The organism is Paenibacillus montanisoli, from assembly GCF_003268025.1.
GTDB lineage: Bacteria > Bacillota > Bacilli > Paenibacillales > Paenibacillaceae > Paenibacillus_Z > Paenibacillus_Z montanisoli.
Genome location: NZ_QLUW01000003.1, coordinates 749,728 through 807,398, shown reverse-complemented (window position 1 = coordinate 807,398; position 57,671 = coordinate 749,728). Strand labels below are relative to the sequence as shown.

General features: G+C 54.5%; 56 protein-coding genes and 1 other RNA gene (2 of these 57 only partly in view). 15 read left to right on the top strand and 42 right to left on the bottom strand.

Annotation, left to right across the window (positions count from 1 at the left end; translation table 11 throughout):
• Window positions 1-592 carry the 3' portion of an AI-2E family transporter gene (locus DL346_RS19645; protein WP_112883946.1) on the top strand. It extends 533 nt beyond the left edge of the window, so only the last 592 of its 1,125 coding nucleotides appear in the window; its start codon lies off the left edge, out of view; it ends in the stop codon at window positions 590-592.
• On the opposite strand, the gene DL346_RS19640 is transcribed toward DL346_RS19645, so the two are convergent.
• The 3 genes from DL346_RS19640 to DL346_RS19630 all read right to left on the bottom strand — a co-directional run bounded on the left by DL346_RS19640 (window position 589) and on the right by DL346_RS19630 (window position 4,142).
• Complete coding sequence (locus DL346_RS19640; protein WP_112883944.1) at window positions 589-2,418, bottom strand: peptidoglycan D,D-transpeptidase FtsI family protein; 1,830 nt, start codon at window positions 2,416-2,418, stop codon at window positions 589-591. The genes DL346_RS19645 and DL346_RS19640 overlap by 4 nt on opposite strands.
• Before the next feature lie 160 nt (window positions 2,419-2,578).
• A complete protein-coding gene (gltC, locus tag DL346_RS19635) occupies window positions 2,579-3,484 on the bottom strand; it encodes a glutamate biosynthesis transcriptional regulator GltC (RefSeq protein WP_112883942.1) in 906 nt (301 codons plus the stop codon).
• A gap of 37 nt (window positions 3,485-3,521) precedes the next feature.
• On the bottom strand, window positions 3,522-4,142 hold the full coding sequence (locus DL346_RS19630) for a rhomboid family intramembrane serine protease (RefSeq protein WP_112883940.1): 621 nt from the start codon (window positions 4,140-4,142) through the stop codon (window positions 3,522-3,524).
• 96 nt (window positions 4,143-4,238) lie between these two features.
• On the opposite strand from DL346_RS19630, the gene tpx reads away from it, so the two are divergent.
• Window positions 4,239-4,757 (top strand): thiol peroxidase, encoded by a 519-nt coding sequence (gene tpx, locus DL346_RS19625; RefSeq protein WP_112883938.1) that lies wholly within the window; start codon window positions 4,239-4,241, stop codon window positions 4,755-4,757.
• Between the two features lie 84 nt (window positions 4,758-4,841).
• Here the strand turns inward: tpx and DL346_RS19620 are convergent, their stop codons facing one another.
• The 3 genes from DL346_RS19620 to DL346_RS19610 all read right to left on the bottom strand — a co-directional run bounded on the left by DL346_RS19620 (window position 4,842) and on the right by DL346_RS19610 (window position 6,358).
• On the bottom strand, window positions 4,842-5,237 hold the full coding sequence (locus DL346_RS19620) for a DUF1499 domain-containing protein (RefSeq protein WP_112883936.1): 396 nt from the start codon (window positions 5,235-5,237) through the stop codon (window positions 4,842-4,844).
• A gap of 94 nt (window positions 5,238-5,331) precedes the next feature.
• Window positions 5,332-5,514, bottom strand: a non-coding RNA gene (gene ssrS / locus DL346_RS19615) — 6S RNA.
• Between the two features lie 49 nt (window positions 5,515-5,563).
• Window positions 5,564-6,358, bottom strand: a complete 795-nt coding sequence (locus tag DL346_RS19610) for a YesL family protein (protein ID WP_112883934.1) — start codon at window positions 6,356-6,358, stop codon at window positions 5,564-5,566.
• A 179-nt stretch (window positions 6,359-6,537) separates the two neighbouring features.
• Here DL346_RS19610 and DL346_RS19605 point away from each other — a divergent pair, with 179 nt between their 5' ends.
• Window positions 6,538-6,627, top strand: a complete 90-nt coding sequence (locus DL346_RS19605; RefSeq protein ID WP_206098552.1) for a YjcZ family sporulation protein — start codon at window positions 6,538-6,540, stop codon at window positions 6,625-6,627.
• A gap of 70 nt (window positions 6,628-6,697) precedes the next feature.
• On the opposite strand, the gene cshA is transcribed toward DL346_RS19605, so the two are convergent.
• Window positions 6,698-8,281, bottom strand: coding sequence for a degradosome RNA helicase CshA (gene cshA, locus DL346_RS19600; RefSeq protein WP_112883930.1), 1,584 nt, complete (start codon window positions 8,279-8,281; stop codon window positions 6,698-6,700).
• Window positions 8,282-8,465: 184 nt separating this feature from the next.
• Between cshA and DL346_RS19595 the strand changes: the two genes are divergently transcribed.
• The 3 genes from DL346_RS19595 (at window position 8,466) to DL346_RS19585 (ending at window position 11,081) form a co-directional block, all read left to right on the top strand.
• A complete protein-coding gene (locus tag DL346_RS19595; RefSeq protein WP_112883928.1) occupies window positions 8,466-9,290 on the top strand; it encodes a YitT family protein in 825 nt (274 codons plus the stop codon).
• Between the two features lie 157 nt (window positions 9,291-9,447).
• Window positions 9,448-9,642, top strand: a complete 195-nt coding sequence (locus DL346_RS19590; RefSeq protein WP_112883926.1) for a hypothetical protein — start codon at window positions 9,448-9,450, stop codon at window positions 9,640-9,642.
• Window positions 9,643-9,848: 206 nt separating this feature from the next.
• On the top strand, window positions 9,849-11,081 hold the full coding sequence (locus DL346_RS19585) for a putative glycoside hydrolase (RefSeq protein ID WP_112883924.1): 1,233 nt from the start codon (window positions 9,849-9,851) through the stop codon (window positions 11,079-11,081).
• Between the two features lie 50 nt (window positions 11,082-11,131).
• Here DL346_RS19585 and DL346_RS19580 read toward each other — a convergent pair whose 3' ends face one another.
• The 5 genes from DL346_RS19580 to DL346_RS19560 form a co-directional block, all read right to left on the bottom strand.
• Window positions 11,132-11,662, bottom strand: coding sequence for an NADPH-dependent FMN reductase (locus DL346_RS19580; protein ID WP_112883922.1), 531 nt, complete (start codon window positions 11,660-11,662; stop codon window positions 11,132-11,134).
• Window positions 11,663-11,736: 74 nt separating this feature from the next.
• Complete coding sequence (locus DL346_RS19575) at window positions 11,737-11,940, bottom strand: DUF3906 family protein (RefSeq protein ID WP_112883920.1); 204 nt, start codon at window positions 11,938-11,940, stop codon at window positions 11,737-11,739.
• A 105-nt stretch (window positions 11,941-12,045) separates the two neighbouring features.
• On the bottom strand, window positions 12,046-13,014 hold the full coding sequence (pfkA, locus tag DL346_RS19570; protein WP_112883918.1) for a 6-phosphofructokinase: 969 nt from the start codon (window positions 13,012-13,014) through the stop codon (window positions 12,046-12,048).
• A 47-nt stretch (window positions 13,015-13,061) separates the two neighbouring features.
• Entirely contained in the window at window positions 13,062-14,141 is a 1,080-nt protein-coding gene (locus tag DL346_RS19565; RefSeq protein WP_112883916.1) for a tetraprenyl-beta-curcumene synthase family protein, read from the bottom strand.
• Window positions 14,142-14,176: 35 nt separating this feature from the next.
• Window positions 14,177-14,491 (bottom strand): hypothetical protein, encoded by a 315-nt coding sequence (locus DL346_RS19560; RefSeq protein WP_112883914.1) that lies wholly within the window; start codon window positions 14,489-14,491, stop codon window positions 14,177-14,179.
• A gap of 117 nt (window positions 14,492-14,608) precedes the next feature.
• Between DL346_RS19560 and DL346_RS19555 the strand changes: the two genes are divergently transcribed.
• A complete protein-coding gene (locus DL346_RS19555) occupies window positions 14,609-15,940 on the top strand; it encodes a multi antimicrobial extrusion protein MatE (protein WP_112883912.1) in 1,332 nt (443 codons plus the stop codon).
• A gap of 8 nt (window positions 15,941-15,948) precedes the next feature.
• Window positions 15,949-17,172, top strand: coding sequence for an MFS transporter (locus DL346_RS19550; RefSeq protein ID WP_112883910.1), 1,224 nt, complete (start codon window positions 15,949-15,951; stop codon window positions 17,170-17,172).
• Window positions 17,173-17,241: 69 nt separating this feature from the next.
• On the opposite strand, the gene DL346_RS19545 is transcribed toward DL346_RS19550, so the two are convergent.
• The 3 genes from DL346_RS19545 to DL346_RS19535 all read right to left on the bottom strand — a co-directional run bounded on the left by DL346_RS19545 (window position 17,242) and on the right by DL346_RS19535 (window position 19,567).
• Complete coding sequence (locus DL346_RS19545; protein ID WP_112883908.1) at window positions 17,242-18,489, bottom strand: hypothetical protein; 1,248 nt, start codon at window positions 18,487-18,489, stop codon at window positions 17,242-17,244.
• Between the two features lie 93 nt (window positions 18,490-18,582).
• Entirely contained in the window at window positions 18,583-18,780 is a 198-nt protein-coding gene (locus DL346_RS19540) for a cold shock domain-containing protein (RefSeq protein ID WP_112883906.1), read from the bottom strand.
• A gap of 82 nt (window positions 18,781-18,862) precedes the next feature.
• Window positions 18,863-19,567, bottom strand: a complete 705-nt coding sequence (locus tag DL346_RS19535; RefSeq protein WP_240633297.1) for a class I SAM-dependent methyltransferase — start codon at window positions 19,565-19,567, stop codon at window positions 18,863-18,865.
• Window positions 19,568-19,745: 178 nt separating this feature from the next.
• Here DL346_RS19535 and DL346_RS19530 point away from each other — a divergent pair, with 178 nt between their 5' ends.
• The 3 genes from DL346_RS19530 (at window position 19,746) to pepF (ending at window position 22,230) form a co-directional block, all read left to right on the top strand.
• Window positions 19,746-19,979 (top strand): hypothetical protein, encoded by a 234-nt coding sequence (locus tag DL346_RS19530; RefSeq protein ID WP_112883903.1) that lies wholly within the window; start codon window positions 19,746-19,748, stop codon window positions 19,977-19,979.
• A gap of 96 nt (window positions 19,980-20,075) precedes the next feature.
• Window positions 20,076-20,255 carry a hypothetical protein gene (locus DL346_RS19525; RefSeq protein ID WP_112883901.1) on the top strand — a complete coding sequence of 60 codons (180 nt, stop codon included), beginning with the start codon at window positions 20,076-20,078 and terminating at the stop codon, window positions 20,253-20,255.
• A 184-nt stretch (window positions 20,256-20,439) separates the two neighbouring features.
• Complete coding sequence (pepF, locus tag DL346_RS19520; RefSeq protein WP_112884104.1) at window positions 20,440-22,230, top strand: oligoendopeptidase F; 1,791 nt, start codon at window positions 20,440-20,442, stop codon at window positions 22,228-22,230.
• 49 nt (window positions 22,231-22,279) lie between these two features.
• Here pepF and ssuE read toward each other — a convergent pair whose 3' ends face one another.
• From ssuE to fni, 11 genes are all read right to left on the bottom strand, one after another.
• Window positions 22,280-22,840 (bottom strand): NADPH-dependent FMN reductase, encoded by a 561-nt coding sequence (gene ssuE, locus DL346_RS19515; protein WP_112883899.1) that lies wholly within the window; start codon window positions 22,838-22,840, stop codon window positions 22,280-22,282.
• A gap of 15 nt (window positions 22,841-22,855) precedes the next feature.
• A complete protein-coding gene (locus DL346_RS19510) occupies window positions 22,856-23,740 on the bottom strand; it encodes an ABC transporter ATP-binding protein (protein ID WP_112883897.1) in 885 nt (294 codons plus the stop codon).
• 3 nt (window positions 23,741-23,743) lie between these two features.
• On the bottom strand, window positions 23,744-26,620 hold the full coding sequence (locus DL346_RS19505) for an ABC transporter permease (RefSeq protein WP_112883895.1): 2,877 nt from the start codon (window positions 26,618-26,620) through the stop codon (window positions 23,744-23,746).
• A gap of 32 nt (window positions 26,621-26,652) precedes the next feature.
• Entirely contained in the window at window positions 26,653-27,699 is a 1,047-nt protein-coding gene (locus DL346_RS19500; protein ID WP_165822580.1) for an efflux RND transporter periplasmic adaptor subunit, read from the bottom strand.
• The gene (locus DL346_RS19495) at window positions 27,677-28,399 is read right to left on the bottom strand and encodes an ABC transporter ATP-binding protein (protein WP_240633320.1); all 723 of its coding nucleotides are present in this window, start codon (window positions 28,397-28,399) and stop codon (window positions 27,677-27,679) included. Before DL346_RS19495 ends, DL346_RS19500 begins: the two co-directional genes overlap by 23 nt.
• Window positions 28,400-28,765: 366 nt before the next feature.
• Complete coding sequence (locus DL346_RS19490) at window positions 28,766-29,608, bottom strand: DUF92 domain-containing protein (RefSeq protein ID WP_112883891.1); 843 nt, start codon at window positions 29,606-29,608, stop codon at window positions 28,766-28,768.
• A gap of 388 nt (window positions 29,609-29,996) precedes the next feature.
• Window positions 29,997-30,734, bottom strand: a complete 738-nt coding sequence (locus DL346_RS19485; RefSeq protein ID WP_112883889.1) for a glycerophosphodiester phosphodiesterase — start codon at window positions 30,732-30,734, stop codon at window positions 29,997-29,999.
• 5 nt (window positions 30,735-30,739) lie between these two features.
• A complete protein-coding gene (locus tag DL346_RS19480; protein WP_112883887.1) occupies window positions 30,740-32,128 on the bottom strand; it encodes a CapA family protein in 1,389 nt (462 codons plus the stop codon).
• 80 nt (window positions 32,129-32,208) lie between these two features.
• Window positions 32,209-33,219, bottom strand: a complete 1,011-nt coding sequence (locus DL346_RS19475; protein WP_240633296.1) for an MBL fold metallo-hydrolase — start codon at window positions 33,217-33,219, stop codon at window positions 32,209-32,211.
• Entirely contained in the window at window positions 33,216-33,968 is a 753-nt protein-coding gene (locus DL346_RS19470) for a class I SAM-dependent methyltransferase (RefSeq protein WP_206098550.1), read from the bottom strand. Before DL346_RS19470 ends, DL346_RS19475 begins: the two co-directional genes overlap by 4 nt.
• A gap of 366 nt (window positions 33,969-34,334) precedes the next feature.
• Window positions 34,335-35,396: a type 2 isopentenyl-diphosphate Delta-isomerase gene (gene fni, locus DL346_RS19465; protein WP_112883885.1), complete on the bottom strand. Its 1,062-nt coding sequence runs from the start codon at window positions 35,394-35,396 to the stop codon at window positions 34,335-34,337.
• A gap of 194 nt (window positions 35,397-35,590) precedes the next feature.
• Between fni and nagB the strand changes: the two genes are divergently transcribed.
• Both nagB and nagA read left to right on the top strand, forming a co-directional pair.
• A complete protein-coding gene (nagB, locus tag DL346_RS19460; RefSeq protein WP_112883883.1) occupies window positions 35,591-36,313 on the top strand; it encodes a glucosamine-6-phosphate deaminase in 723 nt (240 codons plus the stop codon).
• Window positions 36,314-36,316: 3 nt separating this feature from the next.
• On the top strand, window positions 36,317-37,498 hold the full coding sequence (nagA, locus tag DL346_RS19455; protein ID WP_112883881.1) for an N-acetylglucosamine-6-phosphate deacetylase: 1,182 nt from the start codon (window positions 36,317-36,319) through the stop codon (window positions 37,496-37,498).
• A gap of 82 nt (window positions 37,499-37,580) precedes the next feature.
• Here nagA and DL346_RS19450 read toward each other — a convergent pair whose 3' ends face one another.
• The 8 genes from DL346_RS19450 to citZ form a co-directional block, all read right to left on the bottom strand.
• On the bottom strand, window positions 37,581-38,513 hold the full coding sequence (locus DL346_RS19450; RefSeq protein WP_165822579.1) for an NHL repeat-containing protein: 933 nt from the start codon (window positions 38,511-38,513) through the stop codon (window positions 37,581-37,583).
• A gap of 132 nt (window positions 38,514-38,645) precedes the next feature.
• A complete protein-coding gene (locus DL346_RS19445) occupies window positions 38,646-39,449 on the bottom strand; it encodes a DeoR/GlpR family DNA-binding transcription regulator (RefSeq protein WP_112883877.1) in 804 nt (267 codons plus the stop codon).
• Window positions 39,450-40,406, bottom strand: a complete 957-nt coding sequence (locus DL346_RS19440; protein WP_112883875.1) for a sugar kinase — start codon at window positions 40,404-40,406, stop codon at window positions 39,450-39,452.
• A 339-nt stretch (window positions 40,407-40,745) separates the two neighbouring features.
• Window positions 40,746-41,177 carry a hypothetical protein gene (locus tag DL346_RS19435; protein WP_112883873.1) on the bottom strand — a complete coding sequence of 144 codons (432 nt, stop codon included), beginning with the start codon at window positions 41,175-41,177 and terminating at the stop codon, window positions 40,746-40,748.
• A gap of 75 nt (window positions 41,178-41,252) precedes the next feature.
• Window positions 41,253-43,484, bottom strand: a complete 2,232-nt coding sequence (recQ, locus tag DL346_RS19430) for a DNA helicase RecQ (RefSeq protein ID WP_112883871.1) — start codon at window positions 43,482-43,484, stop codon at window positions 41,253-41,255.
• Between the two features lie 93 nt (window positions 43,485-43,577).
• On the bottom strand, window positions 43,578-44,519 hold the full coding sequence (mdh, locus tag DL346_RS19425) for a malate dehydrogenase (RefSeq protein ID WP_112883870.1): 942 nt from the start codon (window positions 44,517-44,519) through the stop codon (window positions 43,578-43,580).
• A gap of 137 nt (window positions 44,520-44,656) precedes the next feature.
• On the bottom strand, window positions 44,657-45,952 hold the full coding sequence (icd, locus tag DL346_RS19420) for an NADP-dependent isocitrate dehydrogenase (protein WP_112883868.1): 1,296 nt from the start codon (window positions 45,950-45,952) through the stop codon (window positions 44,657-44,659).
• 152 nt (window positions 45,953-46,104) lie between these two features.
• Complete coding sequence (citZ, locus tag DL346_RS19415) at window positions 46,105-47,217, bottom strand: citrate synthase (protein ID WP_112883866.1); 1,113 nt, start codon at window positions 47,215-47,217, stop codon at window positions 46,105-46,107.
• Window positions 47,218-47,521: 304 nt separating this feature from the next.
• On the opposite strand from citZ, the gene DL346_RS19410 reads away from it, so the two are divergent.
• The gene (locus DL346_RS19410; RefSeq protein WP_112883864.1) at window positions 47,522-49,051 is read left to right on the top strand and encodes a Ppx/GppA phosphatase family protein; all 1,530 of its coding nucleotides are present in this window, start codon (window positions 47,522-47,524) and stop codon (window positions 49,049-49,051) included.
• Here DL346_RS19410 and ppk1 read toward each other — a convergent pair.
• Window positions 49,048-51,105, bottom strand: a complete 2,058-nt coding sequence (gene ppk1 / locus DL346_RS19405; protein ID WP_112883862.1) for a polyphosphate kinase 1 — start codon at window positions 51,103-51,105, stop codon at window positions 49,048-49,050. The genes DL346_RS19410 and ppk1 overlap by 4 nt on opposite strands.
• 203 nt (window positions 51,106-51,308) lie before the next feature.
• Between ppk1 and ytvI the strand changes: the two genes are divergently transcribed.
• Complete coding sequence (gene ytvI / locus DL346_RS19400; RefSeq protein WP_112883860.1) at window positions 51,309-52,433, top strand: sporulation integral membrane protein YtvI; 1,125 nt, start codon at window positions 51,309-51,311, stop codon at window positions 52,431-52,433.
• 35 nt (window positions 52,434-52,468) lie between these two features.
• Here the strand turns inward: ytvI and DL346_RS19395 are convergent, their stop codons facing one another.
• The 7 genes from DL346_RS19395 to DL346_RS19365 all read right to left on the bottom strand — a co-directional run.
• The gene (locus tag DL346_RS19395) at window positions 52,469-52,861 is read right to left on the bottom strand and encodes an FxsA family protein (RefSeq protein ID WP_112883858.1); all 393 of its coding nucleotides are present in this window, start codon (window positions 52,859-52,861) and stop codon (window positions 52,469-52,471) included.
• Between the two features lies 1 nt (window position 52,862).
• On the bottom strand, window positions 52,863-53,399 hold the full coding sequence (locus DL346_RS19390) for an acyl-CoA thioesterase (protein ID WP_240633295.1): 537 nt from the start codon (window positions 53,397-53,399) through the stop codon (window positions 52,863-52,865).
• A gap of 68 nt (window positions 53,400-53,467) precedes the next feature.
• Window positions 53,468-55,222 (bottom strand): pyruvate kinase, encoded by a 1,755-nt coding sequence (gene pyk, locus DL346_RS19385; protein WP_112883856.1) that lies wholly within the window; start codon window positions 55,220-55,222, stop codon window positions 53,468-53,470.
• A 45-nt stretch (window positions 55,223-55,267) separates the two neighbouring features.
• A complete protein-coding gene (locus DL346_RS19380; protein WP_112883854.1) occupies window positions 55,268-56,272 on the bottom strand; it encodes an acetyl-CoA carboxylase carboxyltransferase subunit alpha in 1,005 nt (334 codons plus the stop codon).
• The gene (accD, locus tag DL346_RS19375) at window positions 56,262-57,134 is read right to left on the bottom strand and encodes an acetyl-CoA carboxylase, carboxyltransferase subunit beta (protein ID WP_112883852.1); all 873 of its coding nucleotides are present in this window, start codon (window positions 57,132-57,134) and stop codon (window positions 56,262-56,264) included. Before accD ends, DL346_RS19380 begins: the two co-directional genes overlap by 11 nt.
• Before the next feature lie 47 nt (window positions 57,135-57,181).
• On the bottom strand, window positions 57,182-57,376 hold the full coding sequence (locus DL346_RS19370; protein ID WP_090981787.1) for a glutamate decarboxylase: 195 nt from the start codon (window positions 57,374-57,376) through the stop codon (window positions 57,182-57,184).
• A gap of 176 nt (window positions 57,377-57,552) precedes the next feature.
• Window positions 57,553-57,671, bottom strand: partial view of a phosphatidylglycerophosphatase A family protein gene (locus DL346_RS19365; RefSeq protein ID WP_420849582.1) — the end only. 364 nt of this gene lie beyond the right edge of the window; 119 of the gene's 483 nt are visible here — the last part of the coding sequence; its start codon lies beyond the right edge, outside the window — the gene reads right to left on this strand; the stop codon is at window positions 57,553-57,555.

The window sequence follows — 57,671 nt, the reverse complement described above, 5'->3', positions numbered from 1 at the left end:
CTTAAGCTTGGAGATAAAGGAATGGAAACAGCTCGCGCGGGAAAAGACGCCGAATACGTTCAAGAAGGCGTTCTTCTTTCTGCGGGAGAACGTATTTTCGGGCATCGCCGGCTACTTGAAGGCGCAAGGCAAGCTCATCAGCATTACCTTCGTCGTCATCTTCGTGGCGCTGCTGCTGCTCGGCGTGTCCAATGCTTTCTCCATCGCCCTGCTGTCGGCCTTCTTCGATGTGCTGCCGCTGCTCGGCGTCGGAACCGTGTTCATTCCTTGGATCATCTATTTGTTCATCGTAGGCAATACAACGCTGGCGATCTGGCTCAGCTGCCTGTTCCTGGTCGTCGTCCTGACGCGCCAAATTCTCGAGCCAAAAATCACGGGCGATACCCTTGGCGTATCCGCCTTCACGATGCTTGCCTTCATGATTATTTCGCTTTCGCTATTCGGAATCGCCGGTGTCATCCTGTCGCCGATTCTCATGATTTTGATCAAAGCGCTCTATGATCAACGTTATTTCCACAGGTGGATCCGTATGCCGAAGGGCGAGTTCGATCAACAGTCTGCTTCGGCCGAGCAGGACAAGGCTGCGGATTAGCGCTTTTGGCTTGACAGTTCAGCCAGAATGTCCATAATTCCCCGAAAAAGGATCGCAGCTTGATTGGAGGTGCCGGGCGTGCGGTTTTCCGACAATACCGCCACCGCGTAACGCGGCTCCTCGATCGGCCCATACCCGACGAACCATTGATTTACCCGCTGAGCGCCTTCTCTTCGGATCTGGGCGGTACCGGACTTGCCGGCTACCGCCCAGCTTCCTTCGCTAATTGCGCGTCCTGTCCCATACTCGACCACCGCTTCCATGCCGCGCAGCAGCGTGCGAGCCGTTCCTGCATGAATACGCCCGTATTGCGAGTCAGCCGCATGCCTCGGCAGCTTCGCCAGCAGTTGGCCGTTAGCATATCGAATCTCGCTCGCCAGCCTTGGCTCTTGCACACGGCCATTATGCAGCAGAGTGACAATGAGATTCGCCGCTTGCAACGGCGAGATCATGACGTCCCGCTGGCCGATCCCGGTCTGCGCAAGCTGGCCCCCGTCACGGACCGCGGACAGCCCTGTGAACACCATTCCCGCTTCTTCCTCCGCAAACTGCCGCAGCGGCTTGCCTAATGGCGCAAACACGCCTTTGCTGCTCCACCCGACCTGCCGCCCGATCCCGAGCTGATCGGCGGTGACGAGAATCTGCCTTGCGCTCAGCCGTTCGGCGAGCGTTGCAAAAACAACATTGCAGGAACCGGCCAGCGCTTCCTGCAACGTCACATGTCCGTGCCCGCCTTCTCGCCAGCAATGAAGGCCATATCGGCCGTAATCGCCGCTGCAATAAAACTGCTCCCGGTCGTCCGTCACCCGAGCTTCGAGCGCCGCTGCCTCCGTAATCAGCTTAAAGATCGAGCCCGGCGTCACTGCCCGTACCGCATGATTCGCCGCATCCGTCCCTCCAGCGTCAATGGATGCTGCCTGCGGAAGCTGCGGCCTCGAAATCATCGAGACGATATCGCCGCTCTGCGCATCCAGCACAACGACTGCGCCTTCCTTCAATCGTTTGCCGTCCATGTACTTTTCCAGCCGATTTTGTATCCCGAGATCCATCGTCGTCTTCACTTTAACCGGATAATACGGATTGCTCGGGCTTGTCAGCCTCAAGTCCAGGCCGTGCAGCGGCTTGTCCGTTCCGTCGGTAAAATAGGAAACCGTCGTCGGCCCCGTACCCTGCAGCAGCCGGTCGAAGGACCGCTCCAGCCCCGAACCGCCCGTCTGATCGGTCAATCGCATCGTATGCTTCTCCAGCCGCTTGCCGTAATCGGCTCGAAGCAGCTCCGGATGCTGGCTGACATAGCCTATGGCATGCTTGATACCGGATGCGGACAAGTAACGGTTCCGGTACGGCAGCAAGCGCACGCCGTTTATGTGCAGCGCGCGAATGGAACGAAGCTCCTCCGCAGTCAGCCGGTGAGGCTTGTCCTCCCCGTCCTTCCGCCAGAAGGCCGGCTCCTTCAGCTCCTGCATCCATTGCTCCAGTACATCCTGCCGAACGCCGAGCGCAGCGGCCAGTTTCGCCATCTCGTGCGGACTGCTAGCCCGGGCCTTCATCTGCAGCGGAAAAACGGCCAACGCTTCATACGTCTCTCCCGTAAGCGGCAATCCGTTCCGGTCGTAGAAATCGCCGCGCCCCGTATCCAGCACGAGCCCACGCTCCCGCTGCGCAACGGACTCCTGCTTCCAATGGGCACTGGTCGCGCTCGCAGGCTTCGACGGCATTAGCTGCAGCCAGCCGATCCGCAGGACAAACAGAAGCGCCACCGCGCTGAGTCCGATTAGTACGATGAAAATTCTCTGCTGCCTGTTTCGCCGCCGCTCCGCGCTCATATCTACTAGTTCCCTTCTGCCGCATCATTGGATAACTTAGTACAAGTATCCCCTTGCAGCCAAGGTTCAACCGTGCCGAGTACAGCTCTCGCTGCAAGAGCCTCATCTTCGACTAAATAAAAAAGACCAACCAGATCGTTCTGGTTGGCCTCCTAGATAGCTATTGTTTCTGAAACTTGTTGCACGAGAAGAAATCGAGCAGAAACCGCTGAAACGACTTCGCCACAAGCGGCAGCTTCTCATTCGACCGGTAAATAAGTCCGATCGTCCGCGTCAATTGCGGCGATTTCACGCGCACTTTCGCCGGTTTAAGCGGGCCGGAGGCATACAGCGCCATTTCCGGCAGCAGACTGACACCCATACCCGCAGCGACAAGTCCGCGGATCGTGTCGGTCTCTTCGCCTTCGAACCCGATCTGCGGCGTAAACCCTGCAGACAAACAAGCATCCCATACGATCGGACGGAGCGAGTAGCCCTCGCTGAATAGCACGAACATCTCGTCCTTCAGCTGGATCAATTCAATCGCATCCTCCTGCGCAAGGGGATGGTTCGGCGGCAGGATGGCAAACAGCTCCTCCGTCAGCACGATCTGACCGGTGACATGCGGATGACTCTCCGGGCATGGCGAGACGAAGGCTAGATCCACCTCGCCTTTCATGACATCTTGGATCAACGAAGGGAACATGCCTTGCTTGAAGCGGAATTTCACGTTCGGGTTTACTTTCCGGAAGGCCGCCACAACCTCCGGGATAAGCGAGATGCCCAAGCTGTGCGGAAATCCTAGCCGAATCTCCCCCTTCTCCGGATCGAGAAACTCCTGTACTTCCACGATTGAACGCTCCAAGTCGGCCAGAATCACTTCTGCACGCTTTAGAAACAGCGCCCCGACCGGAGTTAGCTGCAGATTTCTCCCTTTCTGCAGAAATAGCTTCGCGCCGAGCTCCTCCTCCAGCTGATGGATTTGTCGGCTGACCGCGGATTGTGCCACGTGCAGCTCTTCCGCCGCTTTCGTGACATGCTCCTTCTTGGCCACTTTCACAAAATAATATAATTGACGAAGCTCCACTAGCGTCCCCTCTTCTGCTTTATATAACTGCTGCTGTTTATGGATGATATCGGCGTTTCCGCTTTGTAATGAGAAACCAATCGTGCACATACGCAAGGACGAATCCAGCAAACAAGCCGCCAATATGTGCCCACAGGCCAATTCCCGGCGCAAAGACCGAATACAAGATACCGAATATCAAAATCGTATAAACCGTCTTGCGCGAATCCGGATCCATGGAGCGCTTCATCAGCGCCAAGTAGAGATAAGCGCCGTAGACGCCGTATATAGCGCCGGATGCCCCCGCCCCCGCCGTCGAAGAATCCGCGATCGCACTGAATAGGTTGCCGACGACCCCGCACAGCAGATAGAACGCCAAGTACTTCACATGGCCGAGCATCCGCTCAAGCGGCGGAGCAAATACCAATACCGCGAACATATTAAAGAAAATATGCGACAAATTTAAATGAAGAAACTGCGCCGTAATATACCGCCAAGGCTCATCGAGCGAGAAATAATTGTCGTCGCGGTAGCTGTAGAATAAGCCGCGCTCGAGCAAAATGCCACCCAGCATGTAACGGTCCGCAATATAGATAGCAAGGTTTATGGCGATAATGGCTGCGGTGACCGGATATAGCCGCAGATAGCTGCGGAAGCTTTCATAGCGAAGAAAGATCATAGCCGTCTCCTTTACGCTCCTATTGGACAATGGCAATTCATTATAGGTATAATAATTTGGTAGGAACCATTCTATCCTGAGGAGGCTGTTTATTAAATGGCACAAGAACGTAATGGCGTTGCCACGCTGAAGGGCAACCCGCTTACTCTGATTGGCCCGGAATTGAAAGTCGGTGACAAAGCGCCGGATTTTCAATTAAACAAATCGCTGGTTGAAGTCGTATCCTTGAAGGATTTTGCCGGCAAAGTGAAGCTTGTCAGCGTAGTGCCTTCCATCGATACAGGCGTATGCGACGCGCAAACTCGCCGCTTCAACGAAGAAGCCGCTACTTTCGGCGACAACGTTGTCGTGCTGACGGTAAGCGTAGACCTTCCGTTCGCGCAAGCTCGCTGGTGCGGCGCTGCAGGCGTAGATAAAGTTGTTATGCTTTCCGACTACAAGAACAACAACTTCGGCGAAGCATACGGCGTGCTGATCAAGGACCTTAACCTCGATATGCGCTCGATCTTCGTAATCGACAGCAACGATACGATTCAATACGTGGAAGTGCTGGGCGAAATGACGGAGCACCCTAACTACGAGAATGCGCTTAACGCTCTGAAAGCACTCGTATAAGCTACATACCGATACGGAGGCTTTTACAGCCTTACGTATAACAAAAGCGAGGCAGGGACTCCCTTCCTCGCTTTTTTCTCGTTATTATACGCCGGTCGTTTTATATTGAGCCAGCTTCTTATCGAGAGTCCGATAAATATCTAGAATGGTACGGTAATTAGAGCCCAAATCTCCAAAGGAGCCGCGCGACGCGGAATAAATATCAACCGCAGCCGTAACCGGATTCACGTTAATGACGGATACGGTAATATCCATGGTACGGCCGGTAACCGTACGCCTCTCAAGTACGATTTCGCCGACATTTTGCACTTCATGAAGCACCTTATAGCCTTGCATCTTCTTTAGTGTGGAGACAACCTCTTCCCACGCCTTCTCCCGGGACAACTTGTAATAATGGGATTTCAGTAACGGATCTTTCGCTTTATCGCCAGTCAACTCGTGACTGCGCAGCAACCCGATTAAGGACCGCTTCAAAGACAAAGGTAATCTCCTCCTCCAACTTCTATGTACGCTAAGAAATATAATAACATAGTTTGAGATATAAAAAAAAGGGGTTGCCCCCTTTTCGCTTCGTAAGTAACCCGCCATGCCGTCCAGCTTGCTTGTTTCTGAACCCGCTCTCGCAGGTGGGTGGCCGCAGAAACGTTTTTGAGATCCCTTTTCGAGGGCATGTCAGCCGCGTTTCAATATTAGTCTCCCTTAAAACAGCCATTGGTTCAAAACAAGTGATAAGCCGTAACGAACATCGCAGGATGTATTGCTTATTATAGACGGAACAGGGGCAAAAGTAAACGTGACATCCGCCGCTATTTAATGGAGCTTTGACCGTCTTCTGTATGCGGCAGCAATGCTTCATCTTCCAGACGCTTGCGCTCTTCTTCCGCTCTAGCCTCCGCGGCCTTCTCCGCTTGCTGCTGAAGCTTCATGTAGATCGCGTAGAAATTCCAGAAGGCGATCATCGCGACGACGCTACCCGTAAAGAACGGCACGAGGAACATCAGCTTTGGCGAGCTGAAGCTGATATAGATGACGAAACCGCACATGATAACAGTTGAGAGCGAACGTAGCGGACGGCCGATCGTCAGCAGCAGCGCGTTCTTGATCAGCTGCATCGTCTTCATGTGATAGTGAACAACCATCGAGAAGAAGTTGAACAGCGATACCGCCAACAGCGCAAACAGGGCGATAAACAGATAAGAAACGATCTGGAACGATTGCAATTTCACTAAATATACCCGGAAATCGACGATCAGAATCGTGAACAGCACCACATATAAAATGCCGCCGATCATGCTTTGCTTGTAGCTGTCTTTATAATTCCGGAAGAATGTGCGAAGAAGCGGCACATCCACTTCCCCCATCACCCACTTGCGCGCAACCGCGAACATGGCCGCAGTAGCCGGGAACAGCGTGAATGGAGCCACGACGCCGGATACGATGAAGTAACTCAGCATCTGATCGCTGTTCTGCGCAAACAGCACGGGGAGCAGCAGAAAAATAAACGGCAAGGAACAAATGATCCAAAGCACGTTTGTTACCGATAAGCGCATAATCCATTCCGAGATTTTATAAAACCCGCCCATCATGCCTCTCATTTCCATTGTAGCAAGTCCTCCTAGCAAGCGATTTCATTTTAACCTACGTTTACTATAATATAGACTGCCGCAGAAAGCCAACGCCCATTTTCGGGAATGTGGGCAGACGTCTAAACGACATTGACCCATACGCATACCTTATAGTGTGATCGACAACCAAGACAAATGCCGAGGAGGTCTTGCCAGTGGGAGGTCATGCAGGTCATGGCACGTCTGCCGCGATCATTCTGGTACTGTTCATCCTGCTTGTCATTGTAACGTGCGGCTTCTTTTAAACAAGCGATAAAAAAGGGGCTCTATTTATCCGATTGCTCGGCTAAACAGAAGCCCCGGTGTTATGCTTGCTTATTCGTCAGTGGAAGGACGGGAACGGCGAGCTTCGCCTCCGCCGCTGTATCCGCCGCGGCCTTTGCCGCCGTCACGGTCACGGTCTCGGTTGTAGCTTCCGGAGCTGCCGCGGTCGCGGTTGTAGCCGCCGCCGCCGTAACCGCCGCGGCTGCCGCCTTCGCCGCGTCCACGAGGGCCGCTGCCTGTGCGGTTGCCGCCGCCGAATGAGCTGCCGGAGAAACGGCGTCCGTTCGTGCGGACATCCGGTCTGCGCTTCTTCGCGCGAATCGGATCTTCCGGCGTAAGATCGATGTTCACGTCTTTCTTCTCGCCGGTAATCAGCTTAATCGCAGCCGCCAGAAGATTAACGGAGTCGTACTGCTCCAGCAATTGAATTGCAATCGCCTTGAACTCATTAACCGACTCAGATTCCATGGCATCCAAGATGCGCTCAGCCGTTACGCGCTGTTTGCCTTCGATCGCTTCCGCGATGCTCGGCAGCGGCTTCTTCGCGATTTTGTGGCGCGTCACCTTCTCGATGAAGTGCATGTGATCCAGCTCGCGAGGCGTTACGAAAGACCATGCCGTACCTTCTTTACCCGCACGGCCCGTACGGCCGATCCGGTGTACATAGCTCTCAGGATCTTGTGGCAAGTCAAAGTTAATAACGTGGGATACGCCCGAAACGTCAAGACCGCGTGCCGCTACGTCAGTTGCTACGAGCACGTCGATGCTGCCGTCGCGGAATTTACGCATTACGTTGTCACGTTGATTTTGGGACAAGTCGCCATGCAGGCCATCAGCGGAGTAACCGCGCTTCTGCAGCGCTTCGCTCAGCTCGTCTACCCGGCGTTTAGTACGACCAAAGATGATTGCAAGTTCCGGCGATTCCATATCAAGCAAACGGCTAAGCGCGTCGAATTTCTGGCGCTCATGCACTTCAATGTAAGCTTGATCAATTGTCGGGGCACTGACTTGCGTCGGAATGACCGATACATGCTCAGGGTTTTTCAAGAATTGGTCAGCCAGCTTGCGGATGTTCGGCGGCATCGTTGCCGAGAACAGCATCGTTTGGCGGTTTTCCGGTACGAGGGAAAGAATGGACGTGATATCTTCCATGAAGCCCATGTCCAGCATTTCGTCCGCTTCGTCCAAAATCACCGTCTGGACATCATCCAGTTTAATCGTTTTACGGTTGATATGGTCGAGCAAGCGGCCAGGCGTTCCGATAATGATTTGCGGGCGCTTCTTCAACGCGCGGATTTGACGACCGATCTCTTGACCGCCGTAAATCGGCAGCGAACGAAGTCCTTTGTAACGGGTAAGCTTTCCGATTTCTTCCGAAACCTGGATGGCAAGCTCACGGGTCGGGGTCATGATTAATGCGACGATACGGTCTTCGGTTACTGGAATTTTATTTACCAGCGGAATACCGAAGGCTGCAGTCTTGCCCGTTCCTGTTTGAGCTTGACCGATCATATCGGAGCCGGTAAGCGCAATTGGAATGGCTTTGGATTGGATCGGTGTCGATTCCTCAAATCCAAGCTCAGTTATGGCCTGAAGAACCTTTGGTTCCAAGCCGAATTCAGCAAATGTTTTCAAACTGTTTCAATCTCCTTCTATCTGCATCCTACAGAAAATATACTGCTCATTATAGCACAACTGTATTTCAGAATACCACTAAGCACTAAATACATATACTAACATCATTTCTTTCGTTAGACAATATCCAACTGGATTTGATACACTGCAACATGTGGTCAAAATTTGCCGAGGTGGAACAGTCATGAGAACTTCACGAACCGCAGCATTCACATTGATCAGCGCTTTGCTGATCGCTTTCGGATTTAATCAGCTGCTGATCCCGCATAAGATGATCAGCGGCGGCGTCTCCGGTATCACGATGATTGCAGGCTATGCAACCGGACTGAATATTGGCTGGCTTTATTTTATTCTAAACGTACCTATTTTAATCTGGGGCTGGCGCGTGCTTGGCTTCCGGTTCGTCGGCTGGAGCTCGGTATCGGTTGCAGCGACAACGCTCTTCATGCAGCTGATTCCGGCCAAGCCGCTGGTGGCGGACTTGACGCTCGGCGCCGTGTTCGGCGGTGTCATCGTCGGCTTCGGCAGTGGACTAGCTCTTCGCGAAGGCTCTTCGTCCGGCGGTTTCGACATTGTTGCGGCGATCATTACGCGTAAACGTGACATTTCGATCGGCATGCTCATCTTCGGCTTGAACGGCACGGTCATTGCAGCGCTCGGTCTGCTCACGAAGAACTGGGATATCGCCCTGTTCTCCTTGCTGTCGATCTTTACGACAGGCAAAATCATCGACCTCATACATATCAAGCATGTCAAGGTGACCGCATTCATCATCACATGCGAGGCCGAGGCGATGCGAGCCGCGCTGATTCCGCTTTACCGCGGCGTCACGTGCATGAAAACCCGAGGTGGGTACACCAACGAGGAAAAAGATATGCTGATGACGGTAACGACCCGCTTCGAGCTGAACCAGCTGCGCAAAATTATCGCGAAGACGGATCCCCGCGCATTCGTAAATATTGTAGAGACGGTCGGCGTGATGGGCGATTTCCGCAAGCCTACGCTGTAAAGTTGACCGGTCCGATAAATCGGGCACCCGGCAAAAATGGAAATTATTCGCTTTGCACTAGGTTTTTCATTTCCCTGCTGTTATAATATAGCTATCCCGTTGATTTAGTTTCGTGCCATACGTTTTACCCTCCATTACGATGAAAGGGTGATGCTTCATGGATATGGAAACGGTCAGACTATTACAGATTGTGGAGAAGCTAGCACCAGAGTTAGTGCCTTTCCTCACGGAGCGGGAAATGAATTTGAATATCGTGCTGCGGGATGGACTGGCATTGCTAGAGCCTGAAGACGCAATGGAAATTGTTCAGCAAAGCATTTGCGAGCATCAAAGAGAAGTGCTGCTGCAATAGAGAAGTTGGAACGAGAACGAGTTTACGGTTCTCGTTCTTTTTTTTTGGATCATATGCTGCGCGTGGGAATCATGGTTCCGATCCATGATCGCAGACTCCGCTCCTGTTCCAGCTTTTTTCTTTCAAAATCCTACAAAATACCTCTGTGCCGCCTTCCGAAACTGAATTATAATCTTACTGACTTGGCAGACGGGGAGAGAGCAGCTATGGACGTTATCGTTTCAGCCTTATTATTGTTATTTCACGTATTAACCGGATCAGGCGCGCAGACCGGTCCGCAGTCCGCTTCGACTCAGCAGCTGCTTACAACGATAATGACCGCACCGGCGGCGCAGCAGCAACAGCTGCCAAACGGTACCGCTCAGCCCAATCAAACGAAGCCTGGAGAGGCTCAGACCGGAACAGGTACATCCCCGGGAACCATTTATGTCAAACACGACCCGCAGCCTGATGCGCCGGAAATAAAGGGCATATACGTCACCGCCCACAGCGCCGGAGGCTCCCGAATGGAATCGTTATTGAAGCTCCTCGATATTACGGCCCTTAACAGCATGGTCATTGACGTGAAAGACGATTACGGCTACATAACTTACCCGACCCAAAACCCTGAACTACTCAAGCTCGGCAAGCCGAAGAAATATATCGGCAATGTCAGTCAGATGATGGAACGCTTAAAGAAGCATAACGTCTATCCGATCGCGCGGATCGTCGTTTTCAAAGATACGGTGCTCGCCCGCAGTCACCCGGAGCTGTCGTTCCGCCGCCATGACGGATCGGTCTGGCAGAACGGCAAGAAGGACAGCTTCGTCAATCCGTACAGGAAAGAAGTTTGGGACTATAACATCGCCATCGCGAAGGAAGCCGTAAAGCTCGGCTTTAAGGAAATCCAATTCGACTACGTCAGATTCCCGGAAGGCTTCGAGAAGAAAGCCGACTCCCTTGTATTCAACAAGACCAAGGATAAGCGGGTCGATACGATCGCCGCCTTCGTCAAATACGCCAAGTCGCAGCTGGAGCCGCTCGGCGTACGCGTTTCGGTCGATATTTTCGGCTATGCCGCCTCCGTCCCGGCCGCCGAAGGCATCGGTCAAGATTTCGTGAAAATATCGAAGCATGTGGACGTCATCTCGCCAATGGTTTATCCGAGCCACTACAGCACAGGGTGGTTTAATGTGAAGGACCCGGACAAAAATCCGTATGCCACCATCAAAGGCGCCATGCTCGACACGCACAAAAAGTTGAAACCGATCGGTTCCTACAAGCCGATTATCCGGCCTTGGATACAAGATTTTACCGCTAGCTGGCTTGGCAAAGGGCATTATATCAAATACGGCAAGGCCGAAGTGGACGCGCAAATTAAAGCATTGAACGATACCGGCATTCATGAATACTTATTATGGAATGCAAACAACCGTTACACGGCGGACGCCAACTTCTAAATAAACGCAAAAAACGCTCTGCAAGCCGGGTGCTTGCAGAGCGTTTGATTTTATTTGCGCAGCTTGGCCGCCAGCTTCAAAAAGTAAGGTACGGTGCGATGCACACGGTTTTTGACGTCCGCGGAGGATGGCGTGCCGTCCTCATCGAATTGACGGCTCGCGCCGCCGATCGATATCCATTCCGGGCAGTTAATTCCGTGCATGTTGCGAACGATAGCCTGCATTTGCGTCAGCGAGCTAACGCCTACCGCGCCCCCTGCGGAGCTGACGGACAATACGGCTTTGCTGTCGAACTGATCGCCGCCGAGGAAATCGAGCGCGTTCTTCAGCACGCCGGACATACTTCCGTGGTACTCTGGCGTGCTAAGCACGATGGCATCGCTGTGCAGCGCCGCTTCCTTTAAGGCAGCTACTTGCGGATCGGCTTCCTCGTGGCTGCCGTAGAACGGCAGCGGCCGCACATGCAGATCGAACAACGTGACTTCATGCCCTTCCGATTCTATGACCTTGCCGATATAACGCGAAAGCATCGTGCTTGTCGAATGTGCCCGGTTACTGCCTGCAATAATCGCAATGCGCATAATAAAAGTCCCCTTCCAAACCATAACTTTACATACATAATAGTATGTTTTGTATGTTTGGTCAATACAGCATTTTACTGATGAGGGATTAAATACCCGGAGCCCGCTTCCGTCCGCTTCTTCTCCACGATCGCGACCGACTTCAGCACCGGCATCTTGATGTAGTGGCGAGCGACATGGCTCTCGACAACCGAGAACGCCTTCTCGTCAGTCTCAGCGAGCAGAATAAGATGCGCCGAGGTGTCTTCCATTTCGATTTCGATTTTATACAAGAACATCGCTGTGTCCCCCTTTGCATGTATGAGTAGAAAAGCCTTATACGGGCACTCGACCGGGCATGCTGCCCCCCTTGCCGAGACGCTCATATAAGGCTTACGATCAAATTATTGGGATAAACGAAGAGCTAGGTTGTAGAGATCCATATTGAACGGTTTCTTCGTGTTCACCACTTTATCGATATCGGTTACGACCAGCTCGCCGCGAATCATGCCGCATGCTTTGCCGGAATCGCCCTCCATCAGCTTGCGCACGGCAAAGTCGCCGAGCTGGCTGGCAAGGATACGGTCATTATGAGTCGGCGTGCCGCCGCGCTGAATATGGCCTAGTACCGTAACGCGAGGCTCCATGCCGCAGCGCTCGGTAATGCCTCTGCCGATTTCTTCGCCTGTCGCCGCGCCTTCCGCCACGACAATGATACTGTGGCGTTTGCCGGAGCCGAAGTTCTCTTTCATCCGGTTTGCCACTTGATCGAGGTCAAACGGCACTTCCGGCACGATAATCGTTTCCGCACCGCTTGCAAGACCTGCGTATAGGGCAATATCGCCGCAGTGACGGCCCATAACTTCCACGACCGAAGAGCGCTCATGCGAAGTCATCGTGTCGCGCAGCTTATTGATCGCATCGACTACGATGCTGACCGACGTATCGAAGCCGATCGTGTAGTCGGTGAACGGGATATCGTTGTCGATCGTCCCCGGCAAGCCCATCGTCTTGATGCCGAGCTTGCTCAGCTTATTGGCGCCTTGGTAGGAGCCGTCGCCGCCAATGACGACGAGGCCGTCGATGCCGCGCTCTCGCAGCACCTCAGCACCTTTTTGCTGGCCTTCGGGCGTCATAAATTCTTTGCAGCGCGCCGTTTGGAGAATCGTTCCGCCACGCTGGATAATGTCGCCTACGCTGCGAAGATCCATCCGGCGCAGGTCGTTATTAAGCAAGCCTTGGTAGCCGCGTTGAACGCCATAAACTTCAAGACCATGATAAAGGGCGCTGCGGACGACGGCGCGTACCGCCGCGTTCATCCCTTGAGAGTCTCCGCCGCTCGTAAGAACGGCAATCGATTTTACTGCTGACATTGCATTCCACTCCTCATTCTTTATCTGTGCTTTCCTGGTTCACTTGATTAAGCTTGACGCAAACGAATGACCACGCTATTGCCCCAGAAGAACAACCGCGTGAGCGGACTTTTTCGCATGAGACGCTTCGAGACGCGCTTCACGTCCTGTTGGTTTCGCACTTTGGGATCGGACAGGTACAGCGCAATCAAGCCCTCGATCACCATCCGGTGAAACCTCGGAGCAGGCAGCCTGTCCGCGTCTTCTCTCGCTTGCTCCACGATACCGCCGATCCGCTCGAAGAGCTCGTTTTGATCGGTATAGTAGAAGCAGAAGTTCAAATCTCCGCCTACCCGGTCCTCTTCCTGATCGATCAAATAATCAAGCATAATATGAAGACCGCAAATATGGGGGAAATAGTGATTGCGAATGCGCAAAGCATCATGCGTGCCGCATGCCTCGTCGGATGCGGCAAGAAAGAGCATAAACATACCGAGCGTCGACCCCGTAGCGGCTGCAAACTCATTCCATTTCAGATGAGGCACGCGGCTGCGGTGCCCTTCCCACCAGGTCATCAGCGCCGGCACGCGTTCATGCTTCACGATATGCTTATGAACCTGCAGATCGCAATAGAGGCCGACAAGCTCCGTTACATAAGGCTGCACGGCCGCATACGACGGCAGCTGCCTGATGCTGGCTTGACAGGTGCGGACTAGCTCATGCAGATAGCCTCCGTCCTCACGCTCCGCGCGCAGCGCGTAATAGTCGCGCAGCGGCGCATCCGGATCGACCGCATCCAGCATCGATTGATGGAGCAGGCGAAAATCGTCGGCATCGAGAGACGTGCTGCGGTCGCACAGGTTGTCCAAATAATCGCTGATCGTTTGCAAAGCAACGATGAGCGGCACAAGAATATCTCTGCGGCTTAAGTTAGCGGCGGCGTAAATGCCTCCGCCTTCGCAGTGAAACTGCTTGCTCGTCATGCTCGCAAGCGCTTGCGTTCTCAATTCTTCGTCCGGAATTTGCATGGCGATGGCACGCAGCCTCGCAAGCTCCGCCCTGACTTCAGGCAGTACATACTTATATACCCGGTACATTAATTGAATTGGCGATTGCGGCATTTGGCGGGCCAAAGCTGACAGCTGCATCGATGTGCGCCCTCCTTCTTCCACTCCGCTATATATTAGGAATGGCGCTTAGTTTCAATCTCTTGATTCGTGCGGTACCAAATATGTAAATCATTAATCCGGCTCGCCAGATCGGCGATATCGGAATTAATGGTACACGAGCGTTCAAAGCTCTCTTCCTCGAACAATTGGGCTTGCTTCATGTTAATATCAGCCTCTAGGGCGAAGACGCGATCCGGAATCGTACCGCGAATAATCTCCCACTCGGTCACGATCGCCGTACGGTCTGCCTCGCTAAACATTTCCCACTCCTGCTCGAGTGTCGGCAGCGGGATTCCAAGCCGGTCATTCCACGTAAAAAAATGGTTCACGTCTCAAAACCTCCATCCATTAATGTACCATTTCATAGAATGTAAATCCAGCGCGAAAACTTGTTCCCCATATGCTATACTTGTTTACATATTGTTTACAAGGAGATCGAACGCTCTATGAGGAAACAGCCTGGCTCTGTGTCTATGGGACAGCTATGGCGTTTTTTTTTGCCGCTTGGCCTTTCGGCTTCTCTCGTAACCATTTCGCATGTCATCATTAACAGCACGCTGACGCATGCCGCCAACCAAAAGGTCGTCATCGCCAGCTATGCCCTTGCGATGAGTCTATTGATCATCACGGAGAGACCCGCTGTCCTGCTCCGTCAAACTTGCTCAGCGCTGGTCCGCGACAAGCGATCCTTTCGCGCCATGCTGCGGGTGGGGCAGCTCGTGTTCGCCTCTATCCTGCTCCTTGGCATGATTATTTGCTATACGCCGCTCGGCAGGTGGATATTCGGCGGCTTGTTCGGAGCGGACGATGCGCTCGTGCCGGATATCGTGAACGTTTATCAGATTCTCATGTTCGTCAGTATATTCTCAGGCATCCGCTGCTTGTATCACGGCGTCATCATTTATAATATGCGGACCAAATGGCTGACGATCGGCATGGCGCTCCGGCTGATCGGCATGTATGGCCTCTCGCTCTACTTTATGCATCAAGGCGTGAACAGCGGAACGGTCGGGGCAATCATCTTCCTTACCGGGATGATGATCGAAGCGCTCGTCAGCTACTTGGAAGGCTCATCGCTCGTCAGAAGCATGCCGGAACGTGTGGAAGGCCATGAGATCGGCAGCGGCAGACAGATCTTCTCGTTTTACCGGCCGATGCTTCTTTCCACGCTGATCGCCGTTTGGATCGGGCCGTCCATCAATGCGCTGCTCGGCAAAACAAGCGATGCGGCCTTGTCGATCGCTTCCTTTGCGCTGGCAGCCAGTCTGGTGCAGCTCACGCTCAGCTTCTTTACCTATTTTCATCAAATCGTCCTTAACTTCTATCGGACCGATCCCGGCGCCGTGCGCAAGTTCACGCTGCTGCTCGGATTCGTTCCTACGGTGCTCGTCAGCCTCCTTGCGTTCACGCCGGCGGGCGAGTTTATTGTCGGTCACATCATGGGCGTCGAAGGCAAGCTCAAAGCTGAAACGATTCGCGCCATGCAGCCGTTCGTTCTGCTCGCGCTAGCGCTGCCTTGGCTCGATGTCGGCAACGGCATCATCATGGTGCGCGGGCAAACCCGTGTCGTCGTCGGCTCGCAGTCGGCTAACCTGCTGTTCACCTTGCTGACTGCGGCGGTCTGCATCCTGTTTACGCCGGGCTGGAACGGCGCGATCGGAGCATGGGCGCAGTCCATCGGCGTTGCGGCCGAGTGCTTGTTCATCGCGATCGCCATCCGCAGAATCGGACAAGGGACCAAATTCATGCCGCGGCAAGCAGCAGCAGATCTGGAGTGAAAATCATCATGGGCACAATACGCGAGACCATACGTCCTTCAATCGCAGATGAATCCGCGCAAGCTGCCGCCGCCTCCAAGGCATCGTCGGTATCGCGCGAAGTGTTCATGCTGCGGTTGTTCATGTACGTCATTTACACCACGCAGGCGCTTGTCGTATCCTACTTTCCGCTTTATTTTCTAGACCGCGGATATACGGCAGGCCAGATCGGCATTATTTACTCGACCGGGCCGTTTATTTCGATCTTTGCCAATATCATCTTCGGCACGGCCAGCGATAAGTACCGGACGATCAAAAAAATCATGACCCTGCTCATGTTCGGACAGCTCGTCATGGTATCGCTGCTGTTCACGACGGATGCATTCGTCATCGTTTGCTTCATCATGCTCGCCTTTTACTTCTTTCAGACGCCGGTCAACCCGCTCAGCGACAGCCTGATCCTTTTGTCCAGCCAGTTTACGTCGAAGCCGTATGCGCTCATCCGCGTATTCGGATCCCTTGGCTTTGCATTCTCGGCCTTCCTGGTCGGGCAGCTGCTTAAATGGACCGGCTCGCAGGCGACGATTCCGCTGGCGGCAGGCTCAATCGCTTTGGCTCTGCTGCTTTCCTTCACGCTCAAGGACTACCAGGGCCCGAAACGCAAAATCGAATTCTCCGGCTTTCTCAAGCTTCTCAGCAAGCCGAGCATCCTCGCCTATTTCGCCATTGTGCTGGTCGTATCGATCGCGCATCGGATGTACGAAGGCTTCTTAGCCGTTACGCTGCGCGGACTAGGCGCCGATAACTCGCTGGTCGGCATCGCTTGGATGATCTCGTCGATCAGCGAAATACCGGTCCTGTTTCTGCTCGGCAAATACGGTCACAAATTCAAAGAACTGCCGCTGCTCGCCATCGCAAGCCTTATGTACGCCTTGCGGTTCTGGCTGATCAGCGAAATAACGTCGCCGATATGGATCATTCCGATCCAGGCGATGCACAGCATCACGTTCGGCATCTATATGGTAACGGCGCTTCGTTATCTGTCCCGAATTATACCGGATGAGTACCGGTCATCCGGGCAAGCGGTCTACGCAATTGTCTGGAGCGGCTTCGCAGGCGCGATCAGCGGAACGGCCGGCGGCGCCATTTACGAGCAGTTCGGCAAGGCTGCCTTCTTCCATCTTGCGACGGTGCTGGCGCTCATCGCTTCGGCTGCATTTTTGGTCAAGCATTACCGAGACCAGGATGGGTAGGTTATCCTCCCATCTCGAACAACCCCCTTTGCTCATGCAGCAAAGGGGGTTGTTCTTTCCGATCGTTCGCTACTCCCCAAGCAGAGGGTAGCTTATATTCGTAAGGATGCTGAAGGCGCTTCTGTAATGCGATTCCGCTAGCTCGCCGCCTTCATGATAGAGGGCGATGTACGCCTCGGCTTTGGCGAGATTCGGTTCCAAAGACGGGTACATCGGCCGGTTTGGCGACACTTGGCAGCGTAGCAGCAGTTCTTGAAGCTTGTCGATATCGGCGCGCACCTGTACGGCGACGGCCGAAGGATGAGCCCGTTTCGCTTGCTCCTCCTCGATCCGCCTCCGTTCATTCTCTTCCTCGAACGTTTGCAAGCGGCGCTCCAATCCATCGGTATAGACATACATCAGAAAAGATTCTTCATCCGCATACAAACTGAAGCTGTAACGGCCCGACGTACGCAGCAGCCTCTCGTCTACGGAGAGCAGCTGGTCTAGCGGCATTTCGCATGGGTCGAACAGCAGCTCCCCCCATTTGTCCGATAGATGCAGGAATCTGGCGAAATGTCCCTTTTCAGACTCCACATCGATATATAGCAATGACTGCACGTTTACCGCCGATGTGCCGAAATAGTTCCGGTACAGCTCTTGGTCAAGCGACTGCCCGGTTATGTATTGTTCCCAAGCGTTGCAATAGTCGTTATGCGGGACCGCCATTCGAGACTCGGAATAGTTGAACGAAATATCTCGTTCGCCATGCACGGCCAAATAGGAGCGATCGATCAAAAACAGCGGTTTCAAGCGATGTTCGCTGTAGCAGCGAAGACGGTTATCGATCTTTTTGCGAAAAGCGCTGTCGCCTCGCAGCTTCGCGATATAGTCAATCGCCCACTGCTCGCCGCTTGGAAACGTTACGATGAAGTCCGGGACATAACGCAGCTCTTTGCGGAATAGGTAGCCCTCCTCCACTGTATAATGACCGGGATTCGCCAGCATGAACGCACGATGAAGCACTTCTTTGCCGGCTGCCTGCTTCAATGATGTTTCCTGCAGCGTTTCGCGTCCGGCCAAATACGTCGCATAGTTCCGTTCGCCTGCGCATTGCTCGCTATTATAATGGCGAAATAGCGCCTTATCCCGATAAAGCACCATCACGACGCGCTCTCCGCAGCAGCCGCACCGGAACGAACCCTTTTCCCGCGAGAATATTCGATACTTGTGCTCGAAGACAGCATTGATCTGCTCCGCGTTCATTCGTCTCGTAACAAGCTCATTCCGTTCACGTTCGATATAGATCGTCTGATTATGCAGCCGGGCCGCTTCCACACGGTCCCTCCTTTCGCGTTATAAAAAACCCCGACAACGGATTGTCGGGGTGTAAAGATGCTTATGATGAAGCTTCCGGCCGGAAGCTGCAGCTTACAGCTTCGTAACGTTAGCGGCTTGAGGTCCGCGGTTGCCTTGCGTAATGTCAAATTCAACGGATTGACCTTCATCCAGCGTCTTGAAGCCTTCACCTAGGATTGCGGAATAATGAACGAAAACGTCCTCGCCATTTTCAACTTGAATAAAGCCGTAGCCTTTCTCTGCGTTAAACCATTTTACTGTTCCTTTCAAATTAAACAACCTCCTAAAGATGAGCGCGCCGGTAAAACCGGGCGACTTGCTTTATTATATACTCCATGGGAGATTTTTGCAATTAAAGGTTGACAAAAAGACCAAGCTCTGATCCAGGAAAAAATGGCAGCTTGGATCGAAAATAGCCCGTCTCCGCGCCTTCAGCCCGGATCGCGGCCTGAAGCTCCTCTAGATACGAGTACGGCTTCCATTTCAACGACATGATCGGATAGATCCGCACGCTGCCGCCCGGCCTGCAAATCCTCATCATCTCGAGCACCGCCGCCAGGTGAAAGCTGTAATCAAATTGCTCTTCATATAAAAACAGAAAATGACTGCACAGCACCAGACCGAACTGGTCTTTATCGAAAGGTAGATTCGGCAGCCGTCCATCCTTGTAAAAGCGCATTCGAATATCCGCCTGACTATAATGCGCGGTAAACTTGGCGAGCGATGCCTCTCTGCCGGCACGATGCCGTTCGAGATCCCCATAGTAGCTGAAATCGTACCGGTCGCTCACTTGCGCCAGCTTTGCCGCCGATACGCCGATCTCTTCGTTCGCTTCTTGGATCAAACGATCCGGCTCAAGCCCGTAACGGGGATCGACCGCATGGGCATCCAGTCCGCGGGCGTGCGCATCAGCCGTGAAAGACGACGCGCCGCCTGCGATATCCAAAAAGGAACCAGCGGCGGCTAAATCCTTCTCATTCAAATCAAACATCAGCATGTACTCTTCGAAGCTCCTGCAGGTGACTGCCACTCCAACTTGCGGATACCCGGTACTCATAGACATCCTCTCCTCTTCTCGTCTCATCTCGGTTCATGCCCTACTGACTCCGCTCTGCTCATCTGTCGGCAGCATCGCTGCCGATGCCATATTCTACCATGCAAAACATTTGATTTCTACCCCATTTTATGGCTATCATGGATTGAAGCAGCACGCTATTACAGGGAGGATGGTCCTTATGTTTAAGAAGGTTCAAGTTTATAAAACAGATAAATACAATATGCTGAATGTCGAGATTCAAGGCAAGACTCTGATCGTGCGCGAAATCAGCGATCAGTGGGGCGAGGAATGCCATACTTTCGTAAGCCGTCCCGAAATGCTTCATTGGGCGGGGAACCGCTTCCGTTCTGCCGATTTCGTAGGACGCGAGGATGAATTGGAAGCCATTATGCAAGCATTCCGTTCAATCTAAAATCTCGGACTGCCCGCAGGAGGAAAATTCATCCTGCATATCGAACATATCCAAGGATCAACCTGCATAGGTTGTGCGGAGGGAGCATACGCCTAAGTGGATAGTACAGCTACGATTATTTTCATCATTGCGGCATTTTCGCTCGGGATCGTCATTATTATGCAGCGGAACAGCATCCCCGCCAGCATGAGAAGAGGTCTCGCCATCGCAGCGATCGTCTTCATTGCTTTTGCCTTTTTCCTTATTGTGTACAGTTTGGCAACGATGGGGACATAACGGAACGGCTGCCGGGCTAAACTAGAGGCACTACCTTTCGGGGAGGGTGACTTCTAACGTGAAATGGCTGCCGATTCTATTATCGCTCGCCATGCTGCAGGCAAGCACGACGGGCTTGCAGCTTGCAGCGCCCCATACTGCAGATTCCGCCACATCTACCAACCATCATGCGAGGAGGGTTCCTATGAGCCAATTACCAAAGCGTTCCGAGACGGCAGCCGAGCACCGCTGGCAGCTGGAAGATATTTTTGCGGATCAATCCGCGTGGGACAAGGAATACGCGCAAGCAAAGGAAGAAATGAAGAAGGTCGAAGCCTACCAAGGCAAATTAGCCGATCCTGCGCAGCTTAAGGCGTGCTTCGAGCTGGAGGACGAGCTTTCGCTTAAAGTAGAACGGCTCTATGTGTATGCCAACATGAAGCATCACGAGGATACGGCCGAGCCGACCTTCCAGGCGCTCTCCGACAAGTCGAAGAAGCTGAGCGTCGAAACCGGCGAAGCGCTGTCCTTCATTACGCCGGAGGTGCTGAGCCTATCGGATGAAGCGCTGGAAGCGATGATCGCCAACAAAGATTTGGCGAAATTCCGTCATACGCTCGAAGAGATGAAACGCCAGAAGGCGCATGTGCTCTCGAAGTCCGAGGAAGCGCTGCTCGCACAGGTAGGCAACATCAGTCAGACGCCGGGAACGGTCTTCAGCATGTTGAACAACGCCGATTTGAAATTCCCTAAGGTGAAGGACGAAAACGGCGAAGAAATCGAGCTGACGCATGGCCGGTACATACAGTTCCTCGAAAGCAAAAACCGCGACGTTCGCGAAGGCGCGTTCAAAGCGATGTACGACACTTACGGCAAGCTCAAAAACACGATCGCTTCCACGCTGAGCGCTAACGTGACGAAGAACCTGTTCTATTCGCGCGCGCGCAAGTATCCTTCCGCGCTTGAGATGTCGCTCTACGGCGATAACATTCCGAAGGAAGTGTACACGAACCTGATCGGCACGATTCACAAGCATCTGCCGCTCATGCACCGTTACATGGAGCTGCGCAAGAAGCTGTTGAAGCTCGATGATCTGCATATGTATGACTTATTCGCGCCGCTCGTCGAAGAATTCAAGATGGATATCACGTACGATGAAGCGAAGAAAACGGTCAAAGAGAGCTTAAAGCCGCTCGGCGAAGTTTATTTGTCCGTGCTGCAGGAAGGCTTCGACAAAGGCTGGATCGACGTCTACGAGAACGAAGGCAAACGCAGCGGCGCTTACAGCTGGGGCGCTTACGGCACGCATCCGTACGTTCTGCTCAACCATAAAGACAACCTGAACAGCATGTTCACGCTGACTCACGAGATGGGCCACGCGCTTCACTCCTACTATTCCGACACGAATCAAGATTACCGTGACGCGCAATATACGATCTTCCTTGCGGAAGTGGCCTCGACGCTCAACGAAGCGCTTCTGATGGATTACTTGCTGAAGAAGTCGACGGATCCGAAGGAGAAAATGTATCTGCTGACTTATTACGCCGACCAGTTCCGGACGACGGTGTTCCGCCAGACGATGTTCGCCGAGTTCGAGAAAATCATCCACGAGCGTGCGGAATCAGGCGATTCGTTGACGCCGCAGGAATTCAGCAAAATCTACTATGACCTGAACAAGCTCTACTACGGCGACGGGATGGTTATCGATAAGGACATCGAAATGGAATGGGCGCGCATCCCGCATTTCTATACGAGCTTCTACGTGTACAAATACGCGACGGGCTTCTCCGCGGCAACGAGCTTCTCGAAGCAAATTCTCGATGAAGGCGCGCCTGCCGTTGAACGCTACCTCGGCTTCTTGAAGAGCGGCGGCAGCGACTTCTCTATCAATATCTTGAAAAAAGCCGGCGTCGATATGTCGAGTCCGGAGCCGATCGAGCAAGCGATGAGCGTGTTCGAAGAGCTGATCGAACAAATGGAGCAGCTGACTTCATAAGAAGATATAAAGAAAAGAGCAGCCGATTGGCTGCTCTTTTCTTTATCAATTAAGCTTGAGACGGCTTCCGCAGAGAACCGAACAGCTCCGTGGCTTCGGCGAAGGAAGCGATCGCGGCGTCCAAGCGCTGCAGCAGCTCTTCGTCGATCTTAAGGCCGCCCTCATCCGTCTTCTGAATTTGGGAATCAACCGCATAAACGCCACTGGATACATGACGCGCATATAGCGCGGAAAGCACCGGCTTAAGCGCGTAATCGATCGTCAGCAGGTGAGCGATCGTGCCGCCGATGAAGAGCGGAAGAATGACCTTCCCTTCAAGCCCGGTTTGCGGCAGCAAGTCCAAATACGTCTTCAACACACCGGTGAAAGATGCTTTGTACACCGGGCTTGCGACGATAACCGCATCCGCATCGGCAATGAGCTTATTCGCTGCTTTGATGGCCGGACTGTCCCAGCGTGCCAGCACCAGATCCTCGGCAGGCAGCGAAGCGGCGTGCAGGGCGCTCACTTCCCAGCCGAGGGCGCGCAGCTTCTCCTCCGCGTAATCCGTCATGCCGTTCAGCCGGGAAACCGGATTCGGACTTCCGGACAAAATGACCACTTTCGGCATTGCAATGTTCACTCCTTATTTCGCTTCGGGCGGATATAGAATAATCCGGCCCTCTTCCATCTCTACTCTAACCTTGTTCTTCTCTTTGAATTCATCTGTCTGCAGGTAGGTTGACGGAATTTGCAATCGCCCTGCCTTATCGATAACCGCATACTCCACGTGGCTTTCCTCCGGCTCGATCGTTACGCCGCTTTCAATTGCGGCAAGCTCCTCGGCATAGGATTGACGCCTGATGATTTCGGAAGAGGTTTTCCCGTCGCGGATCGCCACGACGCGGTCCACCTTCCGGGCCAGCAGCGGGTCGTGGGTAACGATAACGATCGTAATGCCCATGCTGCGGTTCAGCTGCCGGAACAGGTCCAGAATCTGGTTGGACATGCGCGTATCGAGCGAGCCGGTCGGCTCATCGGCCAGCAGCAGCTTCGGCTCATTCGCCAGCGCAATGGCGATGGCTACGCGCTGCTGCTCCCCGCCGGAAAGCTCGCTCAGCCGGTTCTTGATGCGGTGGCTGAGCCCGACTGCCTCTAGCAGCTCCAGCGCCCGCAGCCGCTTGCTGCGGCCCTTCAGCAGAATAGGAAGCTCCACGTTCTCCAGCGCGGTCAAATATGGAATCAGGTTGCGCGCGTTGTTCTGCCAGACGAAGCCGACCGTTTCGCGCTTATATTTGACCAAGTCGCGCTCGGTGAATTTGAGCAAGTCCTTGTTATCGACCAGCAGCTTGCCGGCGGAAGGGCGGTCGAGCCCCCCCAGCATGTTGAGCAGCGTCGATTTCCCGCTGCCGCTGTTGCCGATGATCGCCATCAGCTCGCCGGACTCGACATGGAGGTCAAGCCCTTGAAGCGCTACAACCTCCAAATCGTCCGTCTTATATATTTTGACAAGCCCGTCGCAATGAATCATGACTTATTCCTCCCCAAGCTTCAGCGCCTGCGTAATTTTCATACGCGATACCCGAATGCCGAGCACTGCAAGCCCAATCGTAAGCATAATGCCGACGACGCTGTAAAGCTGTACGTAATCGCTTAACTGGCGGACAATTTCAAACGGCGGCACTTGGTCCGTCGCGTTGAAGGACAGCTGGAACAGCGGAACGAACTGGCTGCTTACCGCATTGCCGATCAGCACCCCGAACAGGATCGCTGCTGCCGATGTGAGCAGCTGTTCGCTTAGCAGCATACCGATAATTTGCATAAACGATATGCCCATCGCCCGCAAAATGCCGAATTGAAGCGTTCTTCCCGACAGCGTAAGCACCCAGAACAGCAGGAAACCGAAGAAGCTGATCATCATCGAAATGACGAAGCCAAGCGTCATGACGCCGTTGATCGCCAGGCGGAACGGGTCATTCTTCGAACGGATCAGAAGCTGATTCGCGTCGACGAGCTTCTCGACCGGAATTTCCTTCTTCACCAAATCGTCATAGATTAGCGCGCTGGTCGCGCCTTCCTTCAGCTTAATCCATACTTCGTACGGCTCAAGCGCCAGGTGATTCTGAATATAAGAGAGATGGCCTACAATCAAATTCGGAAGTCTGACGTTCGGATCTTCCTCGTTGCCGGTTTGCGGCAGCGGATTCCAGCCCGGCCAGTAGTCGATTATGCCGTACACGGTGAAGTTGGCGCTGTCGAGCCCGGCCCACTTGGCCGAAATCGGATCGCCCGGTTTCACCTGGTACTTGTCGGCAAGCGATCTGGAGATGAGCACCGCTTTCGGATTAGATGCGATCAGATTCAAGTAGCTGTTGATCGGATAGTCGAGCAAACCGCCGCGCATCCAAGCAACCTTGCCGAAATCTAACGTATCGATGCCGTACAGCGTCGTGCCGCCGTTCTGGCCGTTCACCGAGAAGTTGGCATCATCCTTGCGGAAAACGCGCGCTGCCGTTTCGACTCCGGCAAGCTCCGTCATCGTAATGAACGAAGGCTCCGTATACGTAACCACCTTCGGCGCTTGTGCCGCGCCGTTATCATCCGCGTTAACCATCGCAGGAGCACCCGGCATAGGCGGAGGCGGCTTATCGTTATCCCAATGGACGGACAATTGGATATCCGAGCCGGTCGTATATTGGATTTTATCTTCCATGTTCCCATTGATCGTGCGGGCGGCATTGGCGCTGAAAAGGCCCATCGCGACCGTCATGATCAAGAACACCTTAATCGTCAAGTATTGCGAAGACGATCGGCTGATCTGCAGAAGGGTGGAATACAATGCCGGTGTCCACCATCTGCGGCCAATCCAGAACACGAGCTTGATCAGCCAAGGATAAACGCGGAGCACCAAGAGTCCCGTGCCGAGGCAGAACAGCGCCGGCATAAAGAACAGCAGCGGTTCGACTTGGATAGCGTTCGGATCCAGGGCGAGCGCCTTCAGATCATCCATTCTTTTGTTGAAGCCGTAGAGCATATAGATGGCAACGCCCAGCAAAATAACGTCGATGCCCGTTTTATGCCAGAAAGACATTTTGCTTCCCCGCGCCATTTGCTGCTTGTGGCCGACAATGGAAGCGCGCGTAGCCAGAAACGCCGGAATCAGGATGAGAATGATGGAACCGGCAACGGCAGCGGCTGCGATCTTATAAGAAGAGCTGTTGAGCACGACATCGAGCGAGGAACGCTGCACGAACTCCAGGAAGCCGCTCGAAGCCCCTAATATTTTCGTAAAATAAACCCCGATGAATGGTCCTACTGCCAGCGCCAACGCGCCGAGCAGGAGGCTCTCAGTCAGGAAGACGAACATAATTTGAAGCCGGCTCGCGCCGCGGCTGCGCAGAACGGAAATCTCCGTCTTCTGCCGCTCGATGATGAGATTCGCGGCCATGTACAGATAAAAGGCCAGCAGGAACATGACCGGCGAGTAAAGCGACCAGAGCATGATATCCAGCTTGTCTTTCTTCTCCGTATACGTGGCGATCGGATTTTTGGCCGGCATGTCGACCGAGGCAATGCCAAGACGCATGTTGAAGTAATTGTTCATCGCCTTGTATTGGCTGAGATAGGTATCGATATGGTCGATGTTCATTTGCTCGTAGTTCAGCGAGTACTGCCAAGCAAGCACCGATATTTTCAGCAAGCTTTCATTCTCGATGAAATCCTGATTGAACTTCTTATATGGAATATAGAACGACGAATTGTAGGATTCCACATTGAATTGGTCATACGCATTATCCTGTTTGGACTCCACGATGCCGACAGGCATAATGCGCAGCTGCTCGCCTGTATCCTTCTTCGTGTAAACGAAGACGTGGTCCAGGTCACGTTTCAGATCGATAATATACTTTTGGGTTACGAGCGCCTCGTAGATGCCGTCGTTGCGGTTAGGATCCGGCAAACGGCCGTCGATGATGCGAACCCGCTTCTCGATATCGGACACGGTCCGGATGCTGCCGGTCACGCTCATTTCTTTTTTCTCGCGCTCGGATGCGTCCTCCGGCAAAACCTTGAACGATTGCGTAGCGCGGGTTATGATGTAGGACTGCGCATCAAGACCTAGTCGCTGCGGCGCGCCGTTCATGTATCGGTCCGCTTTGGCGATCAACGATTTATTCTCGTCGAACGTTCTCGTCCCCGAAACCGAGGTCGAAGCCCGGAGCGAGCCCGGATATATATTTTGATCCTTCTGAAGCTGCTGAAGCTCTTTAAATAACGTACGCTGCAAGATCGCATGCGAATATAGCGGCATGGAACTGAACAGGGCAACGCAGATCGTAAGCCCGAACCATAAATTTAGCTGCAGCCAACGATTCTTCGCCATTTTACGAAAAATCATCGTCCATATTGCCATCGTTTCACCTCTTCTCTTCTCATCCGCCGAAATTAGTTATTCAGTATGACCTTCATGCCCGGCTCCAAGCCTTTGACGATTTCTACTTCGGTAGCGGTCATGATGCCGGGCTGTACGTCGATCTCCTTGCGGCGGTCGCCGTCAAGCGACTGCACGTAGGTGCGGCCCAAATACGTGCGCAGGCCGCTGCGCGGAATCACGACGACATCTGCCTTCTTCTCCAGCACGATATGGATTTGGGCCGATTGGCCGAGCTCGATCGACTCGTCGGGTTTGTTCATTTGAATGTAGAGCAGTCTCGAGTTGCGTTCGTCGATCTCTTTGTTCAGCGTAATCGGTGCGTCCGAAGGCGATTGAAGCACTTTGCCTTCGTACTTGCTCCCGTTAATCGTAATATCAACCGGCATTTCACGCTGAATGCCGGAAATTAGCTTAGGGTCATCAGCCGTGTAAACCAAATAAATTTGCTTCGGATCGGATACCGAAACAAGCGGCGTATAGCCGTTCAAGCCATCACCCGGAGACTTCGCGTCCACGTAGGTGACAACCCCGCTGACCGGCGATGTTAATTTGGCGGCTTCGTACTGCTCGTTCATGTTGTCCAAAAGCAGCTGCTCGCGCTCCAGATCGATTTCTTTCATCCGCAGTTCCGTACCGGTAACGCCGCTTTGTCTTGCACGGTTATATTCGATCCGCACCCGTTCAAGACTTAGCTCCTGCAGCTTGACGCGCAGGTCCAAATCGCCCAGATCGAGCTCGGCTACGACTTTGCCCGCTTCCACTCGATCGCCAAGCTGAACGTGGAGCGCTTTCAACCGGCCGCCTTCCTTATAAAAGAGCGGCACGGTCTTGCTCGAAGCGACGACCGCCGCTCCCGTAAAGCTGCGCTCAATGGTTGCTTTCTTTACATCAATGGCATCTACTTTCTCAGCGGCCGGCTGCACGAGCGGCGGCTGCAGGACGACCTGCTTCTGAGGCAGAAGCGAACAGCCGGACAGCAGCGATGCCGCAACCATGACGGCGGCAGCCTCCCGGACAAACAGTCTTCTGCGCTTTTTAGGCGTTAGGTTCTGAGACAATCTCTCCATCCTCCAATGCAATAACATGATCGACGATCTCCATAATGCCGGGATCGTGCGTCGTCATAACAACGGTCATGCCCAGGTTCTCCACGAGGTCGCGGAATACTTTAATGACCTGCAGCCCCATTCGGCTGTCCAGCTCTGCCGTAGGCTCGTCCGCAAGCAGCAGTACCGGCCGGTGGGCGATTGCTCTGGCAATGGCGACGCGCTGCTGCTCTCCCCCGGAGAGCTCGGGCGGGCGGTGCTTCATGCGCGATTTCATGCCGACCCATTCCAGTGCCTGCTCGGCGCGTTCCTTATGCAGCTTGGCGTCGCTTCCCGCGATGCGAAGGCCGAACTCCACGTTCTCGTAAGCCGACATGAGCGGAATAAGGCCGAATGCTTGGAACACCAAGCCAAGGTTGGTTCTGCGCCATGTGCTGCGCTGCTTCTCCGGCAGTCGGGAGACGATCTGGCCGTTGAAATACACTTCGCCTTCCGTCGGCTGGTCAAGCGCCGCGAGCAAATTCAGCAGCGTCGTCTTCCCGGAGCCGGAGCGTCCTTTCAACGCGATCATAGAGCCCTTATTGATCGATAGATTGATATTTTTGACAGCGGTTACAGAATTGTCGCCGCGGCCGAATACGCGTTTCACATTGACCGCTCTGAGCAGCGGCTGGCTCGTTGTCGCAATCGTCGGCGATTCCGCCGTATAGATCTTCACGTGCAGCCATTCTCCTTCCCAAATCTATGAATTCGTTTACATCTTCATTTTCAACTTCTGTAAATATTTTCTATCAGAGTTAGGATACTAGCCCATTAGCGGGCTGTCAACCTGCATAAACACAGTTAATAGGCACGATAGCCCAGAAAATCGATTCAATAAAAATGATTATACCTTGTTCGGGCCGCGAGGGATAGATTTTTTCGCCTTAAGGTTGGTTAAAGGACGCAGGCAAAGTAAGGCAGCGCCTGCGGCTTGAGCCGCCGCTCGAGTGGCGCGAGCGGCATATGTCGCCTGCGGCGAAGGCCGACGCTTCCTGTGGAGCGTGCGGCTAAGCAAGGCCGCGCCTGCGGCGAGGGCTTAGCCCAAGGCGCAGCCGATGGCCCACGCCAGCAAGCCGGCCGCGGCCGAAGACGCGAGGTTCACCGCGTCATTGGTCATCCCGGCGAAGCCGCGGATCCGCACGGCAGCGGCGCCGCAGTGTTCGGCGCGCTCCGTCTCGCTGCCGCATACGCGGCAGCGGTACATCGCTTGCACGGTCGCGCCTAGCAGCGAATCGGCGAAGGCGCCGGCCGTGCCGGCGCAAGCCGCGGCGGCGAGCAACACGCCGGGCGAGACGCCCGCCGGCGCCAGCGGCGCGGCGAGCAGCAGCGCCGCGGCGGCGCCGATGAAGGCGGCGCCGGCCAGCGCGGCGGCGCTGCCAAGCGGCGTGACGCCGCCGCTAGTGCCCGGCGGCACCGCCCCGCCGCCGAGCAGGGCCCGCGGAGCTCGGCGGCTGAGCGCGCCGATCTCCGTGGCCCACGTATCCGCGTTCACCGCGGCCATGACGCCCGCGAACGCATACGCCCATCCTGCCGCGGGCCAAAGCGCATATCCCGCGCACAGCACAAGCCCAAGACCGCCGTTCGCCCATACCTGAACGGCGTCCCTGCGGCCGCTCTTCGCGTACTTCGCTTCAGCGGCCTGCTTGCTGCGGTGCCTTCGCTTCCACTTGGACCAGAGCGATGACGATACGAAGAAGGCAAGCAGCGTGCCGAACCAAAACGGCCCGCCAAGCGCAACAAAGCCGGTGCCCATCACGAGCGCCGCTGCCGCGCCGGTAGCGGATAATGAACGAACCCGGTAGGCGGCCCCCGCGGCAACCAAACTTCCAACGAGACCTGCCGCAGCTCGTCCTAACTCGTTCCCCCATAGATCAATCATGCGAACCGCGACTCCTTTCTTATGGATAACATACCATATTTTGCATCGCCGGAGGCAGAATTTCACCGAACGTTGTAAATAATTATGTCGATCTATCAATCTTTTTGTCAAAATAAAGAGCGATCGATGATTCATGCTTGAAAGTGCCGTATAAACTGAAGCCGCCGTTCCTTATGTGAACGCCGCAAATGAACGAACGCCTGAAGAGCTGCTTCGTATCCTAATTAATTATACCGCCAAAATCAGAGGAGAGCGAAATCTCAAGAACGTTCTCCTGCTGATGGCCAACATGGGCCGCGAAATGATCTTGTAGCTGAATATTCCTATATAGATAAAAGACCGGCGGTTCGCACGCATGTGCGAAACCAGCCGGTCTTTGCCGATCGAACTATGGCTGAAACTCATTCTTCGCCTGACCGAAACGGTCGGGGTAATTCGTGCAGATCATGAGCGAGCCGTCCATCCCGGCCAGTCGCTTCATCATCGGCGCATCATTGACCGTCCAAGCCATGACGTCGACTTTAGCCGCAGCCATGGTCTCTAACAACGGCTTCGAAACATGCGTGTAGCCGATGGAGAGGAACGTGGCGCCAAGCTTCTCCAAGTCCATTGCCAGCGTCCAAGGCGAAGCGTCCAATATGAGACCTGTTCGCACCTCATTCGTCAGCTGACGCACCGTACGCAGCGCCTCCCTATCGAACGAAGTGATGACGGAATCATGCTGCAGCCCGTTCTTATACAGCAGCTCAACGACTTTCTTCTCGATGCCGGGATACCGGCCTCCGTACGTCTTGAGCTCGACGTTGAGCCGGCAGCGGCCGACAGTCAGATCCGCTACCTGCTGCAGCGTCGGGATGCCTTCCCCTGCAAACGACTTGTCAAACCAACTGCCGGCATCTAACTTGCCAAGCTGCTCCGCGGTAAATTCATGGACCCGTCCGGCGGCCTTCGCCGTTCTCCTGAGCGAGTCGTCGTGGATGACAACCGGAACGCCATCCTTGGACAGCTGGACATCCAGCTCTATCCACTGCACGAACGGAAACGCGAGAGCCTCCCGGAATGCAGCCATGGTGTTTTCCGGCGCCAGTCCTGAAGCGCCGCGGTGTGCGGCACACGGATTCAACATCACCTTCACTCCTTCGGCTGAACGTTGCCTGCCTTATCAACTGCAGCATGCATCGAAATGCTTGACAGACGTTTTAATAAAGCCTTCCCCTCTTCGCCTGCAAGGGGAGCCGGCTGTGACATCGAAGCGCGCATCGGGTGGAACTTCAGCGAGCAATCGCCTTTCACGTCGCAGGCGGCGTCAAGCACGCCGGTATCTTTCGTTTTATCCGGCTTCATGCCGCTAAATATAAAATTGCCGAGGCTGTAGGCAATCCATTTGCCTTTATACGATTCAAAGCCTTGAAGCACATGCGGATGAGACCCGATAACCAAATCTGCTCCAGCATCAATATATTCGTGCGCCAGCCGTTTCTGATCATTATTCGGCCAATCTTCCCGTTCAATGCCCCAGTGCACCATGACGACGACGATATCAGCCTGCTTCGCGGCCTGTTTAATCGCCGCAACCGCACGCGTGGAATCGTAAGTCTCCGCCAAGCCGGGATGAGTCTTACCCGCTTTCCAAGAAGCGACGGGAACGACTCGGGTTAACCCGACATAAGCGACGCTTATGCCTCCCTTTTCAAGCAGAACCGGCTTAAACGCCTCGATTTCGTCGCGGCCTGCGCCCATATTCGGGATGCCGGCCTCGTCAAGATGGGCAATCGTATCAAACAGCCCCTCTTCCCCTTGATCCAGCGTATGGTTGTTCGCGAGGTTGACGATGTCGATGCCGGCCTCTTTCAACGCCGGAAGCGCATCCGGAGAGGACTTATAGACATATTGTTTATTCTTCGCCGGGGTGCCTCGCAAAGTTACGGGCGTCTCGAGATTAACAGCCATGAAGTCCGGCGCTTTCAAATAATTCAAAACTTTCTCGTAAGGGTAATCGTACCCGTTGCTAAGCATAAGCTTCTCAACGGATGCCGCGAGCAAGACATCGCCCGTGAACGCCAAGCGCACTTTACTTGCGGTTCCGGCAGCCGTACCGCCTTCGCTGCTGTCTTGGCCTTGTTCGCCATCCTTTGCGGGAGGCTCTTCTTCGGCTTTGCCGCCTGAAGCCGGGTCATCCGAAGGATGACCTTCCTCCGCCTGCTCATTCGACCCTTGATTCCCGGCGGACGAATCCGTCCCCGATTCTTCAGCGGCTTGATTGCCGGACGAATGGTCCGCAGACGCGGATTCCTTCTCGTCAGTATTCGCTTGTTCCGTTTCGCTGGCGGCGTCATTTGCCGCAGTCCCCTGATCGGCGGCCGTGTTCGGTTTGCCCGATCCATCCTGACGCTGAACGGCGTACACGACCGCTAGCGCTCCGATAATGAGGAGCAGAATCAGGTTGATTGCAAACAGCCGCTTCATTCGCCTAGCGCGCTGCTGTTTCTGAAGTTGACGGGATTCAGAACGGGATTGCATAGTCGGCGGGCTCCTTTTCTACAAGCGGTGACCCATTCATTATACACCATTTCCCAAACACCGTTGGAAGCTTTTTCATCTTAAACGCCGGGCGTCACCGTATAGCGCGCTTGCCCGTCGCGTATTGTTCCGGAGATGCGTCCCTGGCGCTCGAGATGGTAGAGATGGGCCAGCGTCTCTGACATGGCAAACCTTAAATTATGCGGATTCCCGGCGATCCGTTCGCCGAAGAGCCGCATACATAACGTATAACCCGCATGCGTTCCTTCTTGAATCATTCCTTCAATCTGATTGAGCCGCCGCTCGTGATGGGCAGCGAGCTCACCGATCCGTTCATTAAAGTTCGTAAATGGGTCCCGGTGACCTGGAAAAGCAAGCTCCACCTCGTAGCCGCTCAGCTCCTGCAGACTATCCAAAAACTGCTGCAGCTGGTCATGGCCTTCCCCGGGCACGACGCTGATGTTCGGCGTAATGTTCGGTAACACTTGGTCGCCGCATAGCATCCATTTTTTCACAGGCTCATAAAAGCACAGCTGGCCGTTCGCGTGTCCCGGCGTATCGATCATGCGCCAATTCGTCCCGCCGATGTCGATGGACCCGCCCGCTTCCAAGAACGTAACGGCCGGCTGAGGCGATACCTTCTCCACAAAACCAGTCAAATGAGGCCCAATCTCAACCAACCGTTCTTGCGGCATGCCGTGCTCGGCATACAGCTTCGTCAGCTCGCGCGCGAAATCCGCGCCTTGATCGGCCCCCCATAAGCGCTGCGCATACGCATAAGACCGCTCCGAAATATAGACGGGAGCGTCCGTCCGTTCCTGAAACCATCCTGCCAACCCGTAATGGTCCGGATGCTGGTGGGTCAGAAGAATGGTATGGATATCGCCGAGACGGATCGACTTCGCAGCAAGAGCCGAGTCCCAGGCTTGTACGGCATCAGCCGTATGCAGCCCGGGATCGACAAGCAGATACCCGTTCTCATCCGGAATCAAGTAGCTGTTCACCCATTTGAGCGAGAACGGCAGAGGTACCTTTACCTGCACGATGCCTCCCGGCCATTCATTCATGAAAGCTTCACTGCTTATGCTCACGATGCTGCCCTTCCTTTCAAAATCATCCGCGGCGAGCGCTGCTCGTCGTAGCTGTTCCCCTCATAATCGCCATAGCAGCGCTGGAGCTCCAGCCCGGCCTCGGCCAGTGCCTGCTCGAACCAGGACAGCGGGAACAAGCGGACACGTTCCTCATAGCTGCGGCATGCGTCCGGATGATCCTGCGCGGTGATCTCGATTTGCTTCACGACCCATCCGTCCGCCGCAGTCCGGCGTTCCGAAATATGGAGGCCGGTTGCCGCATCGGTCCGCTCGGAATGCGGCACCAAATGCTCCTTGACATAGACCGGATTCATAAAGTCGATCAGAAAAACGCCTTGCGGCCTCAGAACGCGCCGGATTTCACGCAGCACGCGGCGGTTGTCGGCCTCATCCTCGAAGTAGCCGAAGGACGTGAACAGGTTCACCGTCGCATCGAAGCTATCGTCCGCGAACGGGAGCTCTCGCATATCGCCTTGAACGAGCGATTTGATCCGTTCTTCCGCGTTATGTTCGCGCGCCATGCGCAGCAGCGCTTCAGATAAATCGATCCCGGTTACCTCATAGCCGAGCTGCGCAAGCGCAAGCGCATGCCGCCCCATTCCGCATCCGATATCGAGCACGGCCGCGCCGAGGGACAGCTCCAGCCATCCCGCCATCGTTTCCACCTCGCGCGCCGCCTGATCCCAATTGCGGTGCCGGTATACAATCATATAATCAGTGCCGAAGCTGCGCTCATACCAGTTTGACATTCGAATGCTTCCCCTTTCGTAGCCCTTGCTTTCACTGCCTCTTATTGTACTGCACCCTCCGCCATTCTGGCAAAACGAGCATGCGAGAGCATATTTTTCATCCTGAACAACCATACTAGGCCAAGCTGTCCGGATTTCCGTGAGATAAGCTGAAAATATCATCGGCGGGCTATTCAAAGAGGGGCCTCGAGGGGGATGCGATCAAAATCGGAACGAGATGGAGGAGAAATGAATTGAACGAGTTGCGGCGAAAGCCAAACGCCTGCTCGAGAAGGTTCATCGGGCAGGCGTTGATTAAAATATGAAAATTAAGGTCTTCATTAAAGGCTCAGGTCTGATGCACTAGCCAATGCGGCCGCCCAATCGTTAAATCCGAATCAATCGATTCGTTCGCCTCAGCTCTTCGATGTTCGCCGCTCCGATGCCAAACATGGCCGTACGCAGCTCATATTCAATGCGCTCCATCTGACTCAAGACAAGCTCGCCGCCGGCGGCGGACGCTTCGGCCGCGCCTACTAGCAGCGTGCGGCCGTAGCCGGCCAGATCCGCTCCCAGCGCGATCGCTTTTGCCGCGTCGACGCCTGTGCCCATGCCGCCGCTTGCGATAATCGTCATGTCCGGCAGCGCGGACCGAACCTCTCGGACGCATACAGCGGTAGGCGTCCCCCAACCGGCGAACGCCTCAGCTGCTTCGGCGCGCAGCGGGTCGCGCGAGCGGTATTTTTCCACTTGGCTCCACGACGTTCCTCCTGCTCCCGCCACATCGATGAAAGCGACCCCGGCTTCGCTTAGCCTTAACGCAGCCTCGCCGTCGATCCCCCAGCCGACCTCTTTGACGCCGACCGGGATGCTCAGCCGGCGGCAAAGCTCGGCAATCCGCTCCAGCAGTCCCTTGAAATCCGTATTCCCCTCGGGCTGGAAAACCTCCTGCAAGCTGTTTAAATGCAGCACCAGCGCATCCGCCTCGGCCAACTCGACCGCATGGCGGCATTGTTCGACGCCGTAACCGTAATTCAGTTGAACCGCGCCTAAATTGGCGATGACCGGCACGGAAGGCGCCAGTCTTCTAATCTGGAAGGTGGAAGCTAGCGCTTCATTCTCGATAGCAGCCCGCATGGAGCCGAGCGCCATGACCCAGCCCCGCGCCTGTGCCGCTTCGGCCAGCCTCTCATTAATGGCAGCCGTCTGCGGCGTGCCTCCGGTCATCGAGCTGACCAGCAGGGGAGCAGCTACTTTCTTGCCCAGAAACGAGGAAGACGTGTCGATGTCCTGGAACGCAATCTCCGGCAGCGCTTGATGGCGAAACCGGTAATATTCGAACCCGGGCTCCGTGCCGATGCTCTGAACTTGCTCCTCTAAGCAAATACGGATATGCTCTCCTTTTCTTTTCGCGGTTTGGACATGCTCCTCTTGCTGCCTGTCCGTCATCATTATGTTCCCCCTAACATCTGCCTATTGCACCCATCATGGCATATTTCGCGGCACAAGAGCAAGTTTGCACGCAACACCCTCATCTATGATTGTAATTTTCGTTAAAATGATTTTTACAATCATTTTCATTGTCGATTTTGACGATATCCTTTATAATAAAATCATAACGAACCTGTGGGGGGCGCTTCCGAATGGAATTGAAATGCTTTGACGATATTAGCGAGCTTGACCGTTACGCCGCGCAAATTTTTGCCGATACCCTAAAAACAAAACCGAATGCGACGCTCGGCCTCGCAACTGGCTCGACACCCATCGGAATTTATGGAAAAATGATAGAGATGTATAATAACGGCGAGGTTTCCTTCAAGGATGCGACGACATTCAACCTGGATGAGTACGTCGGACTTTCGCCTGAGCACGAGCAAAGCTACGCCCATTTTATGAAACAGCATCTGTTCGACCATATCGATCTGCCTCGGAGGCAGTCTCACCTGCCTAGCGGCATGGTCAGCGATTTGCAGGCGGAATGCTCGCACTACGACCGCATGCTGACGGAACAGCCGATTGACGTGCAGCTGCTCGGCCTCGGCCATAACGGCCACATCGGCTTTAACGAGCCTGATGACGAGCTGCAAGGCGGCACTCATATCGTCGAGCTTGAAGAAGCGACCCGGACGGCGAACGCCCGATTCTTCGACTCGATCACCGAGGTGCCGACGAAGGCGATAACGATGGGCGTCGGATCGATTTTGAAAGCAGACTCGATCGTCCTTGTCGTGAAAGGCGCGGATAAAGCCGGCATCGTCAAGAAAGCGCTGCGCGGGCCGATTACGACGGAATGTCCGGCATCGCTGCTGCAAACGCACAAGAAGGTAGTCGTATTGGTCGATCGGGAGGCAGGGAGGTTATTGTAGAGGATGAATGAGGCAGAACGCAATTGGCATCTAATCAATGTGAAGGCCGTCGTCGGTGACCAGGTAATTGATGGAAGCGTTTCGGTCGAGAACGGCATCATTACGGCTATTATCGAAGGAAAGTACATTCCGCCCCAGGATACGAACTCGCGCATCGTTGACGGCCAGGGCAGCTGGCTGCTGCCCGGTTTCATCGACATGCACGTTCATGGCGGCTTCGGCGGGGACTTCATGGACGCAAGCCGGGACGCTTACGACACGATTACGCGCTTTCATGCGTCGAAAGGGACGACCCGCATGCTGGCGACCACCGTCACCGCATCGCAGGCAGCGATCGAAGCTGTGCTTAAGGCTACGGCTGAGTATGCCGCAGGAACGATGCCCTACGCCCAGCTTGCCGGCGTGCATCTGGAAGGGCCGTTCATCAGCGAGCTGTGGCCAGGCGCCCAGAATCCGGCTTACATTTCGCCGCCGAGACTGGACTGGGTGCAAAGCTGGAACGAACAGTATCCCGGACTCATTAAGCAGCTCACGCTGGCGCCGGAGAAGGAAACGGCTTGCGAGCTGATCGCCTTCTTGTCGGAGAGCGGCATCGTTGCCGCATGCGGACATACCGATGCGACGTACGCGCACATCACCCGCGCGGCGGATGCCGGATTGACGCAGGCGGTACATACGTTTAACGCGATGCGCGGCCTCCACCACCGCGAGCCCGGAACGGTCGGCGCCGTGTTGACGGATGACCGCATCTATGCCGAAATCATCGCGGACGGCCACCACGTCCATCCCGCGGCGATCGCGCTGGTTATGAAGTCGAAGCCCGCGGATAAAGTCATACTCATTACCGACGCAATGGCTGCAGCCGGTCTCGGCGACGGCGATTACGAGCTCGGCGGACTGAACGTAGATGTGGTAAATGGCGTTGCAAGGCTCCGCAATGGCGGCAGTTTGGCCGGCAGCACGCTCACCATGATCGATGCGCTCCGTTACGTGCTGACCCATACGGGGCTCAGCCCCGCCCAAATCAGCCGGATGGCGAGCGGCAACCCTGCCCGCCAGCTGGGCATCGACGAAATTACCGGCTCCATTGAGATCGGTAAACGGGCCGATCTTGTCTTAGCGGATGCGGCGTTCACTGGCGTCAGCCATACATGGGTCGAAGGTCGGCTTGTATACGGCAGCTAAACGAAAAAGGGTTATGCAGCAGAAGCCTTAGCAGGCTTACGATGCTGCATAACCCTATTTTTATTTTAAGTTCCTATGAATGCTATTTCTGTCTAATCAGCTTCGTGATCCGGCCGTCAAAGATCCATTCCGCAACGTACACGTTGCCTTGCGAATCGACGCAAACGCCGTGCGGCGAGCTGAATTTGTCGGGACGATAGTATGATTTCGGCAGGTTCGGCCAGCCTTGCTGCTTATAGGCTTGCTGATCTTCGCCGAGATGCGTGATCAGGCGGTCGTTCTTATCGAGCACCGTTACGCGGCTGTCCAGATCCGGAATGTAGACTTCATCGCCGAAGAAATAGAAGCTGCATGGCAGATCGAGGTTATGATCCACGAAGCGCTTATGCTCGCCCTCCAGCGTGAACACGTGAATCCGGCTGTTTCTGCGGTCGGCCACATACACTTCCGGTTCTTCGCCGCGCAGGTTGATCGAAATGCCGTGCGGCTCGATCACTTTGCCCGGCTCCGAGCCTCGTCCGCCAAAGGAGCGGATATAGCTGCCCTTCGCATCGAACTGGTGGATATGATACTGGCCGTAGCCGTCGGAAACGTAAATATCGCCATTAGGCGCAACGCACACGTCCGTCGGTACGTAACGGCGCTGCGCGTCGTACAGATCCGGACGGTCCGGGCAGCCGATCTCCAGCAGCACTTCGCCGGAAAGCGTCGTTTTTACGACCAAGGCGCGATTCGTGTCCGCGAAGTATAAATATTCGATGCCGTCATTGTCGCGATGAAGATAGAAGCCGTGCGCGCCTCCCTCGAATTCCGCGCCCCAGGAGGTCAGGAAATTGCCTTCTTTGTCAAACACGATGACCGAATCTTTGCTAGTGTTATGTACGTAAACGTTGTCATTTTCATCGACAACAACGCCGTGGGTATAGCCGTAAGCAATTCCCTCAGGGAGCTTGCCCCAGCCTCTTGCAACTTCATAGGAGTGAGATTCGTTACCAATAATCAACTTTTCAGACACGTCACATTTCTCCTTTACAAGTTCTCGTACAATCCCAAGTATAGCAAAAAACAGAAAAATCAGAAGCAATATTTTTAACAAAAAAAAGCAACATCCTCTCGGATACGAAATCCATAGCGGATGTTGCTTGAGTTAAACGGAAGCTTCTTGGTCCTCGTTTGCGATGACCGTTTGGATGCCGAGGTTGTTCGCGATGGAAGCCAGCTGTTGAGGCAGCGGCCGGTCCGTTATGAACGCTTGCAGCTCGGCGAGCGGCGCGATCGAGAACAACGAGGTGCGTCCGATCTTCGTGTGATCGAACATCGCGTACGTCGCTTGCGAACGGCGAATCATCGCTTTGGCGATTTGCGCCTCCTGCTCGGAATAGGTCGTAATGCCGCCTGTGGAGGATACGCCATCGACACCGAGAAACATTTTCCCGATGTGCAGCTGTCCGATCATCCCTTCCCCGAGCGGGCCGCACAGCTCGAAGCTGTTGTGCCGCATCATGCCCCCGGTCACGACTACGTTAATCTCGCTGCCTGCAAGCTCCATCGCGACATTGACCGCGTTGGTAACTACGGTAATGCCTCTGCGCGTTTTGAGCAGCTTGGCCAGATAATAGTTCGTCGTCCCGCCGGACAGCCCGACGACATCCCCTTCGAAGATCAGCCCAGCGGCTGCGGCCGCAATCCGTTCCTTCTCCAGAAAGGACAGCCCTTCCTTCTCCGCGAACGGAAGCTCCCGCACCGCGTTCATGCCGTCATACATGGCGCCGCCAATCGTCCGGATGACCGGCTCCGATTTCTCCATCAGCTCCAGGTCGCGCCTTGCCGTAGCCTCTGAAATGCCAAACCGTTCAACGACTTCTTGGATCGTAATCCGCCCCTGCCGCTTCAGCACATTCAACATTTGCTCCCGCCGCCGCTGTCCTTTCGACGATTGCACGTCCGCCATTTAACGCTCCACCCAGCCTTTATCCGACATTCTGCGTTCAACGGTCGCCCAGTCAGGCAGCGCCTCCCAGTCGCCGCGCATTTGCACGACAAGCGCGCCGCTAATGCTGCCAAGGCGGACAGCCTCGAGCGGAGTCATGCCCTTCTGCAGTCCCGTCAGAAATCCGGAACAGAACGCATCGCCGGCGCCTACCGTATCGACTACCCGTTCGACCGGGTAGAACGGCACCTCGGACGCTTGGCCGTTTTCAAGGACGACCGTCGTATCGCCGACGCCTTTGATGACGCTGATTGCGGACAGCTTCGTCAGCTCCGCCTTCACAGCGGCGAAATCGTCGGTGTCATACAGCATCCGCAGTTCGTCCCAGCCCGGCAGGAAGTAATCCGCTTGCGCCGCGAGCGGCAGCACAACTTCCCGCGCTTCTTCGATCGTCCACAGCTTCAAACGCAAATTCGGGTCGAAACAGATTTTAACGCCGGCTTCTTTGGCTGCGGCAACGACGGCAAAGATCGTTTCACGGCAGTTCTTGCTTAGCGCCGGAGTAATTCCGGTGATATGCAGTATTTTGCAGCCGCGGATGTAGTCCAGATCCAGGTGCTCCGGCCGCATTTGGCTTGCTGCGGAATGCTTGCGGAAATAATGGACGGTCAGCTTGCCCGCCACCGTCTCGCGGAACATCATGCCGGTCTGCGCCCCTTCAACCAGACTGGCGCGCGACACGTCAACCCCTTCGCCGCGGATGCGCTTCAGGATGGAACGGCCGAGAGGGTCATCGCCAAACGCGCCGAACCAGCCCACCGAACCGCCCAGACGGGCCACGCCGATGGCGACATTGCTTTCGGCGCCGCCGAAGCTGACTTCAAGCGTAGCTGCGTTTTCGATGCTCTTGTGTTCCTGCGGCATAAACAAAGCCATCGTTTCCCCAAATGTCAATAATTCCGGAACTGCCTTCGTCAACGGTATCCCTCCTAATATAGGGAGTTTGACGTAGTCAAACTCTCCCCGCTAATGAATATAGGGAGTTTGACGGTGTCAAACTCTCTCCGCTAATGAATATAGGGAGTTTGACGTAGTCAAACTCTCTCCGCTAATGAATATAGGGAGTTTGACGTAGTCAAACTCTCTCCGCTAATGAATATAGGGAGTTTGACGTAGTCAAACTCTCCCCGCTAATGAATATAGGGAGTTTGACGTAGTCAAACTCTCCCCGCTAATGAATATAGGGAGTTTGACGTAGTCAAACTCTCTCCGCTAATGAATATAGGGAGTTTGACGGTGTCAAACTCTCTCCGCTCGCTACATCGTTACTCTAATCGGATATTTCATGAAATAGAGAATCACCACATAAATAACAAGAATAATCAGGCTAAGCACACGGGCTTTAGCGATATGAGCCGAAGCGCTTTCGCCGCTCTGAATGGCGGTTGCGATTCGTTTCAGCGGCTTCGTCACGATGCCCCCTAGCGCGGCAATTGCGAGGAACAACAGGGTCACGATAATCATCCAAATCACTTTATACTCACCTTGCGACATCAAGTAGCCGCCTGTCAGCAGCTGCAGGACGAGAAAATATTGAGCGATGCGGTTCGCGGTGACGAGGCCGTCTGCCAAGCCAGCTTGTCCGCTGCCGTCAAGCTTGGATGCGCGTCCGACCATCAGCGGCAGGACAAGGTAAAACCCCATGCCGGCTGCGCCAAGCACGTGCAAAAACAACATAAAATCGAACATCCGTGGGTCCTCCTAAATTGGTATATAATCGTATTAATTATACTAAAATCAGCCAAGCAATTCAAAGAAGACGGATTATTCCGCGACAGGCGACAGCTTATGCTTCACTATAACGGCCTTGATCGCAAAATAGTCGACCTCGTCCGGCAGCGCTTCTTTGATCGGCTTCAGCTTCTCAGCCCCGATCCGGCCGATGGCTTCGACGATTTGCGCTTCATACTCTCCGGGAATAAAAGCATCCAATTCGAGCTCCTCGCCCTCTTGCGCGCAGCGCAGCAGATGATTCTCGACGGTCACCCGCCCCATGCCGCGCAGCGAAGCGATTTCCGCAATGGAATGGCCCAAGCCGAGCAGCGATAGCGATTGCAAATGGCTCGGCAAGCCCTCCAGCTGTGCCATAACGGAATGTCCTTCCGGCGGCGTGCTCGCGACTGAAACTGCAGCGTATTCTGCTTCCGCGTTGGAACCGGGCTTCCGATTCATGTCGGTATGGCTCTCAGACCTTGAAGACGCCGCTTCCCCTTTGAACTGACGAACGATCGCAATAACCTCGCTCCCATATTTCGCTGCCTTCGCTGCGCCGATGCCCTTGACGGCCATCAGCTGCTCCGTGTTTACCGGCTGCCTGTCCGCGATTTCACGCAGCGCCGCATCGAAGAACAGCATGAATGGCGGAACATGCTCTTTCGCAGCCGTAACACGCCGCCATTCGCGCAGCGCCTCGAACAGCGGCGTGTTGGCCGCCGTAATGGCCGTGCCTTCCGCGGCTCTTCGCTTGGCTGCCGCGCTCTGCCTGCGCTGAACCGTTACTTTCCCTTCGAGTACGGGCAGCGCATCGGCCGTCAGCGACACGGTCGGATATTCACCCTCGCTTATCCTCAAATACCCTTCCGCAACAAGCCAGTACATCAGATCCGCGATGTCTTTTTCCGGCCAGCTTCTCATGAGACCGTATGTCGTGAGCCGATCTAAGCCAAGCTCTAGAATCCGCTTCTCCCGGGAGCCCTTCAGTACCTTCGAGGCAAGCGAGATGCCGAACCTGCCTTTGAGACGCCCTACGCAGGACAGCGCCTTGCGGGCGTCCTCCGTCGTGTCGATCAGCGCGCTCTGATCCAGGCAATTGCTGCATTTGCCGCACTCCGGCACATCCGACTCGCCGAAATACTTAACGATATATTGGAGCAGGCATTTCTCCGACCTGCTATAGTGCATCATCGTGTACAGCTTGTTCAGCTGAATCGTCTTCCGCTCCGGATCGCCGGTGCTTCGGTCAATGAGAAATCGCTGCACCTGGACATCCTGCGGCTCGAACAGCAGCACGCACTCGCTTTCTTCGCCGTCACGGCCCGCGCGCCCCGCTTCTTGATAATACGATTCCACATCGCCGGGCATTTGCCAATGGACGACATAGCGGACGTTCGGCTTATCGATCCCCATGCCGAATGCGTTAGTCGCCACCATGACGCGGTAATCGTCGAAGCGGAACTTCTCCTGCGCATCCCCGCGCTCTTCGTCGTTCAATCCGCCGTGGTATTTGCCTGCCGCAACGCCCAGCCTGCTTAAATCGTCATATACCTCCTCCGCTTCCTTGCGCGTTGCCGTGTAGACGATGCCCGATTGATCCGGCCGCTGCATAACGAAGTCCCGCAGAAACTTTCGCTTATCCGTTCCGGTAACGACCGAGAGCGACAAATTCGTCCGAGCAAACCCGGTTACGAAAATGTTCGGCTTGCGAAGACTCAGCATCGCAGCAATGTCCTGCGACACCTCCGGCGTTGCCGTCGCCGTGAAAGCGGCCACCGGCGGCCGGTTCTCCAGCCTGCCGATCCATCCTGCCAGCTGGCGGTAGCTCGGACGGAAATCATGTCCCCACTGGGAGACGCAGTGCGCTTCATCGATCGCGATGAGCGGTATATGCATGCGGCTCGACAAGGAATCGAACATGCCGCTGTCCAGCCGTTCCGGCGCGACATAGAGCAGTTTGTAGGCACCTTCATCAGCTTGTCTGACCACTTCACGGTAGGCGGCCGCGTCGAGCGAGCTGTTCAGATAGGCCGCCGCTACGCCCAGCCGGTTAAGCGCATCAACCTGATCCTTCATAAGCGAAATAAGCGGCGATACGACGATGGTCGTCCCGGGCAGAAGCATGGCCGGGAGCTGGTAACAAATCGACTTGCCGCCGCCTGTCGGCAATATCGCCAGCGTATCCTTGCCCTTCAGGATGCCTTCGATGATATCGCTTTGACCTTTGCGGAAGCTGTCGTAGCCGTAAACCTGCTTCAGCATTTGCAGCGCATCTGTATGCATGCTAAGTCCTCTCCTCCCCTGAAAATAAAATAGGAAAACCCTGACGGTATTCTGTCAGGGTCTCATGTGCTTCATGAGCTGCGTCTTGCTCGATTAGCCGTTCACGATCGCAATCACGTTGCGAACCGAATTCGCCGACTTTTCGAGCGCCGCTTTCTCGTCCTCGGTAAGCTCAAGCTCGAATACTTTCTCGATGCCGTCGCCGCCAAGGATGACCGGAACGCCCATGAACAGATTGTTATAGCCGTACTCGCCTTCGAGCAAAGCGATGACCGGAAGGATCCGTTTCTTATCCTTCAGGATCGCTTCCGTCATTTGAACCAGCGAGGCGGCCGGCGCATAATACGCGCTGCCGTTTCCGAGCAGGTTGACGATTTCGCCGCCGCCCACGCGCGTGCGCTGCACGATCGCCTCGATGCGGTCCGCCGGAATCAGCTTCTCGATCGGAATGCCGCCTACGTTGGAGTAACGAACGAGCGGAACCATGTCATCGCCGTGGCCGCCAAGCACGAAGCCGCGAACATCCTCCGTCGACACGTTCAGCTCCTGCGCGATAAACGTGCAATAACGGGCCGTATCCAGTACGCCGGATTGGCCGATAACGCGATTTTTCGGGAAGCCGAGCGCATTGTAGGCTACATACGTCATCGCGTCAACCGGGTTGGACAGGATGATGACATAGGCATTCGGGCTCGTCGCTTTGATGTTCTCGCAAACGGATCTCATGATGCCGGCGTTGGTATTGACCAAATCGTCGCGGCTCATGCCCGGCTTGCGTGCGATGCCTGCAGTGATGATCACGACATCGGAGCCGGCGGTTTCCGCATAATCGGACGTACCGGTGATCTTGGCGTCAATGCATTGAACCGGCGTCGATTCCAGCATATCAAGCGCTTTGCCTTTAGTCGGGTTCTCAAGCTGCGGGATATCAACGAGCACGATATCGCCAAGCTCTTTCTGCGCAAGCATCAAAGCCGTCGTTGCGCCGGTAAAGCCGGCGCCTACAACCGTAATTTTATTACGTTTAATCGCCATCGTAAAAAGCCTCCCTTAAATAATGTTATTTAAGCCAAGAGCCAAGCTATTGCAGACAGCCTCTTATCGAGCAAGTGAAGCGTGCAAGAAACGCACCGGCTGCTTGCCGTACGAATCATGCACGCTTCATATGAGCTCTATTTCAGGTTTTTGATGATCTCGTCAGCGAACTGCGAGCATTTCACTTCGGTTGCGCCTTCCATCAGGCGAGCGAAGTCATACGTAACCGTTTTGTTGTTGATCGCTGTTTCCAAGCCTTTGTAGATGGAATCAGCCGCTTCTTGCCAGCCCAGGTGCTCAAGCAGCATAACGCCGGAGAGGATAACCGAACCTGGGTTAACGACGTCCTTATCCGCGTATTTAGGAGCCGTACCGTGTGTTGCTTCGAAGATAGCATGGCCTGTCAGGTAGTTGATGTTAGCACCTGGAGCGATACCGATACCGCCTACTTGTGCTGCAAGCGCATCGGACAGGTAGTCGCCGTTCAAGTTCAACGTAGCGATTACGTCGAAGTCTGTAGGACGAGTCAGAACTTGTTGAAGCGCGATGTCGGCAATTGCGTCTTTTACGATCAGCTTGCCAGCAGCTTCTGCTTCTTTTTGAGCTTTGTTCGCAGCGTCAGTGCCATCAGCTTCTTTGATGCGGTCGTATTGACCCCAAGTGAACGTCTTGTCAGCGAACTCTTGCTCAGCCACTTCGTAACCCCAGTTTTTGAACGCGCCTTCCGTGAACTTCATGATGTTGCCTTTGTGTACAAGCGTAACCGACTTGCGGCCGTGCTTCAGCGCGTACTCGATCGCTGCGCGCGCAAGACGTTTGGAGCCTTCCGCGGAAACCGGCTTGATGCCGATACCGGACGTTTCAGGGAAACGGATTTTGTTAACTCCCATTTCGTTTTGCAGGAACGCGATCACTTTCTTAACGGCTTCGGAGCCCTCTTGGTACTCGATGCCGGCATAGATATCTTCTGTGTTCTCACGGAAAATAACCATGTCTACTTGCTCTGGGCGCTTAACCGGGGAAGGTACGCCGTCGAAGTAACGAACCGGACGCAAGCAAACGTACAGGTCAAGCTCTTGGCGAAGCGCAACGTTCAGGGAACGGATACCGCCGCCGATTGGCGTAGTCAAAGGACCTTTGATTGCAACGATGTACTCGCGGATTGCAGTCAGCGTGTCGGCTGGAAGCCACTCGCCGTAAGTATTGAATGCTTTCTCGCCGGCGAACACTTCGTACCAAGCGATTTTCTTTTGGCCGCCGTATGCTTTCTCAACGGCTGCATCCAGAACGCGCTTGGAAGCTTTCCAAATGTCGCGGCCCGTGCCGTCGCCTTCGATGAAAGGAACGATCGGGTTGTTAGGTACTTGAAGTACACCGTTATCGATTGTGATTTTCTCGCCTTCTGTAGGCAGTGCGAATTTTTCGAGTTTCATGAATGAATTCCTCCTAAGATATGTGCTTGATCCAAACGGTATACATAACATGACGGGAGCCGGCTTCACAGCCTCGCGGCTGTGCGCCGGCACCCCGTCAATGGGAAGGCGGCATCAGGCTGTGCCTGTTGACGCCGAATGACTTCGTGCGATTAACGCTGCGTAATAGGCGTTACCTTCTGGTCAACCGGGCCTGTGTACTCGGCGCGCGGACGAATCAGGCGGTTATTCTCGTATTGCTCGAGAATGTGCGCCGTCCATCCCGAAGCACGGCTGATCGCGAAGATCGGCGTGAACAGGTCGCGCGGAATTTGCAGCGTTGTGTAGACGGAAGCGGAATAGAAGTCAACGTTCGGCTTCAGTCCTTTTTGTCCGGTTACGATCTCTTCGATTTTGACGGACATTTCGTACAGCTCCATGTTGCCCGTCAACTTGCCGAGCTCGCGGGACATCTTCTGCAAATGCTTGGCGCGCGGGTCGCCACCCTTGTACACGCGATGGCCGAAGCCCATGATTTTCTCTTTGTTCGCGAGTTTCGCGTTGATATAGGATTCCACGTTGTCGAACGAACCGATCTCTTCAAGCATCACCATAACGGCTTCGTTGGCGCCGCCGTGAAGAGGTCCTTTCAGTGCGCCGATCGCGGAAGTTACGCCGGAATAAATATCCGACAGCGTCGCGACCGTAACGCGCGCTGCGAATGTGGAAGCGTTCAACTCGTGATCCGCATGCAGAACAAGCGCTTGATCCAGTGCTTTCACAGCAACTTGATCCGGCTCTTGGCCTGTAAGCATATATAGGAAATTGTAAGCGATGGTTGCGCCCTTCTTCGGAGCTACCGGCTCTTGGCCATTGCGGATACGCGCAAATGCGGCAACAAGCGTCGGAACTTGGGCTTGAATTTTGATTGCTTTCTTAAGGTTCGCTTCATGCGACATGTCGTTCGCGGACTCGTCGTACAACGCAAGGCTTGAAACCGCTGTACGAAGCGCTGCCATCGAATTTGTATTTTTAGGGAACAGCTTAAGCTGTTCAATAACTTGTGCCGGTAAAACGGCGTATTCGCCAATTTGTCCAATCAATCCGTCCAATTCGGATTGGTTCGGCAGCTTGCCGTACCATAATAAGTATGCTACTTCTTCAAAAGAAGCGTGCTCCGCAAGATCATCGATGTCGATGCCGCGATATGTCAGAACGCCGTCGATGATCGAGCTGATCGAGGATGTCGTTGCGACAATGCCTTCCAGACCTTTGGTTGCTGTCATGTTTCTCTCTCCTTTAGCCTCTTTTTATAAGTAATCGTGGAGTAACAGATAACAATAATTGGATTCGAGTTCCGTATCGTCGCTTTAATCATATCGGATTTCGACCGCGAAGTGAACAAAATCGGACATAAAATTGCTTTATCGGCACCATAAAGGTTTTTTCTTCGATTTCACCTGCATTGATCTTTCCCTAAATCCTGTGATTTTACCCACGACGATCAGCACTTTATTGCGGCGCCGGACAAATGGTAAGATGTGATAATAGACCGGAAACAGCCAACGCGAATCACAAGGGGGCTTATCTATGACGGAACAGCGCATCGGCATAATCGACATCGGCTCCAACTCCATCAGGCTAGTCATCTATGAACGAACCTCCGGAGGCGCCCAGCGTGTCATTGACGGGAGCAAGCGAGCCGCGCGACTTAGCGAACGACTAAACGACGAAGGATCATTGCCGTCGGAAACGATCGACGAGCTTGTCGACATGATCAATCATTTCAGATTAATATGTGCGCATCACCGCACCGGACATATTCGCGCCGTCGCGACGGCAGCTATCCGCAATGCGTCGAACCGCAACGAAATCCTGCACCGAATCGAAGCAAAAACAGGCTTGCCGATCGAGCTTCTGACAGGCGAAGAAGAAGCCGGCTACGGCTTTCTCGGCATGATTAATTCCATGGCGGTACGGGACGGATTTCTGATCGACATCGGCGGCGGAAGCACGGAGGTATCGCTGTTTAAAGACCGCACGCTTGTCCAATCCGTCTCGTTCCCGTTCGGCAGCGTCAGCATGACACGGCTTTTCGCCAAAGGCGGCATGCTATCCGACCAGCAGCTTCGCGAGCTGGAGCAGCATGTGGCTGAAGCCGCTCATGGCGAAGCCTGGCTCAAAGGGATCCCCGGCCTGCCGCTCGTCGGCGTCGGAGGAACGGCCCGCGCGCTCGGGAAAGTGCATCAGGCATACAGCAAATACCCGTTTGAAAGCACGAACAATTATCCGATCATGATGCAATCGGCGGATGATTTATTTGAACTGCTGCGCAAGGAGCCGCTTGAGAAAAGAAGCAAGATTCCCGGCTTGTCGAAGGACAGGGTCGATATCATCGTGCCCGGCCTTGCGATCCTGCGCGCGATCTTCCGGCATATCGGCGCGTCGCATTATATCGTCTGCGGCGCGGGGCTGCGCGACGGCTTATTCTTCGCGACTCGCTTTCCGGAGCGGCCGCGGCTTGACGACGTACTCACGTACAGCGTCAACAATTTGGCCGCCCTGCACCCCGAAGCGCCGATGCAGCATACGTCCCAAGTCAACCGGATCGCGCTCAGCTTAATGGATATGCTCCAATACCAGCTGCAGTCTCCGGTCCAAGCCCGGCTGCTGCTCGACGTTGCCTCCATTCTTCACCGGATCGGCGCAAGCATCGATTACTACGACTATCGCAAACATACCTTTTACCTGATGATCAACTCGCATATCAACGGTCTGTCGCATATGGAGCTGCTGATGTGCGCAGCGATCGCTTCCTATAAAGGGAAAAACCGCGTCAAACAAATCGCGACGGCTTATAAGCCGCTGCTGGGCGATGAAGAGATCACGTTCATCTGCAAGCTCGGAACCTTGCTTCAGCTGGCCATTGCGCTGGACCGCAGCGAAACCCAAGCCATCGCGAAGCTCGGCATTGAGATTTCGGGCGGCAAGCTTCATCTGCGCGCCATCCGCGCCGAAGGCATGATTGCTCTCGAGCGAAAGGAAGTCGATGCGCTGGCCGCCGATTTCAAGAAACAATGGGGATTAACCCCCGTCCTTCATCCGCCGGACTACCGCTAAGTTTTCCATATGCGGATGTCCTTCGCCTGGAACTGGCTTCGCAGTACTGGCAATTCGTTATGGACGGGCTCATAGTTGCCGTTCGGCTGAAGCTCGCGCGCTTTCTTATTGTCGTCGAGATTCAGCCGAAGCACATTAATGAGCATTTTGCGCAGCCTCGCGTCGAAGACGGGACACATCAATTCGATCCGGCGCGTTAAATTGCGCGTCATCCAGTCGGCACTGGACAGGTAAACCTCTTCTTCTCCCCCGTTGCGGAAATAAATGATGCGGGAGTGCTCCAGAAACCGGTCAACGATGCTAATGACACGAATATTGCTGCTCAGCCCCGGTACGCCGGGCCTCAAGCAGCACACGCCGCGAACGATCAGCTCGATCTTCACGCCGGCCTGCGACGCCTCATACAGCTTATCGATCATTTCTTGATTCGACAGGCTGTTCATTTTTGCTATGATATGCGCCGGCTTGCCTGCAGCCGCATGGGCTTTCTCCCGGTCAATCAGACTAAACAGTTTCTGCTTCAAATCCGACGGCGCCACGCCGAAGGCCTTCCATTCATACGGCGATGAATAGCCGGTGACTTCATTAAACAAAGCCGAAGCGTCGGCGCCGATGACCGGGTGAGCCGTGAATAAGCCGATGTCCGTATACAGCTTTGCCGTATTGTCGTTGTAGTTGCCTGTGCCTACATGAACATATCGGCGCAGCACGCCTTGCTCCCTGCGGACGACGAGCGTAATCTTGGCATGCGTTTTCAAGCCGACCAGACCGTATACGACGTGACAGCCTGCTTTCTCCAGCTGCCGCGCCCATGCGATATTCCGCTCTTCGTCAAACCGCGCCTTCAATTCGACGACAACCGTCACTTGCTTGCCCGATTCCGCCGCCATCGCCAGCGCTTGTACGAGCGCGGATTGCCCGCTTACCCGGTACAAAGTCATTTTGATAGCCAGCACATCGGGGTCTTGAGCCGCCTCCGTAACGAAATCGCTCACCGATTCAAACGACTCGTATGGGTGATAAACAAGCACATCTTCCTGCCGGATAACCGCAAACATATCGTCCGATTGGTCAAACTCCTGCGGGTACACCGGTTCAATCCGCTCAAAATGAAGCGATTCGTATTGCGGAAGAGAGCTTGCGAAACGCATCAGGAAGCTTAGATCCAGCGGTCCGTCGATTTCGAACAGATTTTCCCCCAGCTCCAGCTCCTCCTTAAGCATTTGAAGCGCATAGGGATGTATACCCTTGCCGTACTCCAATCGAACCGGCAGCCCCCATCTGCGCCGGCGAAGCTCCTTCTCGATCTCCTCCAGCAAATCCTCCGCGCCTTCTTCGTTGAGCGTCAAATCAGCGTTTCGCGTTAAACGAAACGGATCCACCGCAATCGTCGTATAACCGTTAAACAAGTTGTTGATGTGCCGTTCAATGAGATCCTCCAGCAGAATGAACTCATTTTTCTTACTGTTTACCCTTCCAGGCACCGATACGAAACGCTGCAGAATCGACGGCACCTGAACGATCGCAAAATAAGGCTCTTCCTCCTCCGGCATATTCTCGCGCCCGAGAATGACGGACAGATACAATTCTTTCGTACGGAGCAACGGAAACGGCCGGCTTTGGTCGACGGCCATCGGCGTCAGCACCGGGAATACGATGTCGCGGAAATACTCATCTACCGCTTTAAGCTGATGGGCGCTTAATTCTTCGATCGGCCGGAAGCAAATGCCTTCTTTGGCCAGTCCGCGCAGCACCTCGCGAAACGTCCTGTACTGCTCAGTCACCATTTGGTCCGTCCTCTTCATAAGCCGTTTCCAAAGGCCTGCTGGCGTATATCCGGTAAAATCACGCTTCGTGTAGCCGGCTTTCATTTGATCTTGTATCCCGGCCACGCGCACGCTCATAAACTCATCCAAATTGCTGGACACGATCGCTAGAAATTTGGCCCGCTCGAGCAGCGGATTGTCGGGGTCCTGCGCTTCCTCAAGCACTCTGCGGTTAAACTCGATCCAGCTCAAGTCGCGGTTCACGTATGGGGACGTAGGTTTGTTCATTCCGGGGTCCTCCTGGTTGTTGAATATCCCAATTATCTCTTTTGAATGTTTGTGCCCTATTAACCATTTGTTAAGGGGATGTGAAGACGCACGCGCTTGCCCATATTTTTTTTAATAAACACCGCAATATAGCCTATGCTACAATTATACAATAAGTAGGGGAAAGTTTTACCTGTTTTCAACACCGAAGGAGTGATCGCCGTATGGACCGTATCATCTGGAAACGTATTTGGCGCACCGTGCTGATCATCGCCGGATTAATCGGCTTCGTGCTTGCCGTCATCTACGTAACTCCGCTCATTTATCCGTTTCTGCTCGGCTGGCTGCTTGCCTATGCCATCAATCCAATCGTCAATTTACTTCAAACGAAGCTGAAAGTGCCGCGCTGGCTCGGCGTATCGGTCACGTTGGTTCTGTTTGTGACCGCGATGGTAACGATCGTCTCCGCCCTAGTCACGCGGATTGTCGTCGAAATCATTCATCTGTCCAAAACGATCAGCAGCTCCATCGACTGGTGGCGCGACCAGTTCGAGACCATTGTCGCTTCGCCGTTGGTGCAAGATTTGATCGAGAAGCTGAACGCATTCTACCAGGATAACCCGAAATATCAGGAAACGATCAATTCCCGGATAACGGACACCGCAAACCTGCTGGCCCAGAAGAGTACGGATATTATTACGTATTTCCTTAATAGCATCGTGAACATTATTACGTGGCTGCCTAATTTCGCGACGATCATGATCGTCGTCATGCTGGCCGCGTTCTTTATCGGAAAAGACTGGCAGGTGCACGTAAACCGCCTGTCGCAATGGTTCCCGGCAGGCATCCGCAAGTCAACGGCCGTCGTATGGGCGGATTTGCAGAAAGCGTTGTTCGGGTACTTGCGCGCGCAGTTCATCATGATTTCCATCACCGCAATCGTCGTAACGGTCGGGCTGCTTATCCTGCGGGTTGAATATGCCGTGACGATCGGCATGCTGATCGGGCTTGTCGACTTGCTTCCATACTTAGGCGTCGGGGCTGCGATGGTGCCGTGGATTGCATATACGTTTATCTATGGGGACGTTTCGCTAGGCATCGGCCTATCGATTCTATACGGGGTCATCCTCGTTGCAAGGCAAATGATTGAGCCGAAGGTGCTCGCCAGCAGCGTCGGCCTCGAAGCGCTTCCTACGCTCATCTCCATGTTTGTCGGGTTGAAATTGTTCGGGGTGCTCGGCCTCATCGTCGGGCCAGTATCATTAATCATCTTGACGGCCATACATAGGGCGAATGTGTTTCGGGATTTATATTGGTTTGTCGTTCGCGGACCGAGTAAACGGCCTTGACAGAAAGCAGCTTGGCCGGGAGCCAAGCTGCTTTTTCATCTTCTGCGAATCGTCAATGAGCCGTTACGGAGCTTCTGCTCCAGCCAACGGAGCATCAGCATCCGATAGAAAGGACGGGTGATCGGAAGCAGCAGCGTGGCGCCTACGATGTCCGTAAAGAAACCGGGCATCAGCAGCAGCAAACCCCCGATAAGCACGCAGACGCCGTTTAGCATCGCGTGACCCGGCGGCCGGCCGTTCTGGATCTGAGTTTGCACGTCCATGATCGCTTTGCGGCCTTCCCGTCTAGCCAGCTGCGCGCCGGCAAAGCCGGTTAATAGTATAAGGCCAAAGGTGAGCCAACCGCCTATGAGTTGGCCCATCTGGATGATGCCCCACATTTCCACGGCGGGCACGATAATAATAGCGGCTACGAGCCATTTTAACATGTCAGCTGCCTCCTTTCCCGGTATCCGGCACGATTCCGCGCGAGGCGGAATCCATAAACCCGTACAGCTCCGGCATCTGTTTATCCAGACGTGTGGGACGCCATTCCCGGTTCACCCATACATGCCGCGTCCCGCCGCTCACGAGAAGCTTGCCTGGCGGTTCCTCCCCCCGAAACCACTGCGCGCCGGGGCCATGCTGTGTCCATGCCGCATCCGCTTCATGAACGAGGCGGATTTCCGATCGGAACGAGATTCGAATCGGCGAGAACTGCTCCAATCTCGTGCAGACGATAACGGCTTCGTCATAACGGGCAGGCGAGTGGTAGGCGCAATCCAAATCGACGACCGGAAGCAGCAGCCCCTGCTTCTCGGCGGCCTCATAGGACATCCCGAAGGCACGGACGAACTCCGTTCGGCCGATTTCGAACCAGGTGACGTAATTGCCATGGAAGACGACGCCCATCTGATCGGTTTCCTGATACCGGACCCGAAGCGGATGCAAATGCCAGAGCATCTCGCTTCCTGCTTTATCCTTCATAGATCGATCCCCCTCATTTGAACAAAAAGCGACGGCGCCTGCGCGCCATCGCTTCGAATGCTTCGGGATTACAATACTTTCGCTTGCCCGGAGTAAATGACGCCGACTTCGGCATAAACGGTAACTTCCATGCCGTCATGCAGAAGCTCAAGCGCGTTCTGAACGCCCAGAACGACCGGGATGCCAAGGTTAAGAGCTACGATCGCAGCATGGCTAGTAATGCCGCCTTGCTCCGTAATGACGGCTGCCGCCTTCTGTATCGCAGGCATATATTCGCGGTCAGTGGATACGGTCACGAGAATGGAGCCTGCCGTCGTCTTTGCGATCGCCTCTTGCGGCGTACGTGCGATAACGATTTTACCCGTCGCGCTTTGGCTGCCGATGCCTTGACCTTTAGCGAGCATTTCGCCGATCGTGTGGATCTTGATCAGGTTCGTCGAGCCGGAGCGTCCAACCGGTACGCCAGCCGTAATAATAACCGTATCGCCAAGCTTCACGATACCGGAGTTGATGCCGCCTTGCACGGCGATATCGAACATTTCATCCGTTGTTTCGGCAGGCGTGCCGAGAACCGGGATAACGCCCCAGATAAGAGCCAGGCGGCGCATCACTTGTTCTTGCGGCGTAACGGCAATGACCGGCGACTTCGGACGGTATTTGGACACCATGCGCGCCGTATAGCCGCTCTCCGTCGACGTGATGATCGCCTTAGCGCTCAAATCAAGCGCCGAGTTGGCAACCGCTTGGCTGATCGCTTCCGTTACCGTCGTTTGCTGCGCTCTTGCCTGCTTCGCGAAAATCTCGCGGTATTCCAGCGCGGATTCCGCCCGCATCGCGATACGGGACATCGTTTGCACCGATTCAACCGGGTATTTGCCTGCAGCCGTTTCACCGGAGAGCATGATCGCATCCGTACCGTCGAAGATCGCATTCGCCACGTCGCTCGCTTCCGCACGGGTCGGACGAGGGTTGCGCTGCATGGAATCCAGCATTTGCGTAGCCGTAATAACCGGTTTGCCGGCCAGGTTACACTTCTGGATCATTTTCTTCTGCACCAGCGGCACTTCTTCAGCCGGAATTTCAACGCCGAGGTCGCCGCGGGCAACCATCAGCCCGTCGGACACTTCAAGAATTTCATCGAGGTTGTCCACGCCTTGCTGGTTTTCGATTTTCGAAATAATTTGAATGTAGCTCGCGTTGTGCTTCTCCAGCAGCTCGCGAATTTCAAGCACGTCCGTTGCTTTACGTACGAAAGAGGCCGCAATGAAGTCAATGCCTTGCTCGATGCCGAATACGATATCGTTTGCGTCTTTCTCGGTAATGCCCGGGAGCGAAATATGAACGCCCGGCACGTTTACGCCCTTCTTGCTCTTGATCGGACCGCTGTTCACGATGCGGCAAAGAATCTCCGTGCCTTGAACTTCTTCAACGGTCAAGCCGATCAAGCCGTCATCGATCAAAATCGTCGAACCGACTTCAACGTCTTCCGGAAGATTCGAGTAAGTTACCGGGATACGGTTTTTGTCTCCCAAGATCTCTTCCGTCGTCAGCGTAATCGTCTCGCCTTGAACGAGTTCAATCGGCTCTTCTTTCAGTTTGCCGAGGCGGATTTCCGGACCCTTCGTGTCCAGAAGGATCGCTACGGTTTTGCCTAGCTCCGCGCACGCTTGGCGGATGTTCTTGATCCGGTTGCCGTGCTCCTCGAAGTCGCCGTGCGAGAAGTTAAGACGCGCGACGTTCATGCCGGCATTGATCAGTTTTTTCGTGTTTTCCAGCGATTCGCTGGAAGGTCCGATCGTACATACGATTTTTGTTTTGCGCATAAGTAAATTCCATCCTCCGTCTGCTGCTTTCACTTTAATTAACAGTTATACGTTTGCTGATTCGATCTCGTCCACCATCAACTCGGCCTCCGGCTTGGGCGCGCGGTATTGGCCGATCTTGCGGAATTTATTGTAACGATCGGCGATGAGTTCCTCCGAGGACAGCTTGGACAGCTCGCCCAGATGACGCCAGATCGCTTCCTTGATCGTTTCGGATTGCGCGGCCAGGTCGCGGTGCGCCCCGCCTTGCGGTTCCTCGATAATTTCTTCGACGATGCCGAATTCCATCAGATCGCCAGCCGTAATCTTCATGACGGCTGCCGCTTCGTCCGCACGCGACGCATCCTTCCATAGAATGGAAGCCGCGCCGTTCGGCGAAATAACGGAATAGATCGCATTCTCCAGCATCAGCACGCGGTTGCCTACGCCAAGCGCAAGCGCGCCGCCGCTGCCGCCTTCCCCTATCACAACGCAAATTATCGGCACGCCAAACATGGCCATTTCTCGCAGGTTGCGGGCGATCGCCTCGGATTGTCCGCGCTCCTCCGCCGTATTCCCCGGATAAGCGCCTTTCGTATCGATAAACGTAATGATGGGACGACCGAATTTATGGGCTTGCTGCATCAATCGCAGCGCCTTGCGGAACCCTTCCGGATGCGGACTGCCGAAGAAACGGGCAATATTGTCCTTCGTATCCTTCCCGCGCTGATGGCCGATTACCGTAACCGGCACGCCGTTCAGCTTAGCCAGTCCGCCGACGATCGCCAGATCGTCCGCAAACAGCCGGTCCCCGTGAAGCTCGATGAAATCCGTGAAAATCTCTCCTATGTAATCAAGAGAGGTAGGACGGCCGTGATGGCGCGCCAGGTGCATCTTCTGCGCCGGCGTCAGCTCATTGTACAGCTCCTCCTGCAATTGTTTGCAGCGTTCTTCCATACGGTTGATTTCATCGCTGAAATCGATGCCGGATTCTTGGCCGAATTTCTTCAGCTCTTCGATTTTCCGTTGCAGCTCGTTAAGCGGCTTCTCAAACGGCAGCTCACCCGCCATTGATAATCCCCCCCTTGTCCGAATGCATGTCGAGCAATTTAGCCAACGTCGCTTTCAATTCCTTCCGGTGTACGACTTTGTCGAGCTGTCCGTGCTGCAGGTTGAATTCCGCCGTTTGGAAATTGTCCGGGAGTTTCTGGCGAATCGTCTGCTCAATAACGATCCGGCCTGCAAAACCGATAAGCGCGCCTGGCTCGGCCAAATTGTAATCGCCAAGCATGGCGAAGCTTGCGGAGACGCCGCCTGTCGTAGGATCGGTCATAACGGAAATATACAGACCGCCGTCGCCTTGGAACTTCGCGAGTGCCGCGCTTGTCTTGGCCATTTGCATCAAGCTCAGAATGCTTTCCTGCATCCGCGCGCCGCTTGACGTAGAGAAAATAATAAGCGGCAGCTTCTTCGCGTGGGCTTGTTCGATCGCGCGCGTAATTTTCTCGCCGACAACCGAACCCATGCTTCCCGCAAAGAAATCGAACGTCATGAAAGCGGCGACGACCGGCAAGCCGCCGATCGTCCCCTCTCCCGTAATGACGGCATCTTTAAGGCCGGAGCTCTTCTTCTGAGCTTCCAGCTTGTTCGCATAACCCGGAAAGCCGAGCGGGTCGACAGACTCCATCTCCGCGTCGAACTCCGCCAAACGCCCTTCATCGAACGTCATGGCGATCCGTTCCCAAGCGCTGAGCCGGAAATGGTGGCCGCAGCCCGGGCATACTTTAAGATTTTTTTCGATTTCTTTGCTGAATTGAATATTGCCGCATTTCGGGCATTTCGACATTAAGCCTTCCGGAATGTCTGGCTTCGTTCTCGGCTGGCCCGAAGGAATAGTGGCATATTTCTTTTTATGAAATAAGTCCTTGAACACGTATTGACACCTCTTTGGGACGCAGTCGTTTTTTTGGAGCGTTTAGATTAACGTTGCGAGTTTAGAATGTTGTTTAATACTTCTTGTACTTCTTCCAGTTCGCCAGATGGGACCAAGATTTCATACTGCTGCTTCGAAACATTGATCGGTCTGATCTTTACGAGAAACCCTTCCTGGGTCAGTCGGTTTTTAATGCTCTCCGCAATTTTTGCCGTAGGCGCGATATAGATAACCGTCCACATGAAGGAACCCCCTGAGCAATGATAAAAGATCATCTGTGCGTACATGCAAACGCATTAGCCGCAATATAAACTCTCGTTATCTGGGCATATGATGTCATAATGATACCATATGTTTAGATTTCACCGCAACGCCGACTGCCCGAGGCTGGACAACCGTGTTTCAAAGCCTTTTCCGATTACGGGGCATCCTCCGCTTTATAGCGGTTTGCTTTCGGGTCCTGATGCGCGATTCTCGCGGATGCCGCGGCTGCCAAGCCGGCAACCAAATCATCCAGAAAGACGTGCACGCGCTGGC

Excerpts from the sequence above, each read along its gene's own strand:
- DL346_RS19480 (WP_112883887.1), bottom strand. The coding sequence starts at position 32,128 with ATGCAATCCCGTTCTGAATCCCGTCAACTTCAGAAACAGCAGCGCGCT.
- nagB (WP_112883883.1), top strand. The coding sequence starts at position 35,591 with ATGGAATTGAAATGCTTTGACGATATTAGCGAGCTTGACCGTTACGCC.
- DL346_RS19550 (WP_112883910.1), top strand. The coding sequence starts at position 15,949 with ATGGGCACAATACGCGAGACCATACGTCCTTCAATCGCAGATGAATCC.
- DL346_RS19390 (WP_240633295.1), bottom strand. The coding sequence starts at position 53,399 with ATGAAGGATAAAGCAGGAAGCGAGATGCTCTGGCATTTGCATCCGCTT.
- DL346_RS19630 (WP_112883940.1), bottom strand. The coding sequence starts at position 4,142 with ATGATCTTTCTTCGCTATGAAAGCTTCCGCAGCTATCTGCGGCTATAT.
- mdh (WP_112883870.1), bottom strand. The coding sequence starts at position 44,519 with ATGGCGATTAAACGTAATAAAATTACGGTTGTAGGCGCCGGCTTTACC.
- icd (WP_112883868.1), bottom strand. The coding sequence starts at position 45,952 with ATGAAACTCGAAAAATTCGCACTGCCTACAGAAGGCGAGAAAATCACA.
- nagA (WP_112883881.1), top strand. The coding sequence starts at position 36,317 with ATGAATGAGGCAGAACGCAATTGGCATCTAATCAATGTGAAGGCCGTC.
- DL346_RS19370 (WP_090981787.1), bottom strand. The coding sequence starts at position 57,376 with ATGTGGACGGTTATCTATATCGCGCCTACGGCAAAAATTGCGGAGAGC.
- DL346_RS19575 (WP_112883920.1), bottom strand. The coding sequence starts at position 11,940 with ATGTTCTTGTATAAAATCGAAATCGAAATGGAAGACACCTCGGCGCAT.
- DL346_RS19565 (WP_112883916.1), bottom strand. The coding sequence starts at position 14,141 with ATGCAGCTGTCAGCTTTGGCCCGCCAAATGCCGCAATCGCCAATTCAA.
- DL346_RS19535 (WP_240633297.1), bottom strand. The coding sequence starts at position 19,567 with ATGAGTACCGGGTATCCGCAAGTTGGAGTGGCAGTCACCTGCAGGAGC.
- citZ (WP_112883866.1), bottom strand. The coding sequence starts at position 47,217 with ATGACAGCAACCAAAGGTCTGGAAGGCATTGTCGCAACGACATCCTCG.
- DL346_RS19470 (WP_206098550.1), bottom strand. The coding sequence starts at position 33,968 with ATGTCAAACTGGTATGAGCGCAGCTTCGGCACTGATTATATGATTGTA.
- DL346_RS19590 (WP_112883926.1), top strand. The coding sequence starts at position 9,448 with ATGGATATGGAAACGGTCAGACTATTACAGATTGTGGAGAAGCTAGCA.
- fni (WP_112883885.1), bottom strand. The coding sequence starts at position 35,396 with ATGACGGACAGGCAGCAAGAGGAGCATGTCCAAACCGCGAAAAGAAAA.
- DL346_RS19510 (WP_112883897.1), bottom strand. The coding sequence starts at position 23,740 with ATGATTCATTGCGACGGGCTTGTCAAAATATATAAGACGGACGATTTG.
- tpx (WP_112883938.1), top strand. The coding sequence starts at position 4,239 with ATGGCACAAGAACGTAATGGCGTTGCCACGCTGAAGGGCAACCCGCTT.
- DL346_RS19585 (WP_112883924.1), top strand. The coding sequence starts at position 9,849 with ATGGACGTTATCGTTTCAGCCTTATTATTGTTATTTCACGTATTAACC.
- DL346_RS19530 (WP_112883903.1), top strand. The coding sequence starts at position 19,746 with ATGTTTAAGAAGGTTCAAGTTTATAAAACAGATAAATACAATATGCTG.
- ppk1 (WP_112883862.1), bottom strand. The coding sequence starts at position 51,105 with ATGAACAAACCTACGTCCCCATACGTGAACCGCGACTTGAGCTGGATC.
- DL346_RS19595 (WP_112883928.1), top strand. The coding sequence starts at position 8,466 with ATGAGAACTTCACGAACCGCAGCATTCACATTGATCAGCGCTTTGCTG.
- DL346_RS19380 (WP_112883854.1), bottom strand. The coding sequence starts at position 56,272 with ATGGCGGGTGAGCTGCCGTTTGAGAAGCCGCTTAACGAGCTGCAACGG.
- DL346_RS19435 (WP_112883873.1), bottom strand. The coding sequence starts at position 41,177 with ATGTTCGATTTTATGTTGTTTTTGCACGTGCTTGGCGCAGCCGGCATG.
- DL346_RS19610 (WP_112883934.1), bottom strand. The coding sequence starts at position 6,358 with ATGGAAATGAGAGGCATGATGGGCGGGTTTTATAAAATCTCGGAATGG.
- DL346_RS19555 (WP_112883912.1), top strand. The coding sequence starts at position 14,609 with ATGAGGAAACAGCCTGGCTCTGTGTCTATGGGACAGCTATGGCGTTTT.
- DL346_RS19445 (WP_112883877.1), bottom strand. The coding sequence starts at position 39,449 with ATGGCGGACGTGCAATCGTCGAAAGGACAGCGGCGGCGGGAGCAAATG.
- recQ (WP_112883871.1), bottom strand. The coding sequence starts at position 43,484 with ATGCATACAGATGCGCTGCAAATGCTGAAGCAGGTTTACGGCTACGAC.
- DL346_RS19410 (WP_112883864.1), top strand. The coding sequence starts at position 47,522 with ATGACGGAACAGCGCATCGGCATAATCGACATCGGCTCCAACTCCATC.
- ytvI (WP_112883860.1), top strand. The coding sequence starts at position 51,309 with ATGGACCGTATCATCTGGAAACGTATTTGGCGCACCGTGCTGATCATC.
- DL346_RS19490 (WP_112883891.1), bottom strand. The coding sequence starts at position 29,608 with ATGATTGATCTATGGGGGAACGAGTTAGGACGAGCTGCGGCAGGTCTC.
- pfkA (WP_112883918.1), bottom strand. The coding sequence starts at position 13,014 with ATGTCAGCAGTAAAATCGATTGCCGTTCTTACGAGCGGCGGAGACTCT.
- pyk (WP_112883856.1), bottom strand. The coding sequence starts at position 55,222 with ATGCGCAAAACAAAAATCGTATGTACGATCGGACCTTCCAGCGAATCG.
- DL346_RS19395 (WP_112883858.1), bottom strand. The coding sequence starts at position 52,861 with ATGTTAAAATGGCTCGTAGCCGCTATTATTATCGTGCCCGCCGTGGAA.
- DL346_RS19485 (WP_112883889.1), bottom strand. The coding sequence starts at position 30,734 with ATGTTGAATCCGTGTGCCGCACACCGCGGCGCTTCAGGACTGGCGCCG.
- DL346_RS19580 (WP_112883922.1), bottom strand. The coding sequence starts at position 11,662 with ATGCGCATTGCGATTATTGCAGGCAGTAACCGGGCACATTCGACAAGC.
- ssuE (WP_112883899.1), bottom strand. The coding sequence starts at position 22,840 with ATGCCGAAAGTGGTCATTTTGTCCGGAAGTCCGAATCCGGTTTCCCGG.
- DL346_RS19505 (WP_112883895.1), bottom strand. The coding sequence starts at position 26,620 with ATGGCAATATGGACGATGATTTTTCGTAAAATGGCGAAGAATCGTTGG.
- pepF (WP_112884104.1), top strand. The coding sequence starts at position 20,440 with ATGAGCCAATTACCAAAGCGTTCCGAGACGGCAGCCGAGCACCGCTGG.
- DL346_RS19640 (WP_112883944.1), bottom strand. The coding sequence starts at position 2,418 with ATGAGCGCGGAGCGGCGGCGAAACAGGCAGCAGAGAATTTTCATCGTA.